General features: G+C 28.7%; 53 protein-coding genes, 1 tRNA gene and 2 pseudogenes (2 of these 56 only partly in view). 5 read left to right on the forward strand and 51 right to left on the reverse strand.

Annotated features, from left to right (window positions below):
- The 3 genes in view from JJC01_14940 to JJC01_14950 are tightly spaced (at most 19 nt apart) and all read right to left on the reverse strand, a layout consistent with a single transcriptional unit that may run on beyond the window.
- Positions 1-663, reverse strand: the 5' portion of a protein-coding gene (locus tag JJC01_14940) for an Rne/Rng family ribonuclease (GenBank protein ID UDN57463.1). The gene continues 759 nt to the left of window position 1, outside the view; 663 of the gene's 1,422 nt are visible here — the first part of the coding sequence; its start codon is at positions 661-663; the stop codon falls past the left edge of the window.
- A gap of 19 nt (positions 664-682) precedes the next feature.
- Positions 683-1,381, reverse strand: a complete 699-nt coding sequence (locus JJC01_14945) for a DUF2344 domain-containing protein (protein UDN57464.1) — start codon at positions 1,379-1,381, stop codon at positions 683-685.
- A gap of 1 nt (position 1,382) precedes the next feature.
- Positions 1,383-3,227 carry a TIGR03960 family B12-binding radical SAM protein gene (locus JJC01_14950; GenBank protein UDN57465.1) on the reverse strand — a complete coding sequence of 615 codons (1,845 nt, stop codon included), beginning with the start codon at positions 3,225-3,227 and terminating at the stop codon, positions 1,383-1,385.
- Between the two features lie 307 nt (positions 3,228-3,534).
- Here JJC01_14950 and JJC01_14955 point away from each other — a divergent pair, with 307 nt between their 5' ends.
- A complete protein-coding gene (locus JJC01_14955; GenBank protein ID UDN57466.1) occupies positions 3,535-4,728 on the forward strand; it encodes an FprA family A-type flavoprotein in 1,194 nt (397 codons plus the stop codon).
- Between the two features lie 145 nt (positions 4,729-4,873).
- On the opposite strand, the gene JJC01_14960 is transcribed toward JJC01_14955, so the two are convergent.
- The 26 genes from JJC01_14960 to polA all read right to left on the reverse strand — a co-directional run bounded on the left by JJC01_14960 (position 4,874) and on the right by polA (position 30,475).
- The gene (locus JJC01_14960; protein ID UDN57467.1) at positions 4,874-5,287 is read right to left on the reverse strand and encodes a methylglyoxal synthase; all 414 of its coding nucleotides are present in this window, start codon (positions 5,285-5,287) and stop codon (positions 4,874-4,876) included.
- 40 nt (positions 5,288-5,327) lie between these two features.
- Entirely contained in the window at positions 5,328-6,458 is a 1,131-nt protein-coding gene (rodA, locus tag JJC01_14965) for a rod shape-determining protein RodA (GenBank protein UDN57468.1), read from the reverse strand.
- A gap of 84 nt (positions 6,459-6,542) precedes the next feature.
- Positions 6,543-6,827 carry a cell division topological specificity factor MinE gene (gene minE / locus JJC01_14970; GenBank protein UDN57469.1) on the reverse strand — a complete coding sequence of 95 codons (285 nt, stop codon included), beginning with the start codon at positions 6,825-6,827 and terminating at the stop codon, positions 6,543-6,545.
- A 17-nt stretch (positions 6,828-6,844) separates the two neighbouring features.
- On the reverse strand, positions 6,845-7,642 hold the full coding sequence (minD, locus tag JJC01_14975) for a septum site-determining protein MinD (protein ID UDN57470.1): 798 nt from the start codon (positions 7,640-7,642) through the stop codon (positions 6,845-6,847).
- 23 nt (positions 7,643-7,665) lie between these two features.
- Positions 7,666-8,349, reverse strand: coding sequence for a septum site-determining protein MinC (locus JJC01_14980; GenBank protein UDN57471.1), 684 nt, complete (start codon positions 8,347-8,349; stop codon positions 7,666-7,668).
- Between the two features lie 98 nt (positions 8,350-8,447).
- Entirely contained in the window at positions 8,448-11,426 is a 2,979-nt protein-coding gene (locus JJC01_14985) for a penicillin-binding protein (protein ID UDN57472.1), read from the reverse strand.
- 11 nt (positions 11,427-11,437) lie between these two features.
- Positions 11,438-11,926: a rod shape-determining protein MreD gene (gene mreD / locus JJC01_14990; GenBank protein UDN57473.1), complete on the reverse strand. Its 489-nt coding sequence runs from the start codon at positions 11,924-11,926 to the stop codon at positions 11,438-11,440.
- A gap of 15 nt (positions 11,927-11,941) precedes the next feature.
- Positions 11,942-12,835 carry a rod shape-determining protein MreC gene (locus tag JJC01_14995; GenBank protein ID UDN57474.1) on the reverse strand — a complete coding sequence of 298 codons (894 nt, stop codon included), beginning with the start codon at positions 12,833-12,835 and terminating at the stop codon, positions 11,942-11,944.
- 9 nt (positions 12,836-12,844) lie between these two features.
- On the reverse strand, positions 12,845-13,855 hold the full coding sequence (locus tag JJC01_15000; protein UDN60189.1) for a rod shape-determining protein: 1,011 nt from the start codon (positions 13,853-13,855) through the stop codon (positions 12,845-12,847).
- A 121-nt stretch (positions 13,856-13,976) separates the two neighbouring features.
- On the reverse strand, positions 13,977-14,636 hold the full coding sequence (gene radC / locus JJC01_15005; GenBank protein ID UDN60190.1) for a DNA repair protein RadC: 660 nt from the start codon (positions 14,634-14,636) through the stop codon (positions 13,977-13,979).
- 44 nt (positions 14,637-14,680) lie between these two features.
- A complete protein-coding gene (gene maf, locus JJC01_15010) occupies positions 14,681-15,265 on the reverse strand; it encodes a septum formation inhibitor Maf (protein ID UDN57475.1) in 585 nt (194 codons plus the stop codon).
- 219 nt (positions 15,266-15,484) lie between these two features.
- Complete coding sequence (locus JJC01_15015) at positions 15,485-16,456, reverse strand: RnfABCDGE type electron transport complex subunit B (GenBank protein ID UDN60191.1); 972 nt, start codon at positions 16,454-16,456, stop codon at positions 15,485-15,487.
- Between the two features lie 15 nt (positions 16,457-16,471).
- On the reverse strand, positions 16,472-17,047 hold the full coding sequence (gene rsxA, locus JJC01_15020; protein UDN57476.1) for an electron transport complex subunit RsxA: 576 nt from the start codon (positions 17,045-17,047) through the stop codon (positions 16,472-16,474).
- A gap of 14 nt (positions 17,048-17,061) precedes the next feature.
- On the reverse strand, positions 17,062-17,655 hold the full coding sequence (locus JJC01_15025) for an electron transport complex subunit E (protein UDN57477.1): 594 nt from the start codon (positions 17,653-17,655) through the stop codon (positions 17,062-17,064).
- A 12-nt stretch (positions 17,656-17,667) separates the two neighbouring features.
- Positions 17,668-18,237 carry an RnfABCDGE type electron transport complex subunit G gene (locus JJC01_15030; protein ID UDN57478.1) on the reverse strand — a complete coding sequence of 190 codons (570 nt, stop codon included), beginning with the start codon at positions 18,235-18,237 and terminating at the stop codon, positions 17,668-17,670.
- Positions 18,237-19,214 (reverse strand): RnfABCDGE type electron transport complex subunit D, encoded by a 978-nt coding sequence (locus JJC01_15035; protein ID UDN57479.1) that lies wholly within the window; start codon positions 19,212-19,214, stop codon positions 18,237-18,239. The genes JJC01_15030 and JJC01_15035 overlap by 1 nt, the downstream gene beginning before the upstream one ends.
- 22 nt (positions 19,215-19,236) lie before the next feature.
- Complete coding sequence (rsxC, locus tag JJC01_15040) at positions 19,237-20,574, reverse strand: electron transport complex subunit RsxC (GenBank protein ID UDN57480.1); 1,338 nt, start codon at positions 20,572-20,574, stop codon at positions 19,237-19,239.
- Positions 20,575-20,789: 215 nt separating this feature from the next.
- The gene (locus tag JJC01_15045) at positions 20,790-21,734 is read right to left on the reverse strand and encodes a hypothetical protein (GenBank protein ID UDN57481.1); all 945 of its coding nucleotides are present in this window, start codon (positions 21,732-21,734) and stop codon (positions 20,790-20,792) included.
- 109 nt (positions 21,735-21,843) lie between these two features.
- Positions 21,844-23,145 (reverse strand): SH3 domain-containing protein, encoded by a 1,302-nt coding sequence (locus JJC01_15050; GenBank protein ID UDN57482.1) that lies wholly within the window; start codon positions 23,143-23,145, stop codon positions 21,844-21,846.
- A 110-nt stretch (positions 23,146-23,255) separates the two neighbouring features.
- Complete coding sequence (locus tag JJC01_15055; GenBank protein UDN57483.1) at positions 23,256-23,627, reverse strand: VOC family protein; 372 nt, start codon at positions 23,625-23,627, stop codon at positions 23,256-23,258.
- A 232-nt stretch (positions 23,628-23,859) separates the two neighbouring features.
- Positions 23,860-24,459, reverse strand: coding sequence for a hypothetical protein (locus tag JJC01_15060; protein UDN57484.1), 600 nt, complete (start codon positions 24,457-24,459; stop codon positions 23,860-23,862).
- Between the two features lie 200 nt (positions 24,460-24,659).
- Positions 24,660-24,872, reverse strand: a complete 213-nt coding sequence (locus tag JJC01_15065; protein ID UDN57485.1) for a heavy-metal-associated domain-containing protein — start codon at positions 24,870-24,872, stop codon at positions 24,660-24,662.
- 78 nt (positions 24,873-24,950) lie between these two features.
- Entirely contained in the window at positions 24,951-26,669 is a 1,719-nt protein-coding gene (locus JJC01_15070) for an ABC transporter substrate-binding protein (GenBank protein ID UDN57486.1), read from the reverse strand.
- Entirely contained in the window at positions 26,669-27,223 is a 555-nt protein-coding gene (locus JJC01_15075; protein UDN57487.1) for a lytic transglycosylase domain-containing protein, read from the reverse strand. Before JJC01_15075 ends, JJC01_15070 begins: the two co-directional genes overlap by 1 nt.
- The gene (locus JJC01_15080) at positions 27,216-27,818 is read right to left on the reverse strand and encodes a dephospho-CoA kinase (GenBank protein ID UDN57488.1); all 603 of its coding nucleotides are present in this window, start codon (positions 27,816-27,818) and stop codon (positions 27,216-27,218) included. The genes JJC01_15075 and JJC01_15080 overlap by 8 nt, the downstream gene beginning before the upstream one ends.
- Before the next feature lie 8 nt (positions 27,819-27,826).
- On the reverse strand, positions 27,827-30,475 hold the full coding sequence (gene polA / locus JJC01_15085) for a DNA polymerase I (protein ID UDN57489.1): 2,649 nt from the start codon (positions 30,473-30,475) through the stop codon (positions 27,827-27,829).
- A 339-nt stretch (positions 30,476-30,814) separates the two neighbouring features.
- Between polA and JJC01_15090 the strand changes: the two genes are divergently transcribed.
- From JJC01_15090 to JJC01_15100, 3 genes are all read left to right on the forward strand, one after another.
- Positions 30,815-30,897: transfer RNA gene (locus JJC01_15090), tRNA-Leu, on the forward strand.
- A 938-nt stretch (positions 30,898-31,835) separates the two neighbouring features.
- Positions 31,836-33,245, forward strand: a complete 1,410-nt coding sequence (locus JJC01_15095) for an MBOAT family protein (GenBank protein UDN57490.1) — start codon at positions 31,836-31,838, stop codon at positions 33,243-33,245.
- A gap of 16 nt (positions 33,246-33,261) precedes the next feature.
- Positions 33,262-34,455: a hypothetical protein gene (locus JJC01_15100; GenBank protein ID UDN57491.1), complete on the forward strand. Its 1,194-nt coding sequence runs from the start codon at positions 33,262-33,264 to the stop codon at positions 34,453-34,455.
- 205 nt (positions 34,456-34,660) lie between these two features.
- On the opposite strand, the gene JJC01_15105 is transcribed toward JJC01_15100, so the two are convergent.
- On the reverse strand, positions 34,661-35,548 hold the full coding sequence (locus tag JJC01_15105) for a LysR family transcriptional regulator (GenBank protein ID UDN57492.1): 888 nt from the start codon (positions 35,546-35,548) through the stop codon (positions 34,661-34,663).
- Between the two features lie 132 nt (positions 35,549-35,680).
- Here JJC01_15105 and JJC01_15110 point away from each other — a divergent pair.
- A pseudogene (locus JJC01_15110) lies at positions 35,681-36,028 on the forward strand (cupin domain-containing protein).
- 204 nt (positions 36,029-36,232) lie between these two features.
- On the opposite strand, the gene JJC01_15115 reads toward JJC01_15110, so the two are convergent.
- From JJC01_15115 to mobB, 21 genes and pseudogenes are all read right to left on the reverse strand, one after another.
- Positions 36,233-36,676: a hypothetical protein gene (locus tag JJC01_15115; GenBank protein UDN57493.1), complete on the reverse strand. Its 444-nt coding sequence runs from the start codon at positions 36,674-36,676 to the stop codon at positions 36,233-36,235.
- A 2-nt stretch (positions 36,677-36,678) separates the two neighbouring features.
- Positions 36,679-36,876 carry a helix-turn-helix transcriptional regulator gene (locus JJC01_15120; protein ID UDN57494.1) on the reverse strand — a complete coding sequence of 66 codons (198 nt, stop codon included), beginning with the start codon at positions 36,874-36,876 and terminating at the stop codon, positions 36,679-36,681.
- Between the two features lie 148 nt (positions 36,877-37,024).
- Positions 37,025-37,897: an AraC family transcriptional regulator gene (locus tag JJC01_15125; GenBank protein UDN57495.1), complete on the reverse strand. Its 873-nt coding sequence runs from the start codon at positions 37,895-37,897 to the stop codon at positions 37,025-37,027.
- A gap of 340 nt (positions 37,898-38,237) precedes the next feature.
- A complete protein-coding gene (locus tag JJC01_15130; GenBank protein ID UDN57496.1) occupies positions 38,238-39,107 on the reverse strand; it encodes a nitroreductase family protein in 870 nt (289 codons plus the stop codon).
- A gap of 504 nt (positions 39,108-39,611) precedes the next feature.
- Positions 39,612-39,833, reverse strand: a complete 222-nt coding sequence (locus tag JJC01_15135) for a hypothetical protein (protein UDN57497.1) — start codon at positions 39,831-39,833, stop codon at positions 39,612-39,614.
- 505 nt (positions 39,834-40,338) lie between these two features.
- Positions 40,339-41,319 carry a hypothetical protein gene (locus JJC01_15140; GenBank protein ID UDN57498.1) on the reverse strand — a complete coding sequence of 327 codons (981 nt, stop codon included), beginning with the start codon at positions 41,317-41,319 and terminating at the stop codon, positions 40,339-40,341.
- Positions 41,320-41,482: 163 nt separating this feature from the next.
- Complete coding sequence (locus tag JJC01_15145; GenBank protein ID UDN57499.1) at positions 41,483-42,355, reverse strand: metallophosphoesterase; 873 nt, start codon at positions 42,353-42,355, stop codon at positions 41,483-41,485.
- Positions 42,356-42,518: 163 nt separating this feature from the next.
- Positions 42,519-43,070, reverse strand: a complete 552-nt coding sequence (locus JJC01_15150) for a helix-turn-helix domain-containing protein (GenBank protein UDN57500.1) — start codon at positions 43,068-43,070, stop codon at positions 42,519-42,521.
- 20 nt (positions 43,071-43,090) lie between these two features.
- Positions 43,091-43,993 carry a glycyl-radical enzyme activating protein gene (locus JJC01_15155; protein UDN57501.1) on the reverse strand — a complete coding sequence of 301 codons (903 nt, stop codon included), beginning with the start codon at positions 43,991-43,993 and terminating at the stop codon, positions 43,091-43,093.
- Between the two features lie 14 nt (positions 43,994-44,007).
- Positions 44,008-46,380 (reverse strand): formate C-acetyltransferase/glycerol dehydratase family glycyl radical enzyme, encoded by a 2,373-nt coding sequence (locus JJC01_15160; GenBank protein UDN57502.1) that lies wholly within the window; start codon positions 46,378-46,380, stop codon positions 44,008-44,010.
- A gap of 189 nt (positions 46,381-46,569) precedes the next feature.
- Entirely contained in the window at positions 46,570-47,253 is a 684-nt protein-coding gene (locus JJC01_15165) for a hypothetical protein (protein UDN57503.1), read from the reverse strand.
- A gap of 254 nt (positions 47,254-47,507) precedes the next feature.
- Complete coding sequence (locus JJC01_15170; GenBank protein UDN57504.1) at positions 47,508-48,890, reverse strand: GHKL domain-containing protein; 1,383 nt, start codon at positions 48,888-48,890, stop codon at positions 47,508-47,510.
- Positions 48,884-49,597 carry a response regulator transcription factor gene (locus JJC01_15175; GenBank protein UDN57505.1) on the reverse strand — a complete coding sequence of 238 codons (714 nt, stop codon included), beginning with the start codon at positions 49,595-49,597 and terminating at the stop codon, positions 48,884-48,886. The genes JJC01_15170 and JJC01_15175 overlap by 7 nt, the downstream gene beginning before the upstream one ends.
- Positions 49,598-49,780: 183 nt before the next feature.
- A pseudogene (locus tag JJC01_15180) lies at positions 49,781-50,305 on the reverse strand (transposase).
- Positions 50,306-50,778: 473 nt separating this feature from the next.
- A complete protein-coding gene (locus tag JJC01_15185) occupies positions 50,779-51,333 on the reverse strand; it encodes a DUF2812 domain-containing protein (GenBank protein ID UDN57506.1) in 555 nt (184 codons plus the stop codon).
- A 101-nt stretch (positions 51,334-51,434) separates the two neighbouring features.
- Positions 51,435-52,238, reverse strand: coding sequence for a zinc transporter ZupT (gene zupT, locus JJC01_15190; GenBank protein ID UDN57507.1), 804 nt, complete (start codon positions 52,236-52,238; stop codon positions 51,435-51,437).
- 150 nt (positions 52,239-52,388) lie between these two features.
- A complete protein-coding gene (locus tag JJC01_15195; protein ID UDN57508.1) occupies positions 52,389-53,552 on the reverse strand; it encodes an amidohydrolase in 1,164 nt (387 codons plus the stop codon).
- A 63-nt stretch (positions 53,553-53,615) separates the two neighbouring features.
- Positions 53,616-54,803 (reverse strand): hypothetical protein, encoded by a 1,188-nt coding sequence (locus JJC01_15200; protein ID UDN57509.1) that lies wholly within the window; start codon positions 54,801-54,803, stop codon positions 53,616-53,618.
- Positions 54,804-55,139: 336 nt separating this feature from the next.
- The gene (locus JJC01_15205; GenBank protein UDN57510.1) at positions 55,140-56,840 is read right to left on the reverse strand and encodes an ABC transporter ATP-binding protein; all 1,701 of its coding nucleotides are present in this window, start codon (positions 56,838-56,840) and stop codon (positions 55,140-55,142) included.
- A gap of 248 nt (positions 56,841-57,088) precedes the next feature.
- Positions 57,089-57,364 (reverse strand): PTS sugar transporter subunit IIB, encoded by a 276-nt coding sequence (locus tag JJC01_15210; protein UDN57511.1) that lies wholly within the window; start codon positions 57,362-57,364, stop codon positions 57,089-57,091.
- Between the two features lie 128 nt (positions 57,365-57,492).
- Positions 57,493-57,671, reverse strand: the 3' portion of a protein-coding gene (gene mobB / locus JJC01_15215; GenBank protein ID UDN57512.1) for a molybdopterin-guanine dinucleotide biosynthesis protein B. Its footprint extends 355 nt past the window's final position; the window shows 179 of its 534 coding nt (coding positions 356-534); the start codon falls outside the window, past its right edge — the gene reads right to left on this strand; it ends in the stop codon at positions 57,493-57,495.

Raw genomic sequence — 57,671 nt, forward strand, 5'->3', positions numbered from 1 at the left:
TTTTAATTCATGATATTTATCATAATTATTGATAATTATAGACTCAATCTCATCATTTACATTATCTTTTACATATTTAGTTGCAAAATCTAAGGACTTATATAATAGCTTTGGTCCCATACCAAGTTTATATTCTTTTAAAATATTATCATACTTTAATTTTAACTCTTCTATATCTTTTTTTATTTCATCATGAGTACAGCCTTGAGCTTCAGTTCTTATTATTAATCCCAAGTTTTCTTTATTCACTGCTTTTGTGATTTTTTTTAATCTAAATCTTTCTCTTTCATCAGTAATCTTATTTGATATAGTAGTTCTGTCGTTGGAAGGTATATAGACAATATACCTTCCAGATATACTAATTTCAGTATTTAATTTTGCACCCTTAGTACCAATTTCTTCTTTATTTACTTGAACCAAAATCTCTTGACCAGATTTTATGGTACTTTCTTTTTTTAACTGTAAATAAGCAAGTTTCTTAAATCCAATATCTACAAAACATGCTTCTATTCCTGGTATAACTTTTTTTACAATTCCACGATATATATTGGATACAGTTTTTTTATTTAAGTTATCTTCAACAAAAAGTTCTACTAACTTTCCATCTTCAAGCACTGCTGTTTTCTGAGACCCTATTAAGGACTCAATAACTATCTTCTTCACAACTTCACCTCTCACGAACTTACATAGGAGTCACTAATTCCCCATCTTCTAATACATATAAATCTCTTCTCAATATATCAACTTCTAATGGGTCAATATCCAGTTCAAACATCTCTAACATTTTAGGAATAAGTATATTAGTATTTAAATTAGTTTTTGAACCTGTAGCTATAGTAGCAGTAAGAGTAATATGCTCATCTTCTAAATTTAAAACATCAAAAGTTCTTATCATGGGCCTTATATCAACTTCAACCAATTTTCCTTTTTTATTCTTTTTTGTTATGATTATCTCTTTATTATTCATAAAGTCAATTACTTTTCTTTTTACAAACTCTTTAGTCAAAGACCTTTTTAAATCTATATTAAACAGATACTCTCCATAATCTATTACGGAAGAAAGAGAAGGTGTCTGTCTATCAATTTCCTTTGCTTTAATAAATTCTATCCCCTCTGGAAGCTGAACTGACACTTTATCTAAAAACTCATCTACCAATAAATCATCTTCTATCTCAATATCCACATACTCGCCTTGGCTTTCTGTCCCTAATGCTAAAGCATTACCATAACTCATCTTAGGATGAGGGTTAAATCCTTGAGAATGTGATAAATTTATTTCAGCTCTCCTAAATGCTCTTTGTAATAATCTTTGAAGGTCAAGATGTGATATATATATCATATCACCTTCTTTTTTAAATTTGACTCTAATTATTTTACTCATATTAACAAAGCCCCCTTCCTATATCATGTATATTTATTCCACAACCATTACAATTATGTCTGCAATCAGAAGTGATTTTTTCTTTTTTAGCATTTTCATCTTCTCTAATCAAGAATTTTTTACTTACACCTACATCTATATGGTCCCAAGGGAATACCTCTTCATATCCTCTATTTCTATGTGCATAGAAGTCTATAGAAAGATTGTTTTTTTCCATAGCTTCCTTCCATATATCTAAACTGAAGTGTTCTGCCCAGCCATCAAATTTTGCACCTAATTTAAATGCATCATATATAACTTTTCCTATCTTTCTATCTCCTCTAGCTACTACAGCTTCCATCAAGCTAGTCTTTGAATCATGATAGTTATATTTTATATTGTTATTTCTCAATTTATTGACTAAATGTCTTTGCTTATCAACTACTTCCTCTGTTGTATCTTGACCATGCCATTGGAACGGTGTAAATGGTTTTGGTACAAATGTAGATGTACTTACTGTAACACTAAAACTTCTTTTTAGCTTACCTCCATTTACTTTTCTATAAATATCAATAACTTTATAAGCTAATTTGGCTATTCCATCCAAATCATCATAAGTTTCAGTTGGCAAACCAATCATAAAGTATAGTTTAACACTATTCCATCCCATTTCGAAAGCTCTTTCTGTTGCATTTTCTAAGTCTTCTTCTGTAACACCTTTATTTATAACGTCTCTAAGTCTCTGAGTTCCTGCCTCTGGAGCAAAAGTAAGTCCAGATTTTCTTACTTGTTGTATTTTATCAGCAATCTCCATTGAGAAATTGTCTAGTCTAAGCGATGGAAGTGAAATTCCTATATTATTAGATGCATATTCATCTACTAAATAATCAGTAAGCTCAGACAACTTACTATAGTCACTTGTACTAAGTGATGATAATGATATTTCATCATATCCAGTATTCTTAACTAATTTGTCAAGTATCTCTTTAAGTCTTTCAACACTCTTTTCTCTTATTGGTCTGTATATCATACCAGCTTGACAAAATCTGCATCCTCTTGTACAGCCTCTAAACAATTCTAACACTATTCTATCATGAACAGTATCTATATAAGGTACTATTAATTTTTCTGGATAATCTACAGTTTCAACATTTTTTATTATCCTCTTAGTAGGACTCTTAGTAACCCCTTCTCTATTAGGAGTTACACTTTGAACTGTACCATCTTCATTGTATTTAACATCATAAAAACTTGGTATGTATACTCCTTCTATACTTGATATTCTGTATAAAAAATCACCTCTAGTTGTTTTATTTTTCTTCCACTCTTTATACTCATTTACTACTTCTAAGTTAACTTCTTCACCTTCACCTAATATTACTATATCTACAAAATCTGCTAAAGGTTCCGAATTATAAGCACAAGGACCTCCAACCATTATAAATGGGTCTTCCAATTTTCTTTCTTCTTTTAATATTGGTATATTGGCTAAATCTAATATATTTAAGATATTAGTGTATGAAAGTTCATATTGAAGTGTAAAAGTAACAAAATCAAAGTTTGTTATAGGCTCTCTTGACTCTAATGCAAATAATGGTATATTTTTTTCTCTCATTATATTTTCCATGTCAACAGCAGGAGAATATACTCTCTCACAAAATACATCTTCATCTTTGTTTATTACATCGTATAATATATGACTTCCTAAGTGACTCATCCCAACTTCATACAGGTCTGGAAAACAATGTGCATATCTTATCAATTCACTATTGCTAGTATCTTTATGAATTGAATTTATTTCATTCCCAAGATATCTAGCAGGCTTTTCTACTTTTTTTAAGATTTTTTTCAAGTCTACTTTATTCATTTATTAAAATTCCTCCAAACAAGTTCTTTATTTTTATTCTTATTTATAAGTAATATTATACACGATAAAATATTTTCTATCAAAAATATAACTAAAATATTGAATTTAAAATCTATATTATTCACAAAATAGTATATCTAAAAATATTTTATATTAAATTTTTATTAAAATACAGATTTTTTACCAAATATGATATATTATAAACATAAAACTATGTTTTTGATGACTTATAATGACATCTTTTGTTTCACTGACCTCAAAATGGGGTATGTTATTTATATAATGATAATTTTTAGGAGGGTTAAAAATGAGTAAAGTTTTCGAAGTAAAAAAAGATATCTACTTTACTGGCGTAGTAGATGAAGGTTTAAAAGTATTCGACATAATAATGGAAACAGAGTTTGGGACAACTTATAATTCTTACTTAATAAAGGACGAAAAAACGGTTTTATTTGATACAGTAAAAGCAAATTTTAAGGATGAATTTTTAAGTAATTTATCAGAAGTTACTGATATAGCTAAAATTGACTATGTTGTAGTCCATCACACAGAGCCAGACCATGCTGGTAGTTTAAAATACTTATTAGATTTAAATCCTAATATAGAAGTTTATTGTACTAAAGCTGCTAAATTATACTTAGATGGTCAAATAAATAGACCTTTTAATTGTCATGTAATAAAAGATGGTGAAGTTTTAAATATCGGTAAGAGAAATCTTAAATTTATAACTGCTCCATTCTTACATTGGGTTGATACAATGTTTACTTACATTGAAGAGGACAAGACTCTTTTAACTTGTGACGCATTTGGTTGTCATTTTGCAAGTGTTGATTCAGAAGTAGTAAACAGTGAAGATTATCTAAAATCAGCTAAACATTACTATGATTGCATAGTTAAGCCATTTGCTAAGCACGTGTTGAGTGCTGTAGACAAGGTTGTAGGGCTAAACTTAGAATTTGATACTATATTAACTTCTCATGGTCCAATGCTTACTAAAGACCCAATGGCTGCTGTAAAGAGATATGTTGAGTGGTCTACAGAAGCTATTAATACAACTAATCAAAATCAAGTTTCTATATTCTACTTATCAGCTTATAGCAATACTTTAGAAATGGCTAAAAAGATAAAAGAGGGACTTGATAAAGAAGGTGCAAAAGCTGAATTATATGATTTAGAAAATATGACATTAACAGAAATGCATGATACATTAGTAGTATCAAAAGTAATACTATTAGGTTCTCCAACTATAAATAAAACAATGGTTAAACCTATGTGGGATTTATTCTCTGTTATAGACCCAATGGCTAACCAAGGTAAGATAGCAGGAGTATTTGGTTCATTTGGTTGGAGTGGTGAAGGTATAACTATGGCTGAAACTTTACTTAAAGCTATGACATTCAAAATGCCTGTAGAATCTCTTAAGAAAAAATTCTTCCCTAGTGAGGAAACATTAAAAGAATGTATGGAGTTTGGTGCAGAATTTGCAAAATTAGTTAAATAGTTATTTTTATTTAAATGACATATATCTATATTCCATCATTTAAATTATATAAAAAAACTCACATTAGAGTTTTTATCTTATAGAACAAATTAAAATGAGGTAGCTATTTTAGCTACCTCTTAATTTTATATATTATTTACTTTTATTAAACACGTTGACTTTTGCTCTTCCTAACTTCTCTCCATGATAGTTCTCCCCTATCAAGAGCTTTTATAAATATTTCTGCAGAAGCTAGATTTGTAGCTATTGGAACATGGTACACATCACAAAGTCTTATCAAAGCTTGTATATCTGTCTCATGAGGTTGAGATGTAAGTGGGTCTCTTAAAAAGATAACTAAATCTATTTCTTGTGTTACGATTAAAGAACCTATTTGCTGGTCTCCACCTAAAGGTCCAGATGCCAATCTAGTAATCTTTAATTCAGTTTCATCCATTATTCTTTTTCCTGTAGTTCCAGTTGCATATAGTCCATATTTTTTTAAAATTGATTCATAACCTATACAAAATCCTACTATGGTATTTTTCATTTGGTCATGTGCTACTAATGCTATATTCATTATACTCAATCTCCTCAATTTATGTTTAGAACTCTTACACTTAGAAATTTATTTTCTTTCTTCTCATACACACATTTAGTACTAATCCTAGATTGGCTAAAGATGTTAATAGTGAACTTCCTCCATAACTTACAAAAGGTAATGTTACTCCTGTTACTGGAATTAACGCAACAGTCATAGCAATATTTTGAATTATCTGGTAAGCAAACATACCCATAACACCAACTACAATGAGGGTCCCATAAAAATCCTTAGCATCTCTTGCAATTGCTAAAATCCGTAATAAAAATATTGCAAATAAGATTATAAGCACTGTCATTCCTATTACACCAAGTTCTTCACCCACAACAGCAAATATAAAGTCACTATCTTGTACTGGTAAGAAATCTTCTTGGTTTTGACTTCCATTATACAGACCTTTTCCAGTCATACCACCAGAGCCTATTGCTATCAAAGATTGCATAACCTGATAGTTTCCTTTTAAGGTTACATCTTCTGGATTTAGGAAGGCTTCTATTCTTACTTTTTGATGGTCTGCCATCATTAAATACATCAATGGCATTGATACCAAGAGTATTATTATTCCTCTTTTTATTAGCTTAGAACTAAGACCTGCTGTAAACAGCATTGCAAATACCATACAACAAAATACAATTCCTGTTCCTAAGTCTGGTTGAGCAAGTAGTAATCCAATGAATGGGAGAGAATAAACTACAACAGGTATAACCTCTTTTAATGTATTTAATTTATCCTTCTTTGTCTCAAGTATCTTTGCATAACTAAGTATAAATGTTAATTTTACTATTTCAGAAGTCTGCAAATCAAGTGGACCTAAGTTAATCCAAGACCTCGCACCGCCTTTTTCAGTACCAATTCCAGGTAATAAAACTACAGCTAATAAAACAAGGCTTATTATATAAAGAGCCTTATAGTACCTTCCTAGAAGATTATAATCAAAAAATAGTATTACTATAATCATTCCTATTCCAAGCACAAAAGCTAGTCCTTGCTTAACTAATTGATTATATGAACCTGTAGAATTAGCATGTGTTGCACTACTAAGTATAACAAGCCCAAAAATAAAGATAGCTAATACTGTAACTATAAGTTTCCAGTCTAACTGTTTTATCAACTTAATTGTCGACTTATAATTAATATTGATTTTTTTCAAAGAATCACCGTCTTTCTATCTTTAAACATATAATTAAATAAAAGGGGCATATACCAATAAGGATATCCCCCTTTTAAGCACTAATTACATACATCTATCTTTAATATTCTTTAATGGTATATTAGCAACTAATGCAGATACAGGTTTGTCATCATGTTCACCTCTGCATTTAGACATTTTGATTTCAAGGCCATCTTCTTCTATTTCTGCATAGTTGGCTATTACTTTTAAAATATCTGTTTTTATCATCTCTAAAAGTTGTGGTGAACAATCTACTCTATCATGAACTAAAACTAGTTTTAACCTCTCTTTAGCAACAGATTTACTAGTTTTAGCTTCGTTAGAAAAAACTCTAAATAAATCTAACACAGATGTATCCTCCTTTGCTACTTAGCCATGCTAAACATTTTTTTTAGTCTACCAAAGAATCCATCTTCAACTTCAAGTTCAAGTAGAGGAACTTCTTCATTTAGTATCCTTTTTGCGATATTTTTGTATGCTTGACCAGCAAGAGATTTTGAATCAAGTATTGCTGGTTCACCTTTATTTGTTGATATAATTATACTTTCATCATCAGGAACAAGACCTAATAAATCTATTGCTAGTATCTCTATTATATCTTGTTTGTCCATCATGTCTCCACGCTTAACCATATCATTTCTAATTCTATTTATAACTAATCTTATTTCTTTTATTTCATTTGCTTCTAATAGACCTATTATTCTATCTGCATCTCTTACTGCTGATATCTCTGGATTTGTAACCACAATAGCTCTATCTGCACCTGCTATTGCATTTTTAAATCCTTGTTCAATACCTGCTGGGCAGTCTATTATTACATACTCGAAAGATTCTTTCAATTTTTCACATAGGTCAACCATTTGCTCAACTGATACAGCATTTTTATCCCTAGTTTGTGCTGCTGGTAATAAATATAGATTATCAAATCTTTTGTCTTTTATTAGAGCTTGCTTAAGCCTACAAGTTCCTTCAACAACATCTACTATGTCATAAACTATTCGATTTTCAAGACCCATTACTACATCTAAATTTCTAAGTCCAATATCTGCATCTACAACTACAGTTTTTTTATTTTCTAGGCTTAGCGCAGTTCCTAAGTTTGCTGCGGTAGTAGTTTTTCCAACTCCACCTTTACCGGATGTTATAACTATAACTTCGCTCATAATACTACCCCCTATTTTTCTTTCTATTTGTCCAACTTTGACAAATAGCTTTCGATTACAATTCTTCCATTACTCACAAAGGCTATTTCTGGGCTAATTTCTGATTCAATTTCATAATTTTCTTCATCATCTGGAGCTTCTGCAATATTATCTGCTATTTGCAATATTTTTGGATTAAGATTTCCAGCAACAACATAGGCAAACTCATTGCCCTCTGAACCTGCATGCACAAAACCTTCTATTTTCCCCATTACAAAAACATTTCCTCCTGCTACAACCTTAGCGCCAGCATTTATATCTCCCATAACAACTGTATTTGATTTTGAAATGACCTTTGAACCAGGTCTCATATCATTTAATATGACTACATCACCTTCAAATTCAATATTTTCGCCAGATCTTAGGGTATTGACATATTTTGTTTGAAAATTATTATTTTCTTCAATTTTTTGATCTTCAACAAATTCCACATCAAATCTAGAAGTAATTCCTTCTTTTAATTCTAGAATCTCCATGTCAGTTAAATAATCACTGTTAATTTTACTAATTTTAGCACCATTAAAAAAACCAACATACGCTTCCAATTTGTTTATTATATTTTCTTGTATTTCTTCAAATGGAGCTTCTCTTTTTATATTTACTATTATCCCTCTTTTATTACCCTTGAACTCTACTAGTTCTTGACTACAAATTTCTCTTAAAGACATAACAACCTCCAGAGTGATATATCATTTATATTCTTCAAATGCGCTTTAAACCCTTTTATTTTTTCTACATAAAGCTAAAGTTTATAAATGGATTTAACTTATCTATTGATTTGTGACTCGAAATTTATATTTTCGTCAGAAGAATTATTAACATCATCCGTCTTGTTGTCTTTTTTACCATTAGTTGGCTCTAATCCCATATATGTTCCAATAACTTCTCTAGTTGGTAAAAGTGAGAATACACTTGAATCACCTTGAGGAATTACACATACAACAGCTATTTCTGGGTCATCTGCTGGTGCAAATGCAACAGTCCATGTAAAAGAACCATAATCTGCTTTAAACTTATCTATTTGGTCATCTGTTATTTTTGGATTTAATTCTTTTATAGCTTTTCTTAAATATGAAGAATTCACTTTATCAGTATCCTCTAATTTAACTTTTACTCCATCTTCTAATTCTTCTTCTAATTTCTTTCTTTCTTCGTCTTTTAAATCTTTATTTTCTAGTTTTTTCTTTATTTCTTTTTCTTTAGCTAATGAAAGTTCTTTTTCTTTTTCTGCCTTCATCTTATCAGCCATTTTAATTGCATCATTTAGATTAACATTATAAGATGACATATGACTCTTTAAATATTCATATTCATTATCTGTAGGTATTTTACCACTTTTCTCAGCTGTACCAGTCTTTGCTGCTACATCTATTGGGAAATCAGCAAAAGCACTTTTTGCTGTACCTTGTCTAGCAACCAATTTCATACCTTTTGTTAGTTCCTTTAGATTGTCTGGATTTTTGAAAGGTATTTTTTCCACTTTCTTTTGGTCATTAATTTTTACTGATGAATAATCACTTGAAACAGCTCTATCAACTACAGATAATTCTACTAAATTACCTCCATTTGCTATAGCAGCTACGTATCTTGATATTTGAGCTGGTGTATAGGCATTTTCACCTTGCCCTATAGCTAAGTTGAATGTATCAGCAGTACTCCATTTTGCAAAGTTAAAGTAACTAAATACCGCCATATCCGCTACATCTTCCACTCTATTTTCTTTAACATCCAATTTTTTCAATCTATTCATCGTTTCTACTCTACCAGGAGTTTTCTTTTCAGCTGCCCAACTTACAATTTCATCAATTCTTTTTTCGTATTCTTTAGGATTTTTATCTCTAGTTATATCAACAAAGTCATTGGCCATTTCTCTATCTAAAGCTGATTTTAACAATGCTTGTGTTGATTTTAATTTATCCTCTGTGCTAGGCACCTTACCTGCTCTTTCTTCTACTTCGTCTTCAAGCCCAGTATTTTCATCTAATCCAAATAGTTTTGCATACTCAAGTATCTTATTTGCATTCATATCTATACCAATACTTTTTCCATCTGGCCATGTCTTACCTGTACCAATAGTTGCCATATATATGTTACAAGACTCTTGTATAGCTTTATATAAATTTGTCATACCATGATTTCCTCTACCATGGTTCCACACATAGTCCCCAAATGATTTTTTCCCTAGCATAATAACTCCAGGGTCATTTATAGTGAAATTTGGATTTAGACCATTTTCTAAAGCTGCCATTGAGGTTACCATCTTAAATGAAGAACCTGGCTGGAATTCCCCTTGTGTAACTAAGTTTAATAGTGGACTTCCTGCTAGTAAGTCATTTGGATTCTTTGGTTGTAGTGCTTTATAGTCTTCTGTAGAAATACCCTTTGCAAATTTATTTGGGTCATAGTCAGGATAACTTGATGAAGCTAAAACCTCTCCATTTTTAACATCAATAGCTATAAGAGCTGCTGATTGTGCCTTTCCTGCATATGCACTAATTGGCTTATCCCCAAACTTACTTTTAAAAGTACCTCCTTTTGAAGCAACTTCTATTATCTGTTTTAATGCATTATCTGAAACTTCTTGTAAATCTTTATCTAATGTAAGGTATACAGTATCTCCTGATTTAGGTTTTTTTGATTCAATTTCTTTACTGATTCTACCCAATGCATCAACTTTAACCATTTTATAACCATCAGTTCCTCTTAGCTTGCTTTCATTACTTTTTTCTACTCCTGCAAGACCTACCATATCTCCTGTTTTATATCCTTTTTGTAGATATGATTCTATTTGAGTTGATGGCATTTTTCCTACATATCCTAACATATGTGAAGCTAAAGTTCCATTAGGATAATATCTCACTGGTTCAACTGCTACTGAAACACCAACAAGGTCCATAGCACTTTCCTCAATCTGTGCAATGGTAGTTTCTCCTACATCTTTTGCAATTGTTACTGGATTATATTGAGAATATCCTTTTGATTTTATTAAATCTCTTACAACCATTATTTTTCTTGCATCTTCATTACTTAAACTTTTATCAATCTTAAATGCATCGCTATTTCTTACTTTTTCAAACGCTTTTTCAGCACTCAAATTAGTCTCTTTTATTTTATAACTGGCCAACCAATCTCTCTTATCTCTCTCTGCTGTAAACATCCATTTACTAACTAAAATAGGAGGATAGTATCCATTTTCATTTAGTTTTGCTTGTAATTTTGTTGCATCTAACCTTTTATCTTCTTGAGACAAGATTCCTGCTGATATAAGTTTATCTACCAAGTAATAAAAACTCTCTTTAGCATTATAATCACTTGGTATTCCATTTTCTGATTTATATTCTCTAATCTCTCTGTCATATGTATAATAGTACTTTCCATTTTCTACATATATAGGAAATTCATCTACATATTCTTCACCATTTTTCTCAAGTAAATTTATAAGCTTCAATGATATTTCATTTGCTCTTGAACGCTTATTAGCATCTTTTTTATTAATATCGTTACCTGAAACTTGAACAGTAAATAAATTTTTATTTCCTGCTAGCAATCTTCCATATCTATCTTTTATTTCTCCCCTTGGAGCCTCTATTGCCAATTTTTTATATGTTTTATTTTCAGCTAACTCATTGTAGTATTCATATTTAAATGTAGTCATGTAGACTATTTTTACTAAAATAGCTAAAAATATCACGCTTATGACTATTTTCATTATTTTAAATCTATCAACTTGTTTATTTTCTTCCATGAAATCACCAACTAATCTTCTTTAAGTTTTAAAACTGCTCTTTTAGACAAGCGATATATTATTAAACCAATTAAACTATTCACTATTGGTGCTACTAGTAGACCCTTTACTAAAAGTGTTGATATGCTATAGCTTTGATAGATTATACTAGATGTACCTATATTGACAATTGAATCAATTAAACTTCCTATTAAAACCAAAACGAAAGTAATAATATAGCTACCTTTATATAGTTGATCCCTCATGTGTCCAATCGCATATGCAATAACAAACAAAACTAATGCATTTACACCAAGAATTCCACCAATGGTTATGTCCTTAATAAGCCCTATTATGGCTGCTATAATCCCACCTTCTAATTCATCCAAATAAAGAGAAATTATAGTTACATATATAAGAACTAAGTTAAAGCTTATTCCAAAAATATTTATATAATTTGTTATACTATTTTCTAGAGTCATAACCACAATACCCAATAGACAAAGTAAAACTTTTTTCATTGTTTTTTATCCCCTTTATCCTATATTTCTTGGTTCTATGACTACAACGTCATCTATATTCTTAAAATCAACATAAGGTTTTACAACTACATATTTTAGTGATTTATCTTTATCATCAATTACCTTTTCAACCTCACCAATTGGTATGCCTTCTGGGAAAAATCCAAGACCAGATGTTGTTATTATATCTCCTTGAATTACATTATATGATGAGTCAAACATATAACCTTGTAAATAACCTTTACTATTATAACTATCCTTATTGTCTAAAGTAGTATTTTGAGTAATTGCTCCTTTAGCACTAGCATTTTTTGCTAATTTAAAACTTACAGATGATTTAGAATCTAATAGTGAAATTGCCTTACTATAATCGTTGGAAACTTCATAAACTATACCAACTAGACCACTGCCATTCATAACTATACTTTCTTTTTTTACACCTGAATTTTTTCCCGCACCTATTATAAAACTCTCATACCAGTTTCCATCATTTTTACCTACAACACTTGTAGAAATACTCGTTGCTTTATATTTTTCTTCTACAAAGCTAAGTGTCTTCTTTAATTCTTCTAATGATTCTGTCTTGTCTAATTTGGTATTTAAAGCTATAACATCTTTTTTAAGCTTTTCATTTTCTGATTCTAATTTTTTTACCTTTTCAGAGTTATCTCTATAATTTAAGATATCTTTAAAACCATTTTTTATAAATGAAAATCCATCATTTATTCCTTTTCCTACACTTGTAATAGCATCTGATGCTACACCTAAGTTTACTGGGCTTCCACTTGAAAACTTACCAATTGATATACCCACAATTCCAATTAAAGTGATAGCAACTACGCCCGTTGCTATCACTTTAACATTAATCCTTTTTTTCTCATTTTTATTCTTGTCAAATCTCAAGGCCATCACCAACTTCTAATTTTTAGCATTCATCATTAATACTTTTTCAAAAATTTCTTGGTCTTCAACAGACTTTCCTGTTCCAAGTGCAACACAATCAAGAGGAGCTTCTGCTATTTGAACAGACATTCCTGTTTCTTGTGTAATAAGTTTATCAAGACCTCTAAGTAAAGCTCCTCCTCCTGTTAGCATTATTCCGTTTTCCATTATGTCTGATGCTAATTCTGGTGGAGTCTTTTCTAATGTAGATTTTATAGCATCTACTATTGAACTCACAGGCTCTTTTAATGCTTCTCTAACTTCTGTAGAACATATTTCTATTGTTTTAGGTAACCCTGATATTAAATCTCTACCTCTTATTTGCATATTTATTTCTTCATCATCTTTAAATGTAGAACCTATGCTAATTTTAACATTTTCAGCAGTTCTTTCACCTATCATAAGATTATATTCTTTTTTTACATAGGCAACTATAGACTCGTCAAATTCGTCTCCACCAATTCTTATAGATTTAGCAGTAACAATTCCTCCTAGAGATATTACAGCTATTTCTGAAGTACCTCCACCGATATCAACTACCATATTACCTTCTGGCTCTTCAACCTTTAATCCAGCTCCTATAGCCGCTGCCATTGGTTCCTCTATAAGAAATGCATCTTTAGCACCAGCTTGTCTTGCAGCCTCTTCTATAGCTCTCTTTTCAACTTCTGTAACTCCAAAAGGAACACATATAGCTATTCTTGGACTTACAACACCTTTTTTATCAGCTGCTTTTTGTATAAAGTAACTAATCATTGATTGAGTTATATCAAAGTCAGCTATTACTCCATCTTTCATTGGTCTTATAGCTACTATATTTCCTGGTGTTCTACCTATCATTTTTTTAGCTTCTTCACCTACTGCTAAAACTTCTTTACTGTCATCTCTTATTGCAACAACTGAGGGTTCTCTAACAACAATACCTTGTCCTTTTATGTAAACTAATGTATTTGCAGTCCCTAAATCTATTCCCATATCCTTTGTCATCTTGTTAAAACTAAAAAAACCTCTTTTTTCTTTCTTTTTTTCCTTAGCCATGATTTTACTCCTTCCTACTAATTAAGAATCATGTTTAAAACATTCTCCTACTATTTTATCACATATAAAGTCAAATTATCATATTTTCTTTAAAGCTAAAGTATAATCCATCTCCAATTATTATATGGTCAATTATTTCAATCCCAATTATTTCTCCACATTTAATAAGTCTTGATGTAATATTTTTATCTTCCTTTGATGGTTCTACACTTCCTGAGGGGTGATTATGCATCACTATTATTTTACTTGCACTTCTCTTTATAGCTTCTTTAAAAACTTCTCTAGGATGGACTAATGATGAGTTTAAAGTCCCTACAGATATATCTACATCAGATATTATCTCATTTTTTGTATTTAAAAGAACTGCCTTAAAAACCTCTTTTTTCAAATACCTCAGACTATTCATATAATATTTATGTATATCCCAAGGATTTTTTATTTTATACTTCATAGGTTTAAAACTAGCTACTCTAAAGCCTAGTTCTAAAGCTGCTTTAATTTGGGCTGATTTTGACAATCCAATTCCATCTATATTACACAGCTCCTCTATTGTCATTTCCTCTAAATGTCTAATACCCTGAATATCTTTATTTATTATATAGTTGGCTAACTCGATTGCATTTTTATGTTTGTTACCAGTTCTTAAAAGTATAGCCAACAATTCAGCATTTGATAAGCTTTCTACTCCTTCAGCAAGCATCTTTTCTCTGGGTCTTTCCTCTAGTGCCATTTCTTTTACCTTAATGGTTGAATTAAATGACTTTTTCAGATAAATCACACTCCATAAAAAAGATTTATATTAAAATGTTCCTTTAACAAGTCACCTAACTTTGAAATTGGAAGTCCAACTATATTAAAATAATCGCCTCTAATCTCTTCAACTAGCAAAGCTCCATATCCTTGTATTCCATAAGCTCCTGCTTTGTCAAATGACTCTTTAGTTTTCAGATAATCCTCAATATCTTTTTCTGATAACGTTTTAAATTTTACATTGCTGATTACATAGTCAATTATTTTTTTATCTTTGCACAAGTTTATTAAGCTAATACCTGTTATGACTTGATGCTCTCTTCCAGATAGTCTACTTAGCATGTCTCTTGCACAAGACTCATCTTTAGGCTTTCCTAAAATAGCATTATCTAAAACAACAACAGTATCAGCTCCAATAACAACATCTTTCTTATGTTTAGATGCTACAAACATACTTTTTTCAAAAGCTAATCTCATAACTAAATGTTTTGGTGCTTCACCTTCCAATATAATCTCATCAATTTCACTTTTAATTATATCAAATCTTACATTTGTATTCTCTAGAATTTCTTTCCTTCTTGGAGAGGCTGATGCCAAGATTATATTCATTTATTCACCTCATTTGTACGTAATTTGTACCTATTTAGTCTATCACTATATTGTAAAAAATTCAACAGAAATGTCGAACCTTTTTTGTTACACTATTGTTATATTTATTACCAATAAAATAAATATACATAAAATAGAGGTATGGAAATTATTCCATACCTCTGTTTTATGTACTCATTAGAGATATGGAAATTATTCCATATCTTTATTTTGTCCATATTACAAAATTTTAATAGCTTTCTTTGGACATTTTTCCATACATAAATGGCATCCTACACATTTGTCTGCATCTACCTTATGTTTTTCTTTTAATTCACCTTCTATTGCATCAAACTTACATTGTTTTTTGCACACTGTACATCCCACACAAAGTTCTTGGTCAATAGTAACTTTCTTTCTTTTAGCTATATCACCTGATATTACTTTTGTAGGGCATTTTTCTACACATTGCATACAACCTACACACTTACTAGGGTCTATTTTAGCTATTTTGTTTTCAAATATTATTGCATCAAATTTACAAGCTTTTACACACATTCCACAACCAATACATCCAGCAGTACATTTTTCTTTAACAGCTTTACCAAATTCTTTGCTATTACATTCTACAACTATTGATTGGCTTTCTGGTTTTGTAATTATTATACCCTTAGGGCATGCTTCTTTACATTTTCCACAGTTAACACATTTTTCTTCATCTATTACTGCTACTCCATCAACTATAGAAATAGCATCAAATTTACAAACAGTCTTACATGTTCCAAGACCTAAACATCCAAACTTACACATTTTAGCTCCTGAATTTAAAACATTTGCTGCTCTACAATCAGATATTCCTTCATACTCATATTTATCTTTTGCACTTGAGCAAGTTCCTTTGCAAATAACTTTTGCTACTTGTTTTTCACCTGCTTCAGCACTTACGCCCATTATTTCTCCAACTTTTGCACCAACATCTGCTCCACCTACAGGGCAACCATTAACTGGTGCTTTTCCTTCAACTATCGCACTTGCAAGACCTCCACATCCTGGGAATCCACAACCACCACAGTTAGCACCTGGAAGTACTCCTAGTATAGCTTCCACTCTTTCGTCTACTTCTACAGCAAACTTTTTAGATGCAAAATCTAATACTATCCCGAAGATTAAGCCCATAACTCCTAAAACTAATACAGCTGTAAGTATCACTATTTTCACCCCTCTTTTTTATAGCTTTATAAGTCCTGTAAATCCTAAGAAAGCTATTGACATTAAACTTGCTGATATAAGTGTTATAGGGAAACCTTTAAACGCTTCTGGTATATCAGCTAATTCTAGTCTTTCTCTTATACCTGCGAATATTACTATTGCTAAAGTAAATCCAGCTCCTGCTCCAAATCCGTTTATTATTGTTTCTACTAAATTATAACTTTTTTGAACATTAACTAGAGCTATACCAAGAACTGCACAGTTTGTAGTTATAAGAGGTAGATAAACTCCTAATGCTTGATATAAAGATGGACTCATCTTTTGAATTACCATTTCAACGAACTGAACTATAGAAGCTATAACCAATATAAAAGCTATTGTTTGTAAAAATTCAGTTCCAGTCTTTACTAATAAAATTTGTATAAAATAAGTTATAATTGAAGCTAGAGTTAGAACGAATGTAACTGCAACTCCCATCCCTACTGCTGTATCAACTTTCTTAGACACTCCTAAGAAAGGACATATACCCAAGAACTGAGATGTTATAACGTTATTAACAAGAACGATACTTAAAAATAAAAGTATTAAATTCATTTATTACACCTCCACTACGCTTTTTTACTTCTTAATTTATTAAATCCTGCAAATAAGAATCCTAATGTTAAGAATGCACCTGGTGGTAATATAAATATTAATACTGGTTGGAAAGATGCTCCAAATAGTGTCATTCCAAATAAACTACCATTTCCAAGTAATTCTCTTACTGCACCTATTACTGTAAGAGCAACAGTAAATCCAAGACCTTGACCTACACCATCAACAATTGAAGCTAGTGGACCAGTTTTAAAAGCAAAACTTTCTGCACGAGCTAGTATTAAACAGTTAACAACTATTAATGGTATATATATACCAAGAGCCTTATCAAGAGCAGGAACATATGCTTTTAAAACCATTCCTACTATTGTAACAAATGTAGCTATAATGACTACAAATATAGGTATTCTTATCTTATCTGGTGTGATTTTTCTTAGTAATGATATAACTAAATTTGCACATATTAAAACTGCTGCTGTTGAAAGACCCATACCGATTCCATTTATTGCTGAAGTTGTAACGGCTAGTGTTGGACACATACCTATAACTTGCACAAATGTTGGGTTCTCATCTATTAGCCCATTTTTAAATACTTTAGCTAAATTCATAATTAACCCTCCTTATTTATTAAGAGCACTATTGAAGACATCTATTGCAGCATTTACTCCTGTAGTAACTGCTGTAGATGTAATAGTTGCACCTGATATTGCTAATATTTGATTTTCTGCTGTTGTGCTTCCTTTTGCTACTTCAAGAGGTTCAGCAGTTTTTCCTTTGTATTGACCTTTAAATGCATCATCTTTAGCTTTTGCTCCAAGTCCTGCTGTCTCTGACATATTACCAATATCAACACCTGTAACTTGGCCATCAGCTGATATACCTACCATAACTTCAATTTCTCCACCATAGCCACTTGGTTTAGCTTTTAAAGTATATCCTACTACCTCAGAACCATCTAGCCCTTCATATACTTCAGCTATAAGACCATCTCCAAGGTCTTTATAAGTACTTTCCTTCATTTCTTTAAATTCTTTTGCTTCTGGAAGTACTGCTTTTCTAAGTTCATTATTTGCTTGTATATTTCTTTGTTCTATTACTGGAGCTGTAACTTGATTTGTAGCTCCAAGTGCTAATGAGGCTATTGCACTTATAGCAAGTAAAGTTCCACCTAGTCTTACCATACTATTCATTATTTAGCCACCTCCCCAAACACTCTGTTTCTAACAAACTTATCTATAAGTGGTGCAAGACAGTTTACTAGTAGTATTGAGTAAGATACACCTTCTGGATATCCACCATACATTCTTATAACAGTTGTTATAAGACCTGCTAATACAGCGTATATTATTTGACCTTTCTTAGTCATAGGCGAAGTTGTATAATCCGTAAGCATGAAGAATCCACCTAACATAAGTCCTCCAGCAAACAGTTGATATATTGCAAAATTTATATTAAATCCACCTAAAAGGAATGTTAATATAAATACAGTTGCTATGTAAAATACTGGGATAACATAATTTATTATGCCTTTATACATTAGGTATACTCCACCTAATAATAATAATATTGCTGATGTCTCACCTATACATCCACCAATATTACCAATCATCATATCAGCGAGACTAATTCCATTGCTAGAAAGGTCTGCTAATCCTGCTGCTCCATTTTTCAAAAAGCTTAATGGTGTTGCAGTAGTAACTGCATCTAAATTTTTACCTATCCAGTTAACACCTGGTTGAGTCCAAGCAGTCATTGCTACTGGAAATGATGCTAATAAAAATGCTCTTGCAGCAAGTGCTGGATTGACAAAGTTACATCCAATTCCACCAAATACCATTTTAACTACTAATATTGCAAATATTCCTCCTACTAGACACATCCACCAAGGAAGTGATGCTGGTACGTTAAATGCTAATAATAATCCTGTTACAACAGCTGAAAAATCTCCTATAGTACTTTTATGCTTCATAAGTTTTTGATATAAAAATTCAGTACCTACTGTACCAAGTATACAAAAAAACATAGCACTCAATGCATTAAGTCTAAAGAAGTATACTCCTGCTACTGCTGCTGGAAGGAGTGCTATAATAACTTGTTTCATTATATATGAAGTATCTTCATTACTTCTCACATGAGGAGAAGATGATACTATCAACTTATTTTCCATCGTTTTTCCCCCTTAACTTTCTTTATTTCTGAGCAGCTTGCTTTCTTCTCTTTGCTCCTATTTCTCTTTTTGCTGATCTTATAGATTGAAGTAATGGTCTTCTTGCTGGACAAATAAATGAACAAGACCCACATTCTATACAATCCATAGCTCTATGATATTCAGCTGTGTCATAATCTTCCTTCAAAGAATATGCACTTATGAAAAGTGGTTGTAAGAATGATGGACATACATCTGTACATCTTCCACATCTTAAACAATTTTGAACATCTGGTGTACGTGATTCTTCTTCATCTAAACATAAAATCCCTGAAGAACCTTTATTAGTTGCTATTTCAGTAGTATATTGAGCTATCCCCATCATAGGTCCACCCATTATCACTTTACCAACTTTTTTATCTTCTTTAAAACCACCACATTGGTCTATTATTTCTGAGACTAATGTCCCAACTTTTGTTATTAGGTTTTTAGGTTCTTTGATACAGCTACCTGTTATTGTAGTAATTCTTTCTACCAAAGGCATACCTGTTTTAATAGATTTAGCTATTTGAGCTGCTGTGGCAACGTTGTCAACAACTGCACCTGCTGCTATTGGCAATCCGCCTGATGGAACTTCCTTACCTGTACACGCATAAATAAGTTGTTTTTCTGCTCCTTGTGGATATTTCACTTGAAGGCCAACAACTTCGATTTCACTATAATCTTTAGCTACATTTTGAATGGCTTCTATAGCATCTGGTTTATTTGTTTCAATTCCTATAAATCCTTTTTTAACATCTAATACTTTCATTAATGCTCTTAAACCAAATACAACATCTTCTGGATTTTCCACCATTAATCTGTGGTCTGCAGTTAAATATGGTTCACATTCTGCCCCATTTAATATAACTACTTCTGCTTTACTGTCTGGTGGAGGAGATACTTTTACATGGTTAGGGAATGTAGCTCCACCCATACCTACTATTCCTGCCTCTTTTATGATACCTACTATATCTTCTTTGCTCAAATCCTCTAACTGACCTTTTGGTTGAACACTTTCATGTAATTCTTCCTTAAAGTCATTTTCGATAACTACACATTGAGCTGAACCACCTGGTACTTCATGTTGTTCAATAGCAATAACTTTACCTGATACTGAAGAATGAACGTTACATGAAACGAAACCTTGCTGTTCACCTATTTTTTGCCCAAACTTTACTTCATCACCAACTTCAACAATAGGTTTAGCTGGTGCCCCTATATGTTGTTGAAGAGGAATGTAAACTATCTTTGGAGCTTGAGCTTTTTCAAGTGCCTTTGTGTTAGAGTACTCTTTTCTATATGGAGGATGTATCCCTCCCTTAAAAGTTAAGAGTTTCATTGTTTTACCCCCTTATCTATAAAAAAACATTTTTTCTGCCTTCTATAAGTATACTATATATATTAAAAAATCTTAACAATTGTTAAAAAAATATCCCTATTTTTATAATTTATTTTATAAATCAACGCCTCTTTATTAAGTTAAAACGAGGAAAAGGATTGTCTTATTAAACAATCCTTTTCCTATAGCTTTCTAAAGTCTAAATTTTCTGTATTTTATTTTATGGAATTTATGAACAAAGAATACTCTTGCATAGATGATAAAAGTAGACTTTTACTTACACTATATTTTTCTTCATTTGCTGCTTTTGAGGCAGTATCAATTTTTTCGTTTATGTTCTTTACATAGTCAATCAAATTATCTTTAAATAAACTCATTTCAGAATAATCAATCTTTTCAGCTTCTTTTGATATATTTTGTGATATTGCCTTTCTATTTGTCAAAATAGTATTATATTTTTCCATATCTACATTATTTTCATCATTCGACCAAAAACTTGATTCTTCTTTAAAGTTTGTTATTAATTTATTTAATTCTTTGGATATACTATCTATATAAGCATAATTACTTGTATATTCTAAAGATAGCATAGGTGCATCTAAATGAGATAAAAACGCATCTGGAAATACTTTTCTTATAGAACTCATATGTTTTCTAACTTCATTTTCATCAAAAGAAGAGTATGTTTGTATTTTTTTTACTCCATCCTTCTCCATAACTGAAAAAGGTATATCACTACTAACTAATGATGTTTGTATTTTTTTCAAATCGTCATCATTATCTATTGCAGCAACTTGGATAGTATATATATCCCATCCTTCAATAGTAGCTAATTTTACTTCTTCTGGTTCCTTGGTATTATTTACTGCTTTTTCTGAATTATTATTTTGATTATTATTTGAATTGGTTTGTGATTTAGATTTTTTTCCATTTTTTATGGCATTTAGTTCATCAGATATATCTTTATAAGTTATATCTGATGAACTATTTAGAAATGGTATTTTAGCTGATATATACTCTAACATCTTGCTATCTTTTATTTTTGTATAAGAATAATAGCCAATCAAACATAAACAAGCAATAGTTATTATATACTTACGCACATCTATCTTATGTCTATTATTATTAAATCCTCTGTATATCGTCTTTCTTCTATTCATTAGTTTGTCCCCTCCCAAAATTATATTATTAATAAAGTATATTTTTAAGAGTCTCAATTTATGAATAGAAAACTTATTTATTTTAATTTTTTAATAAAAATTATATCTACTAAGCAAATCGTCTTGCTCCAAGCAATGCTTTAGACCAATATGAAGTAGTCAAATTGTCTACTTTAACCTTATTAGGATTAGTTTGAGTTCCACTACAATGTATAAACTTACTATTGCCTACATATATACCTACATGGTTCGTTGCTCCATCTCCGTCAGTATCAAAGTAAACTAAATCTCCTGGTGCATAGTTACCCATAGAAACTGCACTTCCAAATTGAGCTTGCTCTCTAGAAACTCTTGGTATAGAAAGTCCAACTGAGTGTTTAAAAACATACTGTGTAAATCCAGAACAATCAAACTTATCTGGACCAGATGCTCCCCATTGATATGGTATTCCAATAAGTGTATATGCAAAATCTACTACTTTTGAACCATTTACAGTCGATTTATCTGAATTTCCAATAGATGAAGAATTTGAATTACTATTAGATTGGGAATTATTATTAGATGATGAATTAGAGTTTTCTTTTAATCCTTCAGTAGTCTCAGAAATATAACTAGAACTTACCCATCCAGTTGTCCCATTTGATAATTTTACTTTATACCATCCATTACTTTTAGCTTTTAACTCAACAACATCTCCACCATTTAATTTTCCGATTACAGAATAGCTTGTCCCAGGACCACTTCTTACATTTAAACTTACAGTAGATGTTACTTTTCCCTTCTTGCCTTCAAGTGATACTTCACTAGATTGATTTTTATCAGTGTTGTTATTATTAGTAGTATTACTTGAATTAGAATCATTTGTTCCAACATCTTCTGATGTTTTTGAGATATACTGACTACTAGCCCATCCAGTAACTCCATTTGATAGCTTTATTTTATACCATCCATTACTTTGTTCTAATAACTTTACTACATCTCCATTATTTGCTTTACCAACTAATGAGTAGTTTGTACCTGCACCACTTCTTATATTTAATCTAGAACTGACATTTACTTTTCCATTCCCACTAATAGATGTTCCACTTGATGTTGAATTATTTTGATTCGAAGTACTTCCAGATGAACCACTCGTTGATATGTATTTTGAACTTCCCCAGCCAACAACAGAACTTGACACTCTTACTTTATACCAACCATTAGATTTTTCTAAAATTTCTACAGTTTTTCCCTTATATAACTTTGCTACTTTGTCACAATCAGCACTTGGCCCGCTTCTTATATTTAAAGCACTAGCTGTCACAACTCCCTTTTCAAGAGCACTTGCATGTATGGAACTAACAGATACTGCTACTGCTCCAATCCCTAAAGCCGTTATAGCTTTCTTCACTACTATCACTCCCCCCAACATATTTTTATAATCATAAATTTGTACCACTATTATCCATTTTTAACAACTATATTTTAATGATAACTTATTCTATTATTAATTGTAAAGAAATTATAATTATATTATTAAAATTAATGATTCTTAGGAAGTATTTCAATCCAATAATTATCTGGGTCCGCTATGAAATAAATTCCCATACTTTCATTTTCAAAACATATACAATCTAAGTCTTTATGAAGTTTTTTTGCCTCATCAAACTCTTCAACTTCTAAAGCCAAATGGAACTCATTATCCCCTAAATTATATGGTCTATCCCAATCTCTAAGCCAAGTTAACTCTAATGTATGGCTAGTAATCCCATCTCCTAAATAAACTAGTATAAAACTTCCATCTTCTGCTTCTTTACGCTTTACTTCTTTTAGACCTAAAGCTTTATCATAAAAATTCAAACTTTTTTCTAAGTTAGTAACATTAAAATTGTTATGGCAAAAACTAAACTTCATTTTGAAATCACTCTCCAATTTTTACTTTTTTTATATTATATCATTATTATAACTTTATTTAAATCAAATTAAGTTAAAAATTTGAATAATACTACGTAATACTTAAGTAGCATTAAATTATTTAAAAGAATATGTCAAAAAAAGAATAAGTTCTATTAAACACATGAAAAAATTGTACTCAAGTTATCTTGATTGTGTAAAATAATAGAACTTATTTTTTTAATTTTTATATTTAATTTTTAATTTTTTCTTTTATAATATAGTTTATTACTTTTTTTCTAATATCTTCAGCACTATAATCATCCTCTATTTCTATATCTAAAAGTTTTGCTATTGATTTCATATCTTCCCTAGTTTTTGACCTATAGCTTGATATCAGTTCATCTTTTATTTTCTCAGGTTCTAAAAGATATTCTTCATCTCCTCTTTTGAAAGTAACATATTTTTGAGCATATGAATTTCTATTATAGTATATATACCTTGATATTTTTCTTAAAATCTGATTATATGAAAGTCGCTTATTAACATTAAGCTTTAAGTACTCTGAAAAAGCAAATAGCTCTTTTTTTGATTTAAATAATGTTTCTTTTTTGATAGTTCTTGATATCGAAGTTACACTTTCTTGATATGCACACTTTTTTAACATTTTTAAATATACTCTATTAAGACCAATACTTTGATTGAATTTTTTTATATTATTATTAATAACTTTATCCAAATTACCTTCAAAGTATTTTTTTGCTCCTTTTTGTGATACATAACTCTCAAGTTCTTTGTGGGCCATATCAAGTATCATTTTTTTTAAATCTTCTTTATATCCCCTAGACTCCATGATACTCCCTCCCTTAGCTATTTATAGTATATTCAAAAAGTTTACGAAATGTGAATCTTTCTCGAAATTTTTTACTTTTTATGTATATATTAATTTAAAAGGGGAGATAATAGTAATGTAAAATCAAACATACTCAATCTCCCCCATTTTTAGACCTCTATTACTCCCCCAATAGAGGTCTTTTTTTATTTTATTATTTTTTATTCAATTCCTTTTAATTCAAAACCTAACTCTGCTATTACTTCTTTTAACTTATCAACTGATACATCATCTTTCATATCTACAGATGCACATTTATTTTCCAAATCTACATCTAAAACTTCAACACCATCTATATCTTCTGTTAATGCAGTTTTAAGGTGATTTACACAGTGTCCACAACTCATACCTTCTACTAATAGTTTCTTTTTCATATCAATTACCTCCTTATACCCTATAAGGGTATTTTATCACACAGTTTAAATTTTTTAAATATAAATTAGTCATTTAATTTATTTCGATTCATTTGAGCTTATATCTAAGTTAGAGATTCCCTCATATACATCAAATTCATTTGGAGTAATCTTTCCTTTTAGTCTACTATTGCTTACAATATAGTTGTTTCTAATAGCTAAACTTATAAATGTTGCATTATCCTCAACATATTTTTGTACATCTTTATAAGCTTTCTTTGTTTCAATTTCAGATGCAGAACTTGTCAGTGCAGACATGTATCCATTTAACTTATCATCAGTATATCCGCTGCTTGCTATTATACTACTTACATCTGGTACAATAGATAATTTCCATCCTACCAATGCCAAATCGTAGTTTTTAGAATTAAGGGCACTTTCCATTTCTTTGTCGGATAACTGATTTATCGTATTGTTTATTCCTATAGCTTTTAGGTTTTCACTTATTATATGTGATGTTTTTAACCTCTCACTATTATCTTTATTTACTATTATTTTTAAATTCATTTCAGAAAGTCTTTTCTTTACTTCCTCTTTTTCTTTATTTTTTTTATCTTCAGCTTCTTTTTTTACTCTCTCAGCTTCTTCTTGTTCAGCCTTTTTTTGTTCTTCTGCAGTAAGTTTCTTTGTATTTTTTTTAGTTGATTTTTTTTGTTTTTTATCTACCTTATCATTTTTTGGATTCACTGCATTTATATTTGCATATTCTACTTTATTAAGATACTCAATCGCTTTATCTTTATTGTACTCTAAATCTTTCACATCACTGCTATAATATTTTGATTTTGAGTTAAGTGGAAAATTAACAGGAGTTGCATCATCCATATAACCTTCACTAATAATTCTACTTTTATTTATAGAATGTGCAATTGCTTTTCTAAAATTGACATCCTTAAAAAAAGAATTATTGTAATTAAATAATACACATTCATAATCTCTACCTTGATATTTTGTTATATTAAACTCTTTTTCTTGAAATTTGCTCAAATCATTCAGCGTAACATTTGTTATATCACTATCAAGAGCCATAACCATAGATGTTCTAGCATCTTCGTTAGGAACCATTCCTACTTTTACATTTTTCATAGCTTTAGGAACTTCTTCATAGTAATCCTTATTCACAGATAAAATCATTCCTTCTCTTTCTGTATATGATTCTATTTTATATTTCCCATTTCCTATCATATTATTATTTTTGTCATTTACATCTTTTGAATCTAAATGATTTTGAGATACTATTGGAAATATTAAACTATCAATAGAAAAAGCATACTTAGCTTTAAATTTTATTGTAAAATCTTTATCTGATTTAATATTTACAGAAGCTATATTTTTTGTAAATTCATTATATGGACTTTCTGCACTTTTTTGAATTAAACCAATTGTATAATTTACATCATTTGAAGTAACTTCTTTTCCATCATGCCATTTTGCATCGTTTAATTTTATATCTATACTCATTCCATCTTGAGCTATATTGTACTCCTTCACTAATTGAGGAGTTACATTATAGTTTTCATCTATTGTAAACAAGCCATCATAGATTAAGTTCATTATGTAGCCAACAGACTTATCAGTATTTGTTATAGGGTTTATAGTCTTAGGAGTCACCATCGTTAAGTTTATATACTTGGCATCTATAGAGCTCTGACTTTTAATACCTGATTCACTGCTACTTTCTTTTGTTTTAGTATTACTACAACCAACTATCATAAGAGTTATAGCTAAAATTACTGTTAAGACTTTTATTTTCTTCATTAGTTTTTCCCCTTCTCGCCATATATCTTATTATAATTTTTATAATTATTTTTTACTTTTTCTACATACTTTGAAGTTTGTTCAAAGGGTATATCATGTAGATTCTTTCCATCTTTACTATATTCATTATTTTCTAACCATTTCTTTACATTACCTGAGCCACCATTATATGCAGCTATTACTAAATCCAATGAACCAAATTCTTTATATAATTTATTTAAATACCAACAACCAATTCTTATGTTGGTTTCTGGGTCAAAAATATCAATATTTTCTAGATTCAGTTCTTCCGCTCCCCAATCTCTAGTTATGTCTAATATTTGCATTAACCCTTTGGCCTCTTTTTTTGAAACAGCAGAGCTATTAAACTTACTTTCTGCTTTTATGACACTGTAAACTATATTTTCATCTAAATTAAATTCTTTAGAATATTTTTCTACATACTCTGAGTATTTTTTAGGATACAAAAACTTATGTATTATTTTGCTTTCCATTAATAGTGCCCCAAATAAGATTATAAAAATAGATAGAACCAATACTTTCTTATTATTCACGCCAATTCTCCTTCATGTATTCAATAAATTTGTATACTTTATTCTCTAATTCAGTTATTGTTCCCGAATTATCTATTATATAATCACCATATTTGGATTTTTCTTCCTGACTCATTTGTGAATTTATTCTGCTAAGTGCTTCTTGTTTACTACAATTATCTCTCTTTTGTATTCGGCTAATTTGTACTTCTTGTTTACAAGTAACCACTAATAGCTTATCTACTATTTCCAAAAATCCACTTTCTACTAATATTGCTGCATCTAATATTACTATCTTTTCGTCTTTTTTTCTAGCTTCTTCTATATCACTTATTATTTTTTCTCTTATTATTGGATGTGTCAGATTATTTAACTCATTAAGTTTTTCTTCATCATTAAAAACTATTTTCCCAAGAGTTTTTCTATCTAAAGTTCCATCATCCTTTTTTATATTTCGACCAAAATGTTTAAATACTTTTTCTAATAACAACTCATCCTCAAAGATTTGTCTAGATATAATATCTGCATCCACTATAGTAATGTTAAATTTTCTAAATATATTCGATAGGCTGCTTTTTCCACAGCCTATTCCTCCTGTAAGTCCTAATATCAACATAAAATCACCTACTTTGTCTCATACCAAGAACTACCAACATTTAAATCTACATCTAAGTGAACATCCATATTTACAGCATTTTCCATTTCATCTTTTACAATCTTTTTAACTATATCTATTTCATCGTCAATTGCTTCAACTATCAATTCATCATGAACTTGTAGTATAAGCTTTGATTTCAAATCATTTTCTTCTAACTTTTTGTGAACATTTATCATAGCAATCTTTATTATATCTGCTGCACTTCCTTGTATTGGTGCATTCATTGCAAATCTCTTTCCTCTATTTCTCTCCATAAAATTGCTAGATTTTATTTCTGGTATATATCTTCTTCTGTTTAAGATAGTCACAGCATAACCATCTTCACTGGCCTTTTCTACTGTAGTGTCCATAAACTCTTTTATCTTATGATACTTAGCAAAATAACTTTCTATATACTCTTTTGCTTTTGGCACAGGTATATTTAAATCATCAGCCAATCCAAAATCACTTTTACCATATATAATACCAAAGTTTACTGCCTTAGCTGCACCTCTTAATTCACTAGTTACATCTTCCATAGAAACATTGAAAACTTGTGAAGCTGTTTTAGTATGAATATCTTCATTATGTTTAAATGCTTCTATCATATTTTCATCTTGACTCATATGTGCAAGAACTCTAAGTTCTACTTGTGAGTAATCGGCATCAACTAGCTTACAATTTTCATCTGCAATAAACACCTTTCTTATTTTTCTACCCATTTCCATTTTTATAGGTATATTTTGAAGATTTGGTTCTGTAGATGAAATCCTTCCAGTAGTTGTTATAGTTTGATTAAATGATGAATGAATTCTATTACTTTCTGGATTTATTATGTTTAGAAGACCTTCAACATAAGTAGAATTCAGCTTTACTATTTGTCTATACTCAGTTATTTTGTCTATTATTGGATGTTTATCCCTTAATTTTTCTAAGACATCTGCATTAGTTGAGTATCCAGTCTTGGTTTTTTTGATTATTGGAAGTTCTAATTTTTCAAACAATATAACACCTAACTGTTTTGGTGAATTTATATTAAATGGCTCTCCTGATAATTCATAAATTTCCTTTTCTAGTGTAGAAATTATTTCTTTAAACTCAATACTTAGGTCATCTAGTATACTCTTATCTACTTTTATACCTTCATATTCCATATGCCCTAAAACTTCCACCAAGGGCATCTCTACATGGTAAAAAAGACCATCCATACTCATATCGATTAAACTTCTTTCCATCATAGGAATTGTTTCTTTAACTGTGCAGATTATTTGCCCCATATACTCTGCCAAATCTTCAAATTCTAAATCTTCGTAGTTCTTAGATTTAACACCTTTACCTAGTAATTCTTCTTTTGATTTAACTTTTTTTGATAAGTATTTCATAGCTATAGCACTACAGTCATATGATGTAGATGAGGTAGAATCTATTAAATACTCCGCTATTGTTATATCAAAATTTATATTTTCTAAGTTTATATTATATGGCTTTAAAGATATATAATCATCCTTTAAATTATATCCAAACTTCTTGATTTCTTTATTTGAAAGTATACCATCTAATTTTGTTACTTCATCTGAATCTATATAATATATTTTTTCTCCATCTACACTTATAAAGATATATATTATATTTTTTTCAAGTATATTACCTTGTCCTCTAACAGTTTTTAAAATAACTTGTCCTTTTTTATTTACTTCATCTATAAATTTATCTATATCTTTTAATTTTAATATTTCTATTTTTTCTTCTACTTGTTCAGTATCATCTGAGTCAACCAAGTCAACTAATCTTGATAAAAGGCTTGTAAATCCAAAATATCTAAACTTATCTAAAAGTTCATCTTTATCATAATCGCCAAAAATCATACTATCCAAATTTACTTCAATTGGTACATCCCTTATAATTGTTGCAAGTCTTTTGCTTTGAATAGCTATTTCTTTATTTTCTTCTATCTTCTTTTTTACGCTTCCTTTAAGTTTATCTGTATTTTCTATTAAATTCTCTATACTAGAAAACTCTTTTATAAGTTTTATTCCTGTTTTTTCCCCTATTCCAGGTACTCCTGGTATGTTGTCTGATTTATCTCCCATAAGTCCTTTTAAGTCAATAAACTGAGTTGGAGTCATTTCATATTTTTCAATTACAGAGTTAAAGTCATATTCTTCAACTTCTCCTACACCTTTTTTTGTTATAAGAGTAGTCGTCTTATCTGAAGCAAGTTGAATGGCATCTTTGTCTCCAGTTACTATGTATACTTTATATCCATTATCCTCTGCTTTTTTAGAAACAGTTCCTATAATATCATCTGCTTCATAACCATCTATTTCTAATCTATTTATTTTAAATTTATCTAAAAGGTCTTTTAGTGGCTGTAATTGCTCTGCTAATTCATCTGGCATTCCCTTTCTTCCTGCTTTATAATCTTTATACTCTAAGTGTCTAAATGTAGGTGCTTTTCTATCAAAAGCTACACTTATATGTGTTGGTTTATATATATCTATTATTTTAAACAACATTGTCGTAAATCCATATATAGCATTAGTTTTTAAGCCTTCTTTATTATTCATTTCTGGCAAAGCGTAAAATGCTCTATTTATTATTGAATTTCCATCTATTATAATTAATTTTTTTTCCAAATTATATCACTCCTAAAGATTCTCTATTTTTGTAACATATATATTATATACCAATATGCTATTATTTAATATTCCCATAATAATAATAGTATATTAAAATTAAACATGTTGCAAACAATATATTTTTTTGCTATAATAATAAACATGACATGACCGAGTGGTGGAATTGGTAGATGCAATTAACTCAAAATCAACTGTGTTGATTCATAAGTTTTTATGAGGAAAAGCTAGTATTTATGATATTTTGACAGTTTGATGAGTGCTTTGTATTCAATATTCCTCTTGCATATTCTTGGAAAATCTGGTAGGATATACAAGTAGTTCGGATTTAAAATATAAGCCGCTGTGGCGGAACTGGCAGACGCATACGACTCAAAATCGTACGGGAAACCATATGGGTTCGAGTCCCATCAGCGGCACCAATAAATTAAAACTCTTTAGTTTAGACTAAAGAGTTTTTTTATTGTAATATTTTTTCATCTTTGTTTCTAGCCTTGTATAAGTATAAATACCATAGGCATGACTTCTTGAACTCCTAAAACATATCTAAACAAAGCAGGATTTTTTATGTATTTACTTAATAAATCCATACTTCTTATCATATTGATTTTTTCCCAATCTCTAAAACTTTTCCCTCTCTAAAAATATTTATAATCAATCATCATTATTCAGTATAACAATTCGATATTATTTTAAAGTATTTGTCATTTAAAACAAACTTGTAATAAAAGCATATCTGAAAGTATTCTGACTCCAATACTTAATAAAGAGTTCTTTTTACAATTATAGATATAAACAACATCTATCTTAATGGACTGTATAGAGCTACAACCAAAGGCAAACACATATAGTTAAACAATGTGTCCGTGATTTTTCTTTATTATTTTATCATAATAGCTTTATTAATCCATTATAACATTACATCATTTTAAAAAAATTATATAAAAAGTCAAAATTTACATATATATTAATAAAACTTGTAAAAACACAGCTAAATTTGTACAATTAAGTACTTAAAACTTGAAAATACTTACTTTGCTATATATTTTAGATAAATATATAATTTATTTAGTTAAGAAAGGAAGTTGTAAATATAAAAGATAATTTAAAAATAACACTAAAATACATAAAAAGTTATAAAGCTAGATCTTTAACAATTGCTCTGAGTATAATTCTTGCTACATCAACTTATTGTTGGTATTGGTACTCTCAAGAAGTGCTCAGCAAGCAGTGGTAGTTAAATAGTATGGGCTTAAAATCAGAAATAAATCAAGACCTCACTCTTAATATATATATTATTAATTTTAGTTGTTTTATTTATTATTCATTTATTAAATAATAAAAAGATAAGGAGTCTAATATGATATTCAGTAGTTTAATATTTTTATTTTTATTCTTTCCAGTCACACTCATTTGCTATTACTTGGCAAATTCTAAGTATAAAAATGTTGTGTTACTTCTAGCAAGTATTGCCTTCTATGCATGGGGAGAACCAAAATATATTTTTTTGATGATGCTATCAATAATAGTAAACTATATATTGGGTATTAAAGTTTCTTACAGTAAAGATAAGAAAATATGGGTTGTGCTTTCTGTGATTTACAATATATCCATTCTTGGGATATTCAAGTATAGCAATTTCTTTGTAGATAATATTAATTTTTTATTAAACACAAATATAACTATACCTGAAATTAAATTACCTTTAGGTATCTCATTTTTCACATTTCAGATAATGAGCTATGTAATAGATGTATATAGAAATGATGCTAAAGTTCAAAGAAAATTAACTAACCTAGCATTATACATAAGTTTATTCCCTCAGCTTGTAGCAGGTCCTATTGTTAGATATCAGACTGTGGCAGATGCCATTGAACATAGAGAACATAATTGGTATAAATTTACTCAAGGCGTAAACAGATTCGTTATTGGTCTTGGAAAAAAGGTAATTTTAGCAAATCAATTAGGTATAATTGCAGATGATGTATTTAATAAGTCATCTGGAGATTTATCAAGACTTGATGTGTGGCTAGGTGTAGTTTGCTATACACTTCAAATATTCTATGACTTTAGTGGTTATAGTGATATGGCTATTGGTTTAGGTAAGATATTTGGATTTAATTTTTTAGAAAATTTCAACTATCCATATATCTCTCAAACAGTATCTGAGTTTTGGAGAAGGTGGCATATATCTTTAAGTACTTGGTTCAAAGACTATGTATATTTCCCATTAGGTGGAAATAGAGTTTCTAGATTAAAACTATATAGAAATCTATTTATAGTATGGTTTTTAACTGGCATGTGGCATGGAGCTAATTGGACTTTTATTATATGGGGTCTATATTTTGGAATATTAATATCAATAGAAAAAGTATTTTTAGAAAGGTTGTTATATAAAATGCCAAGAATCATAAGACACATGTATTTACTTTTTATAGTCATGATTGGATGGGTATTTTTTAGAGCAGAAGATTTACCAAAAGCTATTAAGTTTATAGGTATTATGTTTGGTTCTGGCAATTATCCACTTGTCAGTAATGCATTCAATGTATTTATAATTGAATATTGGTATATAATTGTTGGAGCAATCATTCTATCAACTCCTATTGTAGAAGTTATAAAGTCATTAGTAGTTAAGAAGAAGAAAAATACACTAAATAGCACAATGTGTCAAGTTACTAATGCGGCTTTCATAGTTGTTTGCATGTTTATTGTAATGGTAATGTTAAGTAGCTCAACTTATAATCCATTCTTATACTTTAGATTCTAATTTTGGAGATATTGACATGAATAAAAATAAACCAAAGATTGTTGCCATTTCATTTTTAATTATAGTATTTGGATTTTTTATACTAAACTTCTCACTTCCAAAGAAAAAATTAAGTATAACTGAAAATAGAAATCTTGCAAAATTCCCAACTATAGAAAATTTTAAAAAAGGTAACTACATAGATAAATTTGAAGAGTACTTTAATGACCATTTTGCATTTAGAGATGAAATGATATCAATAAATACAAAATCTCAAGCTAGTTTAAATAAAACTAAAGTAGGTAACTATTACTTAGGAAAAGATAACTGGATATTAGGTATGTTTCCAAAAGTTTTAAACCAAAACCAATTAAATAGATACGAAAAGTCTATTAATTACTTATCTTTTCTAAGTAAAGAGATGGGAAAAGATGTGTATTTTACAATGATGCCACATAAATCTAATATGCTAAAACATTTATATCCTAAGTATGTTGATAATATAAGTAATATAGATATAAATTTAAAGAATTTTAAAAGTAGATTAAATCAAGATTCAATTAAATACATAGATATGGATGAGTATTTTTTAAGCAACTATTCAAATAAAGAAAGAGAAAATTTATATTTTAAAACTGACCATCATTGGACTGGATATGGAGCATTTGAAGGCTTTAAAATGATGGCATCAAATATGGACTTGGGTCTTTCTAAGCAAGATTTAAGAAATCATTTTAATAGCTACAAAAAGTCTATAGTTACTGATAAAAAGTTTGTAGGAAGTTATAATCAAAATATAGATATGCTAATTAAAGAAAATGAATATGTAGTTTATATGACAAAAGATAACCAAGATTATAGCTTTGATATAAATGGAAAAGAAAAAGAAGAAAGACAGGTCTATGCAACTAAAAGAAGTGATAAAAAGTGGGATTATGGTGGGGCATACATTAGAGGAGCTCAAACTAATATATTAACTGTAAAAAATCCTAAAGCATTATTAGATAAAAAAATACTAATATTTAGAGATTCATACCAGGCTCCTACAACACTTTTATTTGCTGATATGTTTAATGAAGTAGAGATAGTAGACCCTAGAAATATAAATTCAATAGATAAAACATACAAAGATATGATTGAGGAAAGCAATGCCGATGTTGTAATGTTTATGTATAATAGCTCTGGGTTTGATTCAATGATAGATGCGATGATAGATAAAGGAATAGTATAATATAAAAATATTAACTAAAATTAATTTTAAGGGATTATTTCAAAATAAAAATTTGAATCATCCCTTTTTTATACCAAAACCGGAAAAGAGACTATTTATCTAACAATGCATATACCTACCATATAAACTTATAAACAACCTCTCTACACTATGTTATCTTTTTAAAAATATCAATATATATCTTATATTAGCATAGCATAAACAATTAAAAAATAATCCCATACGTCTTTTTTACAATAGAGATAAAATCACAAAAATTCTTAGACAGCCACTTATCCTTATGATAAATTAATTGTGAAAAAATATTATAGTCTGTAGTATAAGGAATCTTAACCAATTCATGTTTTTTTAATTCCTTTTCTACTGCAAGCTCTGGAAGAAGGCACAATCCAAGCCCACTAAGTACTGTTTGTTTAATTACCTGAATACTTCCAGTTTCAAGAACTATTTTGGGTACTATAGATGATTCAGATAGCTCTTTCTCAAATAAACTTCTATAACAACAACTCTTTACTGTCAAAATAAATGGAACATTTTTAAAATCCTGAATATACACCTTTTCTTTTAAGGCTAACTTAGTTTCTGGAACTGATAAGATACAGATTGGCTCCTCATTTTTTAATACAGAAATAGTAGATTTATCATTTATAGGTAAATCAAGTATAAATGCTATGTCAATCGTATTATCAGCAAGTAAAGGAACAAAATCAGAAGAATCTAGAGTTTTTATAAAAAGGTCAACATCTGGATATTTCTCTTTATATACTTTGATAATCTCAGGTAACTTAAAAATACAAATAGATTCTGATGCTCCAATAACAATACGCCCATAATTATCTTTCTCTTTATACATCTTTTTTATATCAGATGATAATAAAAGCATTTTTTCAGCATATGGAACCAACTTCTCACCTTCTCTAGTCAATTCTACACTTTTTCCTATACGTTCAAAGAGATGTACATCCAATTCCTTTTCTAATTGTTGTATATGAGCTGTAATATTTGATTGTGCATAGTTCAAATGTTCAGCAGTTCTAGTAAAATTTTTAATTTTACTAAGTGTTAAAAATGTATTTAAATGCTTTAATTCCATATCTATGTACCTCATTTCATCTAAATATCAGATTGATATAATCAAATCAATCTATTTCACAAATAATTAGATTGATGTTAACATACAGATATACTAAAAGTCAAACAAAAATAAAATCTAAAGGAGATTCTAATGTTATCAAAAACTAATATAATTGAAGAAGTAAATAATATTGAACAACTGTACGTATACAAAAAATTAGGAAAAATAAACAATAATATACTAAGTGTTGTATAAGTAGCAAATAGAAGCTTAGATTTTCATGTTCATGAAAAATCAGATGAATTGTTTTATGTAATAGAGGGAGGATTTAATTTGGAAACTCCAGAAGGATTAACAGAAGTTAAAGAAGGAGAATTTATCATTGTACCTCAAAATACAATACATAGACCAGTAGTTAAAAAACTTACAAAATTTCTAATGATTGAATTAGAAGGAACTCTTAATAAAAAAAATAGTGGTAATTTATATGAAGACTAGCCTATTTTGTAATCTATAAAAATCATTCATAAGTAATGATAATACTATAGTACTTCTCTTCAAAACATATAGAATTCCATATAAAAAAGCCACAATATATAATACTTGTGGCTTTTAAGAATTTATACATATAGTTTAAGCTTATACTGTCAATTTATAAACTAATTTGCTTTTATATAATTTTATATTCAGTGTTATAATTCATTACAACTTTTTATCTAATTTATTATATACAACAGCACCACAAATAAATTGAAATAAAATAAGTAATCCAAGAACAATTAAAACCCACCTACTTGTCAGCATTACAGAGAACACACTCAATATAGAAACAATAAGTATAAGAATTACGAAAACATAAGACATGATTTGATTAGTAATACGTCCAGATTTGTCACGTAACATAATTCTTCTTTCATCATTCATCTCTATCCTTTGATTCTCTATCTTTTCTTTATATTCTACAGCTCTTTCTGGTTTACTCCAATATATATATTGAAAAATCATACATACCCCAGGACCCAAAGTAGCTCCAGATAATCCCCAAATCAAAGCCTCAAATGAAAACTCTGTAAGTGTAGCCAATAAAACAAGTAAAATTCCACAAATAAAATATCCAATTCCAACATATAATCTGTCCTTTTTCATTTTTACTCCTCCTCATAAATAAATATTTCTTCAATATTCATATCAAAATATCTTGCTATCTTAAAAGCTAATATGATAGAAGGATTATATCTACCATTTTCTAATGAACCTATAGTTTGCCTTGATACTTGCAAAGCAGATGCAAGTTCTTCTTGTTTTATACCTCTCTTTTTTCTTATTTCTTCTAATCTATTTTTCACTTTGCTCTCCTTTAATACCTCATTTATGTAAAGTCTACTTTCCATAATTATACAACGATATCCATCTTATGTAAAGTATGCTTTCCATTTATCAAAAAAAAATAACAGACCATTTCCAGTCTGTAATTTTAAAGGTTTATATTGTTCGTTAATTTTGGGATTGTTTCTTAATTGGAATCCAAACTTCTGTTGTATAATCAGGAGCATTAATATCACCATTAGGATAAAGTTCAATATCTGGTACATTAGCATATACATATCCAGAGCTTGGTAACCATTCAGTAATAATTCTTTTTTGTAATTCTTGTATTGCCAAAGCATTTGGCATTGGGGAAATACATTCAAATACTGCCCATGTACCTGATGGTATAAAGTATTCATAAGTATTTTCTACTATAGGATTATCCGTTGAGACAGCAATGTAATAATCTAAACCTTTACTATCTGTACATACACTAACTCCAAGCAACCCATAAGGTTCGTTATTTATTAACTCTGAAATCTTATCAATTGTTCCATTTTTTATGGATTTATCCCACAATTTAGGAACTTTATCAAAACACTCTTCTACAATCATATTCATACTTTCTTTTATACCAACAATACGGAATCCTTTCTTTTCTACAATACGATACTGCATTTCTAAGTTCCCTTTTACATAAATAGTTAATGTCATCTTGGGATATGCTTTTAAAACAACTCCCTTTGCTCTAGCCGCAGAAGGGGAAATGCTATGTATATTTTGAAAAGCCCTATTAAAAGATGTAGGTGAATCATAACCATATTTCTCAGACAGCTCTAAAATTTTAATATTACTATTTTGTAGTTCAAATGCTGCCTTAGTCATACGTCTACGTCTAATATATTCAGACAAAGGTACTTCTGCAATATATGAGAACATTCTTTGAAAATGGAAGGTTGAACAACATGCAATTTTTGCTGCTTCTGCATAATCCACTCCACTTTCAAGATTGTCTTCAATATAAGTAATAGCTTGATTTAATTTATTTATCCATTCCATTTAACATTCCCTCCAAGCAAATTATACAGTTTAATAAAATAATATACCTCTCAATCTATGCACAAAATTGTAAGATTTAAAATACTATTTCAACAATAGATACAGATTCAGTTTAAAGTATAACATTTACTCATTTAGCTATCAATTTTATATTGGCTTTATATCAAGTCCAATAATTTACATTAATAATCCTCTTTTACATAAAATTTATCAACTAATAATGCTGAAATTAGATTATACAACTATACAACAAAAGAGTTCAATGACATTATTCCATATAATGCATTGAACTCTTTATAGAAATTAATTTAAGTAAAACTAAATTAAATATTAAACTGTTTTATATATTACAATATCCAACTATTTTATAGTCTTCTGGTATTTTATAATCTTTGTCTGGAGTACCTAAATTCCATTTTAACTCAAACATAGTTGCACTTATTATTGTTGCAAAATAAAGCATAACTATACCAACATCTATTTTTTCTTCATACAAATTAGTATGACCATCTTTTCTAACTGCTAAAACTACAACTCCTCCATCAACTATAAATCTCCATGGTTGTCTATTTAATGTAGATGGAGCTAATCTTGCATAATGGAATGCATCAAGAAGCGCTCTCTCTTCTAATATATTTGTATTTGCATTATTTCCCCACTCATCCATATAAACTACTTCTTCTACACCTAAACGAGAAGAACTATTGTCTGAAACAACTTGCATATCAGATTTTGAATAATTATCACCAGTCTTTGTAGCATTTAGTACTTTAGTATTGCTTGCATTTTCTCCATATCCAATGGCAATAATTCCTGTTATCTCTTTGTCTGAGTCAATTCCAAGTTTATCTAATACCTTTTTACTATCCTCAAAAGTAACCCAACAAGAACCTATTCCAAGGTCTGTTACCTTAAAAATTATATTTTCTCCTATGTATCCTGAATTTTCGATGTAATTATCTTTTACTTCAGATAATATTATAATATAACTTGGAGCATCTATCATGTTTCCTTTATATCCTGCTATTTTATCTAAATTGTCAAAAACTTCACTTCTATTCATTACTCTTATATCAACGTCTATCTCTGGAACTAGTTTCTTACAAGATTCTGAGTATTTCTTAATCTCACTAAGATACTCTTTTTTAATATCTGTCTTTTTATATTCTCTAACAGACTTTCTATTTAATATGATTGTTTTATAATTCATAATTTTATCCTCCCCAAACTAGTATATTATTAATTATATACCCATTAATGTGATATTTTACGCATTTGCTTAATAAATAATAATTACAATTTTGTAATTATTATTTATTAATAATATTCCACTTTTACATTCATAATGACCAGTTGTGCAAAATCCATTGCCAACCTTCAAATAAAAACATATTATAAAGATAATATAAAATAAACAAACAAATCTTAACAAAAAATTAAACTTTTTTTACACGAAAGAAGGCTTCCCGTTGCCTTCTTTATTTTTTATAAAAAAATAGACTGCTTCTAAAATGATTTTACATTTTTGAAACAGCCAAAGTATTTTATAATGACAACTATATTTGAGGATGTGAGGGAGAGTTGCCATTATAAATTTAGGGTAATTATATTATGTTTTAAGCTAGTTCTTTCTATATTTCTATAATACATTACATATATGAATTTTATATGATATTTGTATAAACAACATATGAAATTATATATTTTAATTATATTAAATCTTATTATTACATCTACTGCAACAATACTCATAGGTCTCTACATTATTTGGAATATTTACAAATACAAATTCTTTACAGTTGTCGCAATACTTTAATATAGATATAGTTCCACAAGTGTAACATTCAAATGTCACACACTCCTCACACTCTTCTATTACTTCAAATTTTTTACTATGTTCACCACACTCTGGGCACTTGCGATTATTTACATTCATAAATACTCCTCCTTATTAGTATAGTTAAAAACATGTCAAAAACTTAATCAAATGTATTTTATATTACTTATTATATATTCTATAATAAATCATATTCCTAGATAATAAAACAAATTAAATAAAAAAAAACCATAAATTTTAAATTTATGGATTAATTCTTGTAATGATAACTCTATTTGAGGATGTGAGGGAGGGTTATCATTACAATAGGGTATTATATTATGGTTTTTAAGCTAGTCTTTCTATACTCTATATAATACATCTGTTATATGAATTTTATATGATTTTTACATAAATATTTTATGAAGTTTAAATTTTTTGACTAATTTTGTATCTGTAAAAAGTTCTCTAAAAATCCATAACATCATAAAAATCCAACATTTAAGTAAAACATCATAAAAAAATTTGTTCAATAATCTTAACAAGTTACATCACCTCATTAACGATTATTAACACAAAACTAAACAATCAATCATAAATTATTCCTAAAACTTAATTTTGATAATTATTGATATACAATCTCTTGATTATCAATCTTATTTTGCATTTCTAATAAAATTTCTTCAACTGAATTGTCAAATATATTGCCTAAATAGACTCTTTTTTCTTTTTGAATGGAATAAGATTTTACACTGCCATCAGAAGAAATATATACATGGCTCCATTCTGCACCATATTTTGAAAATCTTTCTCTTATATCTTTAAACCTCATATCTTCTATTTTTATTGCTCTTCCTCTAGCTCCCCTTACTACTGTATGCCCTCTTTTTATCAAACTAGTTATTTTTATATCTTCTTTTAATTTAACATGTATGTTGTCATTCTCTGAATATACATTCCATATTACTTTATGACGATAATCATCTAATTCTCTTATCAAACTTCTTTCAATAGTAAAACTATCTTTAGTTACTATAATTAAATCAAAATGGTCTAACATATATTGAAATACTTCTTTCATATCTTTGTTTTTTAGAATACCTTCACCAATAACTTCTATAAACCTACACCCTTTTTCATACATACACTTTAATAAACTTATAACTTCAGAAAAATATTGAACCCTATTGTCATTACCATCTATCTCTATTGTAAAGTATAAAGGTGTAAGATATACTTTATTTCCTGTTATCTCAAAAACACTTGATAATGTTTGTTCCTCATCTTCAAAGGTTAAATATTCATTATCATAAAACATAAAAAATTCCATAACCTTATCTCTCATGTCAGGGACATTTCTATATCTGTTGGATAATATATCTAATATATCTTTAGTAGTATTTTTCCCATCACATTCTGCTAGTACAACAACTTGCTTCCAACTTAAACTATCCACACTTCCTATACTTTTTTCATATCCATTTGCCTCATCATAAATAGGTCCAATTATGATATTTTCTTTCGGCCACATATGAACTCTAGTTCCATCTTTTAATTTCGGATATTTGTTTTTTACAGATTCATAAAATCTAATTATATCACCCATGATTTTTAACTACCCCCTATATTTTAAATATTACATGCTAAAAATAACAATTTATTTACATTAATTAAATAATTATTAAAAATTAATAATTGTATCTATTTAATAGGGTTTTACACCAATTTTATATATATGTCATTGATGTTTATATACACAAAAAACCTTATTAATTAGACTTTAATGTAATTCTTACTACTTCTGGTTTACAATTAAGTCTAATGAGAACTTTTGAACCTCCTAAGCCTTTATTTAAAACCATAGTGCTACTACCTTTTTCATATTTTCCCCAATCATACTTAGGAAAAAACTCTCTATTTGGAGATAGTACACCTCCAATAAAAGGTATTCTTATTATACCACCATGAACATGACCAGCCAGAACTAAATCAGCTCCCCATTTTACATATTTTTCAAAGAAAAACGGTGTATGAGCTAAAAGCATATTATACTCATTTTCGTTTATTTTACCTAACTTATCTTGTACAAAACTGTCACGCAATTCTAACTTTTTATTATTAGCAAAAAAATATGGATAGCATTCCAATGGTATGATTAAACCATATAGATTAATATAACTATCTCCTTTATATATTCTTACAGATTCATTTTCCATATTTATTATTTTTTTTGAATACAATTCCTTAAAATAATCCCTATATAGATGTTTGTATTTTTTTATTAAAGATTTTTGTTCATGATTTCCAATTATATGGTACACTTCATATTTTTTTACTAAATTATCAATTAAATCTAATGCAATTTGAAAATTTTTATTTTCTCCATCAACTAAGTCTCCTGTTATAAATATAACATCTGGATTTAAGGATTCAATTTTATCTATCAATGTTTTATTATTGTTTTTATCAAATACCTTATTATGTAAATCACTTACTTGAACTATTTTAAAATCATTAAATTCTTTTGGAATTTTTTCATTAAATATGGTATATTCTGTTGTTTCTATATGTTGAGTCTCATACTTATACAGAATATATAAGATTGCTAATACTAATACTGTCAATATAACTTTCATAATCATATATTCTTCCTTTTTATTATATTTTATTAATATTATTATAATGCTTTTATGTTTATTTTAAAACAATAATGTTAGTACATGCATACAAATCTTTTCGACATTATAAAAATAAGTTATCCATTTTGGTAATAAATATTTATTCCCAAAATAGATAACTATAAAATTATCTATAAACTTCTATATTATGAAATACAGTTCTTCCGTTATTTAAATTTTTATATAAATGTTCTAGTGTTCCATCAAATCTAATTGAATGTCCAGACTCTAAAATATAAGTTTTTCCATCTACATTAAGTTCAAGTTTACCTTCTATTACAAGTACATACTCTTCCAGAACATGACTATGTGTAGATGAAACATGAGTACAATTTGCTTCAAGCTCAATTATAAAAAGTTCAAACCTCCTTTGAGGGCTAAAAGGATATATAGGATACAACTTCATATTGCCTTGTTGTTCAATAATAGGTTCTACATCCTCTTTTTTTATAACCTCATAAGTGTTTGTATTTTCATTTAACAGTGTCGTAAAGTTTATTTTGAATCCAGATGAAATTTTCCATAAGGTAGATACAGTGGGGCTAGATTCACCTCTTTCAATCTGCCCCAGCATTGCTTTACTAACTCCTGTCATCTTTGAAGCTTTATCTAAACTTATACCCATATCTTGTCTTAATAACCTTAAGTTTTCTCCTACATTAGGAAATTTATTATCCATGTTAAAATCCTCCTGATAGCCTATTTGTATTCTATGATTTTTACTCCTGTAAGCTCTACTATCTCTTTTAATTTTAACATATGGCTATTACAAATTTCATCAAATTCATACATATAATCTTCAAGCCCTAATGCTTTATATTTATCAAGTCCAAATTTATGATATGGAAGTAATTCCATCTTTCCACCTAAAACATTTTGCTTTACAAATAATGCAGTGTTTCTTATATTTTCTTCACTATCATTCACTCCAGAAATAATTGGTACTCTTATAACCATAGATTTGTTTAATTTTGAAAGTCTACATATATTTTCTAATATTATCTCGTTACTTACTCCTGTATATGCTCTGTGAACATTATCATCCATAGATTTTATATCTACAAATATATGGTCTATTTTTTCAAAGACATCCTTCACTTTATCCCACTCAAAATATCCACAAGTCTCAATTGCTATGTTTATACCTTTATTATAAAAAGCATCAACTAATTCTCTTAAAAATTCAATTTGAAGTGTGGGTTCTCCTCCAGAAAAAGTTACTCCTCCGTTAGACTCAAAGAAAAATATAAAATCTTTTTCAACTTCCTTTACAATCTCTTCAACAGTCATTTCTTCAGTCATTATACAGATAGCATCATTAAGACATGTTTTAACACATTTTCCACACAAATCACACTTATCATTTATTTGACTTCTGTCAAATAATGAACTTATATTTTGAGGACAAACATCTGTACACCTATTACAAGATATACACTTATCCTTCATGACTCCTAGCTTTAATATATTGCTCCATGAATCTGGATTAGAACACCACTTACATTTTAATTTGCATCCTTCTAAAAATATAGTAGTCCTTATTCCATCACCATCATTTACTGAAAAATGTTGTACCTTTACAACTTTACCTTTTTTACTCATAATCTACCTCATAATTAAAATTTACTGTGTGAGTTTCTGGCTATTATAGCATCTTGCATCTCTCTTGATAAATTAACAAATTGAGTACTATATCCAGCAACTCTAACTAATAAATCTTTATATTCTTCTGGATTTTCTTGAGCTTTTAATAAGACATCATTTGATATTGTATTAAATTGTACGTGGAATCCACCTAGTGCAAAATATGATTTTACCATAGAAGTTAGATTTCTAAGCCCTCTTTCTGTTTCAACCAAATCTTGATTAAATCTCAAATTTAGAAGTGTTCCTCCAGTGTGAACATCATGATTTATTTTTGATGCAGATTTCATAGCTGCCAATGGACTTGTTGTATCAGTTCCAACAAATGGAGAAACTCCTTCTGTCAAAGGTTTTGTAGCTTTTCTTCCACATGGAGTTGCACCTACTATTTTTCCAGTTGGAACATAATTTGATATACCCATAAATGCACTATTAAATTTAGAACCAAAAATATCCTTATATTTTCTAGTTTCACTGTAATAAAAATCAGAAACTTCAATAGCCAATGAATCTACATAATCATTGTCATTTCCATATTTAGGAACATCTAAGGCAAGTTTTCTTAATTCTTCATAGCCTTCCCAGTCATTATTTAATGCTTTTGTTAACTCTTCTAATGTAGTCACCTTATCTTCAAATACTAATTTTTTTATAGCTGCCAACGAGTTTGAAACTACACCTAGACCTATGCCTGTTAAAACAGGTCCTATATTGTATTTTGCCCCACCTTTACTTAAATCAATACCTTTATCCAAACAACCATCTACACAGGTAGATAAAAATGGTCTTGGTACTATTTCTTTATGAATTTGTTGAGCAACAGTAGTTCCTATAACAGAATTCTTGATAAGATATGCTAGTTGCTTTAAAAACTCTTCTTTAACTTCTTCAAAAGATGCAAATTCATTGATATTTTTTACATCTAACCCCATTTTTTCTCCAGTTAATCTACTCTTCCCTTCATTCATAGCATATTCTAGTGCTGCTGCAAAATTAATATTTACTGCTGAAGTCCATTGACCTGTCTTTCTAAAGTGAGGAACTACACAACCACAATTGCTCCAATCTCTTGCATCTTCTGCATCATATCCATCTTGAAGTAACATTTGTGCCCCTGCACTATCACTGTGTATAGCAGGAAAACCAGTACCTTGTTTTACTAATTTCGCAACTGCCATAACAAAATCATCTGGTGCTCCCTGACTTATTCTAACACTTAAACCTGGTTGATGAGTTTTTACACTTTCTGTTGCCTTTAAACACATATATGAAATATCATTCGTTCCATCAGTTCCATTTCTCTTTTTGCCACCAACAGTAAGGTTTTGAAATTGGTTGTATCCTGCAAAATAATTTGCTGTATTTGCTGATATTGTCCATACCCACTCTGATAGCTTAATCCATAGAGCCTCTATCAACTCTTGAGCCTCTGATTTAGTTATATTTCCTTTTTTAGTATCTTTTTCATAATATGGATACATATATTGGTCAAATCTACCTAAGTTCAATGCTAATGGATTTTCAGATAAAACACCACCTAATTGCACAAACCATACAAATTGTATCGCTTCATAAAAACTAGTTGGAGGATTTGCTGGTACATTCTCACATACTTCTGATATTTTTATAAGTTCTAACTTTCTTTTTGAATCTTTCTCTGATTCACTCATTTCTTTTGCAAGTTTTGAATATCTATTTGCCAATGTCATGATACCATCTGCAACAATAGAAATAGACTTATAGAAATCTATTTTTTCAATATTTTCTGAAATTGATATATCTAATTCTTTTATCTTCTTATCTGCTTCTTTCTTTATCCCCTTATATCCTTTTACAAATAGTATATCTTGATAATCTGGAGTTACTTCCCCTACTGCCTGTCTCCACTTAGAATCATTATCTATTATTCCTGTATCTACCAATATCTTAGCTGTATCTTCTGGAATTCTTGCTAAAAAAACTTCTTCCAAAGATTTACCCTTCCAATATGGAAATATCTCTTTTCTTATAAATTCTATTTGCTCTTTTGATATGACATATGGGTCTTGAGTTCTTTCATCAAAAGTATCCATTTCCTTATCTACCCATTGCCAAGAAAATTCTGGTGTTAATATACCTGTTCTTCTAAATTTACCAGCTGTACCTACAATTAATTCATTCTCAAATATTTTTATAGGAAGTTCTTTGCATGCATCTAAAAAGGCTTTCGCTCTTCTTATACATATGGCTTCTCCCTCAGTCTTTTTATGTGATTCTGTAAAAATTCTAGCCCTTTCACAACATATCATAGGTTTAGAATTAACGTATTCTTGTCTAAATGCTTCTATTCTATCAGTTTGACTCATTTAAAATCCCCCTTTGGATAATATATATTAACTTTTGTATGTTATAACATACTTTAATTATATTATACTGTCCTTTAACATAAAATGGCAACCACAAATAATATATTTTTGAATAAAAAACATTACTAAAGATAAATATGAATTTTATTTTATAATTTATTTCTAACCTGTCATAATTTATTTATTACATTAATGACTTGAAATATCAAATTCATATTCTAAACTCAATTTTAGTACTTTAGTAGATTTTTTAACTTTGTTAACTTCAACATGTATATCATTCATATAGGGAAGTTCTACATAGCCTACACCTTCATTAAATATTTTTATAACTTTATCTGAAAAATCTTTCTCAGTTAAATCAGTATTAGTTAATGACTTAAATATGTTGTACATAAATTTAATATATTTATCACTTTCAGCTAACTTTTTATTATCAGGATATTCTTTAGCACAGAGAATATCTACTACTGATTTTCCTTTTTTGTTATCTTCAGACATAGAGTAAAATAAACTTCTAATATCTTTTTCAGGTGGCTTTTCAAATCCATTTATAGAAACTACAAAACTTCCATCTGAATTTGAATTAACTACCTTATAACCACTATCCGTTATAGCCTTTGAAAATTTTTGAGATAAATCTTTTTTAACTTCTTCCAATCCTTCTACAGTACTAGCTTTATTTGAGTAATCCTCAAATAATTTAATAGAGTCATTTTTTTTAGCTTCAATTGAGTTGTTTGATGAATTTTCACTAGCTTGCTCTGAGTTATTTAAATCTTCATTGGATACAGTTGTTGTGCATCCTACCATTAAGCTTGAACTTATACTTAAAATTACTATCATAGCTAAAATATATTTTTTCGCCTTCATATATATTTTCCTCCATTGTATTTCTACTTTTCAAGTTTTTATTAATTACATCCTGTATTACAATATCTTGTATTTTTATTATTTTTATGGTTAGTTTTTCAATATATATCACCTTTCTTTGTAACTAATTCTTATAATTAAGATTAGTAAAATTATAAATTTCTTTATGCTTAAAAATAAGGATGTTATCTTTTATTATTAAAAAGATAACATCCTTATTTTTAAGTATCAATATAGATGCCCCAACTAGTAACTTAATCGACCCAACTGTCAGCATCTTGATTCAATGGTATGCATATATTTAGTATAAATTTGTCTTTCTGATTTTCAAATAATAATTCTCCATTATACTCTTGTAAAGACGATTTAATACTTTGAATTCCTATTCCATGTACAAATTTATCCATCTTATCTGTTAACAGTATATTTTTATTAGAAATAACATTATTTGCTTTACTATTCTCACATTTAAGTACAAAAAATGATTTTGTTATAGTTCCTTTAATTCTAATATATCTATCAATATTTTCATCTGATATTTTCTCACATGCTTCTATTGCATTATCTAAAATATTGGCAAATATGCTTGACACATCTATGGGTTTTATAAAATCAACTTTTGAAAAGTTTATGTCACAAATAAATTTAATTCCCTTTTTTGCAGATATTTCACTCTTCTCATTGATTATAATGTCTAATATCATGTTTCCTGTATTATAAATAGATTTGAACTCTCTAATTTCATCTTTTAAATTATTTATATATTCATTAATTTCTTTGCCATCATTTTTAAGATTATCTATACAGCAAATATGATTGTTTATGTCATGATAAAGCTTCTTAACCCTCATATGAGATTCTTGAATACTTAAATAATGAGCATATTGCATATCTAACTTATTTTTTATTAATTCATTCTGAGATTTTAATTTATTATCTTTTATTATTTGCCTAAACAATAATATAAGAACAATGGTGCTAGCTCCTATTATCTTTGGATTTACAAAATTCTCAAAATAATATGGTTCTGAATGTAACCATCTAAACCGTTCTAATATTCTTGATATATAGACTCCAATTATATTCATGGTGTTAGCCATTAGAGCAAATAACAAATATACATAATTCCTTTTATCTTGGCTAAGCAATTTAAATCGATTATACAGAAAACTAAGTATCATATATACAAATATAATAAGTAGGTTACTGTATATGTAAACCTTTATATTATCAGAATCAGATGCCAAAAGCCACTCTTTAGATGAAACAAAATTACCTGTAACTACAAAAAATAAAATTCTATCTACAACATCTTTAAAACAATCATAATAAATATTAAATAGGAAAAAGAAAATTATAAATTTAATATATCCTATGTTGTAAAAATAATTATAATATATCGCCCATACAATAAATACTACAACATCAATCAAATAATACATATTATTAATATAATTTTCTTCTATATTAAATAATCTAGTTATTTTAACTATAATATAAATTAATCCCAATAAAGTATAAAATACTATTTGTTTGTCTTTTTTATTATCTTCTTTATAAATTAATATCCTTTTCAGAATAATAAATCGTACACATATAGATACAATTAATAATAAATCAGACATAAAATTTAACATATTGTATCACCAAGAAATTTCAAAAATTTTTCCTTAACCTCTTTATATCTATATCTACTAATAGGTACTTCTTCTCCACTTTCTAAAATAGCAATATTGGGCTTTATATTTTCTACATAACTTAGATTAACTATAAAGCTTTTATGACATCTTACAAATTTATCTAGTTTTAAATCTTTTTCTATTTTTCCTAGACTATACTTTACTCCAAAACCCTTATTTATTGTGTGTATTAACATATCTTTTTTTTGAATTTCTATATATTTTATTTCATTTAAATAAATCTTGTATGTATTAGACTTGTTCTTTATTACAATGTAATTACTTTTATTTGTTTCAATATCTTTAATACAAGTTAATATATGTTTTTTTAATTCTTCTAATTCTATGGGTTTTAACAAATATCTATAAGCTCTTACTTCATATCCTTCTTGCACATAATCTATTAAGGAGGTTATAAATATTATCTCCATTTTATTATCTACTTCTCTAATCTTTCTTGCAGTATCCATTCCATTCATTTGCTCCATTAGTATATCAAGAAGAAGTATATCTATATCTTTTAAACTCACTTTGAGTAAATCTTCTCCAGAACTATATTTTTGTATTTCATATTCTACATTAATAATTTTTAATATATTATAAAGATATTCTTCTATTAAACATTGTGTTTCTTTTTCATCTTCACAAATTGCTATCCTAATCATAAGTTCCTGCTACTCAAAATATGGTCAAATATATCCATATAGAGATTTTTCCTTCTTCACTGAACCTCGCCTTACCTAATCGACTACGATTTTGTATAGTTCTCCAAAGGCTTAAATTCCGAAGTTAGCCCTCCGTACATATATAAGCACTCTTGAACCACGTGTGTGCGAATCAATTTGATTTTAAGCTAGCTTATATTTTTTAGTATTTTTAAGATTAATACTTGCATTTAAATCCCTATCTATAGATAATCCACATTCACATTTGTAAACTCTATCTTTGAGTTTTAAGTTTCTTTTAATCTCTCCACACTTACTACAAGTCTTTGATGATGGATAAAATCTATCTGCAACTCTAAGTTCTATGCAATTATCCTTACATTTAGATGTTAGTTTGGTTCTAAATCCATAGAGTTTTTGACTCACAATAGCTTTTGATAAATGCTTATTTTTCATCAAGTTAGAAACTGCTAAATCTTCAATTACTATATAAGATGGCTTGTTTTTCGCTATCTCGCTTATAGTTTTATTTATATAATCAGTTCTTATATTAGCTAATCTTTGATGAAGTTTTTGTACTTTGACTACTTGTTTTTGAATATTTTGACTAGTAGCTCTCCCTTCTTCTATTTTATTTCTTATTTTTAAACTTTCATATTTCCTTGAAAGTTTTATCAGTTCTCTTTTTAACTTCTTTTCAACTTCCTCATTATCTCTAATCTTTTTCTTGTATTTTCTTAATCCATATATGCGACAACTAATCATCTATTATCATTCCTTTAGCACTAGCATTATTGTCTGAGAAATTCAACCTGATTTTTAAATCATCTTTTTAATTAGAAGTTGAAACCCTTGTATAAATGTTTATAGTGTTTACTCATACAATCACACTTTTCTGTGATTGTATTATACTATATTTGATTATATTTAAATATATTTTTATTTTCTAATTACAACGCCTTATACACTTTCTTATTACACACTATTGAATTTTCTTAATTGATATATTTAAATGTGATTTTAAATATCCGATACCTTAGAATAACATTTTTAAATTATTCTTATCAATACTCAAGATTTAAATAAAATCTAAAAGGTTATAACTGATACGAATATATATAAAGAATAACATTTATTGATAAAAAAAGTGTCTCAAAGTCATTTTGAGACACTCTCCATCTTTATTTAGTTAATTTTTTAATCCTTAAGTAATACATTATTCTTCTATATAATTGTACCAAATACAAAATTAATAACATAATTTGCAATGCGATAGTACAAATATCTACTCCATAACCATTAAATAAATTTCTTATTTCAGTGAACAATAAATATATAAAAATAACTACTAAAATAGTAAATAAAAATACATTCATGAATAAAATTGATTTTACTTTATCTTTTTTATCCAAATCACTATACAATTTAGGAGGTACATCTTCATATGTTTTACTCCATACATACCATGAAGATGTACCTATAAAACTACCAATGCTTCTAAATATAAGATTCCACCCTCTATACTTATGTTTATTAAAATAATCTTCCTCAGCATCATAATAATAATCAATGGCATATTTTATTTTTCTTGGAGTTCCTTTATAAAAATAAAATATTCCTCCAAATTTACTTATCTTATATAAGTTATATCCTTGTTCTTCCATATCTTCTAACCATTCTTCTATCCTATCAGGTGAACTATACCAATCAAATTTAAACTTCATTTTCTTTTCCATAAAATTCACCTCCAAAATGATATTTTTGACATATGATAATCTGTCTTAATAATTATATCATTTTGATATTAATTTTAGGTTACAATTGGATATCTAAAAATCTATTTAAATAGCAATAAACTAATAGCCATAACAACCATTCCTGCAATTAATCCGTAAATTGATAGATGATGCTCACCATATTCTCTAGCTGATGGTAATAGTTCATCAAGTGATATAAATACCATAATACCTCCCACAAGAGCAAACACAATTCCAAGTGTAGTGTCATTTAGAAAATTTCTAAGAAGTACATACCCAATAATAGCCCCTAAAGGTTCTGACATTCCAGATAAAAAGGAATAATAGAAAGCTTTCTTTTTGTCTCCTGTAGCGTAATACACTGGTACAGATACAGATATTCCTTCTGGTATATTGTGTATAGCTATTGCTATAGCTATTGGTATCGCTATTGTAGCATCATCAAGCGCTGATATAAATGTAGCTAACCCTTCTGGAAAATTATGAATTGCTATAGCCATTGCTGTAAATATACCAGTTCTCAAGAGAGATTTATTTTTTTGTATATTTTTTTCATCCAAATTTTCCATTTTCTTTATCTCATGAGGATTTTCTTCTTGAGGAATTAACTTATCAATAATTGCAATGATAGCCATTCCTGCAAAAAAAGCTATTACAGTTGACCAGCTTCCTAATTTTTCTCCCATAGACTTTGTTAGAGCTTCTTGTGCCTTAGGAAATATTTCTATCATAGATACATAAATCATAACACCAGCAGAAAATCCTAAACTTACAGAAAGAAATTTAGTATTGGTCTTTTTAGCAAAAAACGCTATACAACTTCCTATTCCAGTAGACAAACCTGCAAACAAAGTTATTAAAAACGCAAACATTATATTACTCAATTAAATCACCTTCTTATTAATTGATATTGATTATCATTTTCTTTTATAGTATCATATCTTTTTTTTATAGTCAATATTTATAGTAATTATAGACAATAAAAAAGCAGAGTATAAACTTAATCTCTGCTTTTTCTTTATAGTATATTAAATTTATTTATTTAAAAAGTCTACTGCATATTGAACATATAAGGCAGTTCCAATCTCTAAAGCATCCTCATCTATATTAAAACACCCATGATGATGAGGATAACAAGCTCCTTTAGCTTCATTTCTAGCCCCTACAAATGCCAATGCACCAGGTGCAATATTCATAAACTCAGCAAAATCCTCTGCTCCTGTTACTTTTTCAAATAGTGCTATACTTTCTTTTCCAAATAGCTTAATTACTGCTTCTGTAGCTATCTTTGAACATTCCCTGTCATTTATAACAGCTGGTGTTAAATATCCATACTCTAACTCAGCCTCTGCTCTATATGCTTCTGCTGTAGATTTTGCTATACGTTCTAAAATCGTAGGAATCTGTTTTCTAAGTTCTGGATTAAATAATCTTATTGTACCTTCTAGAACAGCTTCACTTGCTATTACATTAAATCTTGTTCCAGAATTTAAAATTCCAACACTTACAACTAGCGGCTCTAAAGGACTGACTTCTCTACTAACCATGGATTGTAAGTTCATAACTAATGCAGAACTTGCAAGTACCGCATCAACACCTTGATGAGGAAGTGAACCATGACCACCCTTACCTTTTACAGTAATTTTGAAGAAATCAGCAGAAGCCATTCTTGGACCTTCTTCAACTGACACAGTCCCACACTCTACATCACTCCAAAGATGAATTCCAAATACACCATCTACACCTTCCATAGCACCATCTTTAATCATAGCTCTTGCACCTTTACCTACTTCTTCTCCTGGTTGAAAAAATAATTTCACAGTTCCATTAATATCATTTTTAATATCATTCAAAACCTTAGCTGCTCCTAAAAGCATTGATGTGTGACCATCATGTGCACAAGCATGCATAAGCCCCTCATTTTTTGATTTGTATTCTACTTCTGTACACTCAACAACTTGAAGTGCATCCATATCTCCTCTAAGTGCTACAGTTTTTCCTGGATTATTTCCTTTTATAGTTGCGACTACACCTGTCCCTCCAGATGATACATATGGTACTCCTATTTTATCAAGCTCTTCTTTAATTCTCTTTGATGTTCTAAATTCTTCCATACTTTTTTCAGGATTTTCATGAAATTCCCTTCTAAGTTTGATTACATAATCTTTATATCCATTTGTTATTTCTTTAATATTCATTCCAGACCTCCAAGTGTAACATATTCTTCTTATTTTTTAAATGCCTTATTTATTAATTAAAGTTTATATAAGATTTACAAAAATACCTGCTATTACTACAGAAGCTATTGTTACTGTAGTAAATCCACCAACAAGCATCTTTGGAAGCATTTTATCCATCAGAAATTCTTTTTCTTCTGGAGTTTCAGCTAGAGCCTTTACTGCTTCTTCAGTTAATATATAATTTGGTGGGAAACCATAAAGTGCTGTAAGTGAAACTGAAAACGCCATTTCCTTACTTTCACCCAAAAATTTACCTACTATAATAGAGAATATTCCCATACCTATTACACCAAATATTATAATTCCTACAAGAGGAACAGCCATTTCAGCAAGCATTGCTGGTGTAGCTTTTGCTAATCCTGCAAATATAAAAGCCATCAATGATGTCATTAACCATCCAAATGAACCAGATTTATTAAGTGGCTTTCTGTCAACTATTCCAAGTTCTGATGCTATTACACCAAATATTAAACAGATAACATATCTTGATACAACTTCATTTGTAAGATTTGTAAATTGTACTGCTAACCATGCTACAAGTCCTAATCTAAGTATTATCATATATGTTGTGTCGTACTTTTCAGGTAAATCTGGAATTATCTTAAACTTACTCTTTTGTTCAGGTACTTTTTCAGTTTCTTCTTCAACTTTAGTTACAGTTACTTTTCCACTTCTAAAATCTGATAAAAGTCTTTTTCCTTCTTTTTTAAGCATCAATGCTGTGATAGGATAACCTGCAAATCCTTGTGCCACATACATTAAAATCGCTAAAACTGCCAAACTCGCAAGACCTTTTGCTGTAGCCGCATCTGCCATCATTATAGATGCAACTAATCCTCCTGTAAGAGGAGGTGTAGCGATTACAGCTGTATCCCATCCAAACACTAGAGTTCCTAATGCCAAAGCTCCTACACATATTCCTACTATTCCTGCTAACGCTATTACAATTGTTTTCCATTGACCTGCTAGCTCTTTAATACTCATCATAGTTCCCATATGAGTTATTAATAAAAGCATGCCTAATTGTGCTAATGGTGTCCCTAAAGCTGCTAAATCCACGATATTTTCTGGGAAAAAAGTCCAAAATCCTACTATAAATATAATTGCTGATACAAAAACTGATGGAACAAAAGCTTTAGTTTTTGCTGAAACTACATCTCCTATCGTCAGTGATACTAAAACTAGACAAAAAGCTGTTATTGCCTCCATACAAAATCCCCCCTCATAAATAAATATATTTGTATACAATGTATGTATAGTTATCCATTATTTTACTACTTTTGAAAAACATTTCAAGTCAAAATTCGATTTTTTTCATAAAATTCTATAAATTCTATAAATTAAAGTTAGTTTTCTAAATTATTCTTTTTGTAAAAACGTTATCCTGTAAATTGGCTATTTAACACTACTTTTATAAATAGAATTAAATATAATTTGCAAAAAATAAAACATAGAATACATTTTTCATAAAACATCTCATTAATATAAAATGAATTTGCTTTATGAATCTTAATATATTCTATGTTTATAAATTTAATGTATATGTTAGTTATTGTGTAATCTACTATATACTCCATTTTTATTTACTAACTCTTCATGAGTACCTCTTTCTTCAATTCCTTTATCTGTCAGTACTATGATTTCATCAGCATTTTTTATAGTAGTCAACCTATGTGCAACAACTAAATTTGTTCTATCTTTACTTAACTCTTCTAAGGACTCTTGAATTTCTCTTTCTGTTACATTATCTAAAGCGGAAGTAGCTTCATCCAATATTATTATTGGAGGATTCTTTAAAAAGATTCTTGAGATTGAAATTCTTTGTTTTTGTCCCCCAGATAATTTTACTCCTCTTTCTCCTATATAAGTATCATATCCATCTGGCAAAGTTTCTACGAAATCGTGTATTCTAGCTTTTTTTGCAGCCTCAATCATCTCTTCATCTGTAGCACTAGGATTTCCACAAAGAATATTATCTCTTATAGTTCCTGTAAATAAAAATACATCTTGTTGAACTATACCTATATTTTTTCTCAAAGATTTTAAACTTACATCCCTGATACTTTTTCCATCAATTTTTATGTCACCTTTATCAAACTCATAAAATCTTGGCAATAAATTACACAATGTAGTCTTTCCTCCACCAGAAGGACCTACTAAAGCTATAGTTTTACCAGCTTCTATAGATAAACTTAGATTATCTAATACTTGGGTATCATCTTCATATGTAAAAGATATATTTTCTATCTCGATGTTACCTTTTACATGTTCAAGTTCAACAGGGTTTTTAGCTTCTTTTTGATGGTCCTGTTCCATTATCTCTATGAATCTTTTAAAACCTGTCATACCATTTTGATATTGTTCTGTAAAGTTTATCAATTTCTTCATAGGTTGTATAAACATCTTTACATATAATATATATGCAGCAAAATCACCTAAAGTAATTTTCCCAAGATAAGTAAAGTATCCACCAGCTATAACAACTACCCATTCCAAAATATCCATATATAAATTCATACCAGAATAATATTCTGCCATTACTTTATAAGAATCTTGTCGTGCTCTCCTAAATAATTTATTACTTCTTACAAACTTATTTAATTCTTCTTTTTCAGTACAAAAAGACTTAGTTACTTTCATTCCAGCTATGCTATTTTCTAAAGTTGCATTTACATCACCTATAGTAACTCTACTTTTCATAAAGGCTATATTCATCTTATCTTTTTTTGTTATAGCAAACCAAATTATAAATGGCAATATAGCAAAAATTATAAGAGTAAGAGGAATATTTATATCTATAAGTATAAAGAATGAACCCACTAACATTACTACAGAAATGAATAAATCTTCAGGACCATGATGTGCAAGTTCTGTTATATCCATTAAGTCATTTACTATTCTAGACATAGTTACACCAGATTTATTATTATCAAAATAAGTATTTGGAAGCCTCTGTAAGTGTGTAAATACCTCATTTCTCATATCAGCTTGCATATCTACACCAATGACATGTCCCCAATATTGCATAAAATAATTAAGCCCTGCTTTTGCTATAAATATAAGTATAAGTACAACTGCAAAAACTACTAGCATTCTTAAATTTTTATTTGGAACAATGTCATCCATTATATTTCTAGTTATCATAGGATAAACTAAATCGCATAAAGAAAATAAGAACGCAGCTATAAGGTCTAATGTAAAGATTTTCTTATATGGTTTATAATATTTGACAAATTGTTTTATCATAAGTTTTAAATCCTCCTTTATCAATACGTCTAAAAAATACCCTTAAATTAGTATAACATAACACTAATTTTAAATCTTTTATAAAATTGCAATTCAAAAGAATATGTTTCATAAAATTGAATACTTATTTTATATAATCATATATTTAAAATACACCTAAAAAGAGCCATATCTATGTAAATAAAATTTTACAAGATACAACTCTATATTTAGTACTAAATATTTTTTATAACTGTAAACTCAAAAACTTATTTTAAAGCATCCAATATTTTCTTATCTAATGCAGCAGTATTTATACCTGTTATGTATGCTGTTGCTTTTATTGCAGGTATATCATAAGTTGTTGGCAATATAGTAGTAGATACTATCAAATCAGCACCTTCTTGTTTTGTTGCACATTCAGCAATTTTACATTGTATAACTTCTGCTTGTATGTTATTTTCTTTAACCAATCTTTCTACTTTGTCGCAAACTACTGTTGATGTTGCAATTCCTGCTCCACATGCTACTAATATTTTTTTCATATTATCCTCCTACGATTTCTATAATATTTTATAATTCAAAATACGATTTTTATAATTAAATAAATTTCTCATATCTTTGTTTATATATAAATAATTATACCATTTTATATCAAAATAATATCTTAAAATTATTCTTTTAATATGTTTTTTATTTCACTATCATTTAATTTTAAAGTATTATTTTTTATACAATATTCTATGTACTTTGATACATTTTTATAGTCATTCAAACTAAACTGCTTAATATTTAAATCATATTCTATGTCACTTATAATACCTATCAAATCAGATTTATTTGATAAAATAT

Source organism: Clostridioides sp. ES-S-0010-02, from assembly GCA_020641055.1.
Taxonomy (GTDB): Bacteria; Bacillota; Clostridia; order Peptostreptococcales; family Peptostreptococcaceae; genus Clostridioides.

Bases quoted from the DNA above. Each gene is read 5' to 3' on its own strand.
- JJC01_14945 (UDN57464.1), bottom strand. From the start codon at position 1,381: ATGAGTAAAATAATTAGAGTCAAATTTAAAAAAGAAGGTGATATGATA.
- JJC01_14950 (UDN57465.1), bottom strand. From the start codon at position 3,227: ATGAATAAAGTAGACTTGAAAAAAATCTTAAAAAAAGTAGAAAAGCCT.
- JJC01_14955 (UDN57466.1), top strand. From the start codon at position 3,535: ATGAGTAAAGTTTTCGAAGTAAAAAAAGATATCTACTTTACTGGCGTA.
- JJC01_14960 (UDN57467.1), bottom strand. From the start codon at position 5,287: ATGAATATAGCATTAGTAGCACATGACCAAATGAAAAATACCATAGTA.
- minD (UDN57470.1), bottom strand. From the start codon at position 7,642: ATGAGCGAAGTTATAGTTATAACATCCGGTAAAGGTGGAGTTGGAAAA.
- JJC01_14980 (UDN57471.1), bottom strand. From the start codon at position 8,349: ATGTCTTTAAGAGAAATTTGTAGTCAAGAACTAGTAGAGTTCAAGGGT.
- JJC01_14985 (UDN57472.1), bottom strand. From the start codon at position 11,426: ATGGAAGAAAATAAACAAGTTGATAGATTTAAAATAATGAAAATAGTC.
- mreD (UDN57473.1), bottom strand. From the start codon at position 11,926: ATGAAAAAAGTTTTACTTTGTCTATTGGGTATTGTGGTTATGACTCTA.
- JJC01_14995 (UDN57474.1), bottom strand. From the start codon at position 12,835: ATGGCCTTGAGATTTGACAAGAATAAAAATGAGAAAAAAAGGATTAAT.
- JJC01_15000 (UDN60189.1), bottom strand. From the start codon at position 13,855: ATGACAAAGGATATGGGAATAGATTTAGGGACTGCAAATACATTAGTT.
- radC (UDN60190.1), bottom strand. From the start codon at position 14,636: ATGGCACTAGAGGAAAGACCCAGAGAAAAGATGCTTGCTGAAGGAGTA.
- maf (UDN57475.1), bottom strand. From the start codon at position 15,265: ATGAATATAATCTTGGCATCAGCCTCTCCAAGAAGGAAAGAAATTCTA.
- rsxA (UDN57476.1), bottom strand. From the start codon at position 17,047: ATGAATTTAATACTTTTATTTTTAAGTATCGTTCTTGTTAATAACGTT.
- JJC01_15025 (UDN57477.1), bottom strand. From the start codon at position 17,655: ATGAATTTAGCTAAAGTATTTAAAAATGGGCTAATAGATGAGAACCCA.
- JJC01_15030 (UDN57478.1), bottom strand. From the start codon at position 18,237: ATGAATAGTATGGTAAGACTAGGTGGAACTTTACTTGCTATAAGTGCA.
- JJC01_15035 (UDN57479.1), bottom strand. From the start codon at position 19,214: ATGGAAAATAAGTTGATAGTATCATCTTCTCCTCATGTGAGAAGTAAT.
- rsxC (UDN57480.1), bottom strand. From the start codon at position 20,574: ATGAAACTCTTAACTTTTAAGGGAGGGATACATCCTCCATATAGAAAA.
- JJC01_15045 (UDN57481.1), bottom strand. From the start codon at position 21,734: ATGAATAGAAGAAAGACGATATACAGAGGATTTAATAATAATAGACAT.
- JJC01_15050 (UDN57482.1), bottom strand. From the start codon at position 23,145: ATGTTGGGGGGAGTGATAGTAGTGAAGAAAGCTATAACGGCTTTAGGG.
- JJC01_15055 (UDN57483.1), bottom strand. From the start codon at position 23,627: ATGAAGTTTAGTTTTTGCCATAACAATTTTAATGTTACTAACTTAGAA.
- JJC01_15060 (UDN57484.1), bottom strand. From the start codon at position 24,459: ATGGAGTCTAGGGGATATAAAGAAGATTTAAAAAAAATGATACTTGAT.
- JJC01_15065 (UDN57485.1), bottom strand. From the start codon at position 24,872: ATGAAAAAGAAACTATTAGTAGAAGGTATGAGTTGTGGACACTGTGTA.
- JJC01_15070 (UDN57486.1), bottom strand. From the start codon at position 26,669: ATGAAGAAAATAAAAGTCTTAACAGTAATTTTAGCTATAACTCTTATG.
- JJC01_15080 (UDN57488.1), bottom strand. From the start codon at position 27,818: ATGTTGATATTAGGACTTACAGGAGGAATAGGCTGTGGAAAAAGCAGC.
- JJC01_15095 (UDN57490.1), top strand. From the start codon at position 31,836: ATGATATTCAGTAGTTTAATATTTTTATTTTTATTCTTTCCAGTCACA.
- JJC01_15100 (UDN57491.1), top strand. From the start codon at position 33,262: ATGAATAAAAATAAACCAAAGATTGTTGCCATTTCATTTTTAATTATA.
- JJC01_15105 (UDN57492.1), bottom strand. From the start codon at position 35,548: ATGGAATTAAAGCATTTAAATACATTTTTAACACTTAGTAAAATTAAA.
- JJC01_15115 (UDN57493.1), bottom strand. From the start codon at position 36,676: ATGAAAAAGGACAGATTATATGTTGGAATTGGATATTTTATTTGTGGA.
- JJC01_15125 (UDN57495.1), bottom strand. From the start codon at position 37,897: ATGGAATGGATAAATAAATTAAATCAAGCTATTACTTATATTGAAGAC.
- JJC01_15130 (UDN57496.1), bottom strand. From the start codon at position 39,107: ATGAATTATAAAACAATCATATTAAATAGAAAGTCTGTTAGAGAATAT.
- JJC01_15135 (UDN57497.1), bottom strand. From the start codon at position 39,833: ATGAATGTAAATAATCGCAAGTGCCCAGAGTGTGGTGAACATAGTAAA.
- JJC01_15140 (UDN57498.1), bottom strand. From the start codon at position 41,319: ATGGGTGATATAATTAGATTTTATGAATCTGTAAAAAACAAATATCCG.
- JJC01_15145 (UDN57499.1), bottom strand. From the start codon at position 42,355: ATGATTATGAAAGTTATATTGACAGTATTAGTATTAGCAATCTTATAT.
- JJC01_15150 (UDN57500.1), bottom strand. From the start codon at position 43,070: ATGGATAATAAATTTCCTAATGTAGGAGAAAACTTAAGGTTATTAAGA.
- JJC01_15155 (UDN57501.1), bottom strand. From the start codon at position 43,993: ATGAGTAAAAAAGGTAAAGTTGTAAAGGTACAACATTTTTCAGTAAAT.
- JJC01_15160 (UDN57502.1), bottom strand. From the start codon at position 46,380: ATGAGTCAAACTGATAGAATAGAAGCATTTAGACAAGAATACGTTAAT.
- JJC01_15165 (UDN57503.1), bottom strand. From the start codon at position 47,253: ATGAAGGCGAAAAAATATATTTTAGCTATGATAGTAATTTTAAGTATA.
- JJC01_15170 (UDN57504.1), bottom strand. From the start codon at position 48,890: ATGTTAAATTTTATGTCTGATTTATTATTAATTGTATCTATATGTGTA.
- JJC01_15175 (UDN57505.1), bottom strand. From the start codon at position 49,597: ATGATTAGGATAGCAATTTGTGAAGATGAAAAAGAAACACAATGTTTA.
- JJC01_15185 (UDN57506.1), bottom strand. From the start codon at position 51,333: ATGGAAAAGAAAATGAAGTTTAAATTTGATTGGTATAGTTCACCTGAT.
- JJC01_15195 (UDN57508.1), bottom strand. From the start codon at position 53,552: ATGAATATTAAAGAAATAACAAATGGATATAAAGATTATGTAATCAAA.
- JJC01_15200 (UDN57509.1), bottom strand. From the start codon at position 54,803: ATGGAGGCAATAACAGCTTTTTGTCTAGTTTTAGTATCACTGACGATA.
- JJC01_15205 (UDN57510.1), bottom strand. From the start codon at position 56,840: ATGATAAAACAATTTGTCAAATATTATAAACCATATAAGAAAATCTTT.
- JJC01_15210 (UDN57511.1), bottom strand. From the start codon at position 57,364: ATGAAAAAAATATTAGTAGCATGTGGAGCAGGAATTGCAACATCAACA.